General features: G+C 71.4%; 53 protein-coding genes (2 of these 53 only partly in view). 36 read left to right on the top strand and 17 right to left on the bottom strand.

The window, feature by feature from the left end:
• On the bottom strand, nt 1-847 hold the 5' portion of the coding sequence (gene hemF, locus E8M80_RS11260) for an oxygen-dependent coproporphyrinogen oxidase (protein ID WP_137125793.1). It extends 65 nt beyond the left edge of the window; only the first 847 of its 912 coding nucleotides appear in the window; the start codon lies at nt 845-847; its stop codon lies beyond the left edge, outside the window.
• 203 nt (nt 848-1,050) lie between these two features.
• On the opposite strand from hemF, the gene petA reads away from it, so the two are divergent.
• The 4 genes from petA to E8M80_RS11280 all read left to right on the top strand — a co-directional run bounded on the left by petA (nt 1,051) and on the right by E8M80_RS11280 (nt 5,195).
• Nucleotides 1,051-1,596 carry a ubiquinol-cytochrome c reductase iron-sulfur subunit gene (gene petA / locus E8M80_RS11265; RefSeq protein ID WP_137125794.1) on the top strand — a complete coding sequence of 182 codons (546 nt, stop codon included), beginning with the start codon at nt 1,051-1,053 and terminating at the stop codon, nt 1,594-1,596.
• 11 nt (nt 1,597-1,607) lie between these two features.
• Nucleotides 1,608-2,879: a cytochrome b/b6 gene (locus E8M80_RS11270; RefSeq protein ID WP_137125795.1), complete on the top strand. Its 1,272-nt coding sequence runs from the start codon at nt 1,608-1,610 to the stop codon at nt 2,877-2,879.
• 2 nt (nt 2,880-2,881) lie between these two features.
• On the top strand, nt 2,882-3,652 hold the full coding sequence (locus tag E8M80_RS11275; RefSeq protein WP_137125796.1) for a cytochrome c1: 771 nt from the start codon (nt 2,882-2,884) through the stop codon (nt 3,650-3,652).
• A gap of 211 nt (nt 3,653-3,863) precedes the next feature.
• Nucleotides 3,864-5,195 (top strand): acetyl-CoA hydrolase/transferase family protein, encoded by a 1,332-nt coding sequence (locus E8M80_RS11280; protein ID WP_137125797.1) that lies wholly within the window; start codon nt 3,864-3,866, stop codon nt 5,193-5,195.
• 39 nt (nt 5,196-5,234) lie between these two features.
• Here E8M80_RS11280 and E8M80_RS11285 read toward each other — a convergent pair whose 3' ends face one another.
• Both E8M80_RS11285 and E8M80_RS11290 read right to left on the bottom strand, forming a co-directional pair.
• Nucleotides 5,235-5,879, bottom strand: coding sequence for a pyridoxamine 5'-phosphate oxidase family protein (locus E8M80_RS11285; protein ID WP_137125798.1), 645 nt, complete (start codon nt 5,877-5,879; stop codon nt 5,235-5,237).
• Between the two features lie 180 nt (nt 5,880-6,059).
• Complete coding sequence (locus tag E8M80_RS11290; RefSeq protein WP_137125799.1) at nt 6,060-6,605, bottom strand: carboxymuconolactone decarboxylase family protein; 546 nt, start codon at nt 6,603-6,605, stop codon at nt 6,060-6,062.
• Nucleotides 6,606-6,721: 116 nt separating this feature from the next.
• Between E8M80_RS11290 and E8M80_RS11295 the strand changes: the two genes are divergently transcribed.
• Nucleotides 6,722-7,669, top strand: a complete 948-nt coding sequence (locus E8M80_RS11295; protein ID WP_137125800.1) for a LysR family transcriptional regulator — start codon at nt 6,722-6,724, stop codon at nt 7,667-7,669.
• Here the strand turns inward: E8M80_RS11295 and E8M80_RS11300 are convergent.
• Nucleotides 7,611-8,006, bottom strand: a complete 396-nt coding sequence (locus E8M80_RS11300; RefSeq protein ID WP_170979345.1) for a RidA family protein — start codon at nt 8,004-8,006, stop codon at nt 7,611-7,613. The genes E8M80_RS11295 and E8M80_RS11300 overlap by 59 nt on opposite strands.
• Nucleotides 8,007-8,151: 145 nt before the next feature.
• Nucleotides 8,152-8,328, bottom strand: a complete 177-nt coding sequence (locus tag E8M80_RS11305) for a DUF4169 family protein (protein ID WP_137125801.1) — start codon at nt 8,326-8,328, stop codon at nt 8,152-8,154.
• 46 nt (nt 8,329-8,374) lie between these two features.
• Here E8M80_RS11305 and E8M80_RS11310 point away from each other — a divergent pair, with 46 nt between their 5' ends.
• Nucleotides 8,375-9,028, top strand: a complete 654-nt coding sequence (locus tag E8M80_RS11310) for a dienelactone hydrolase family protein (RefSeq protein WP_370287375.1) — start codon at nt 8,375-8,377, stop codon at nt 9,026-9,028.
• 288 nt (nt 9,029-9,316) lie between these two features.
• Here the strand turns inward: E8M80_RS11310 and E8M80_RS11315 are convergent, their stop codons facing one another.
• Nucleotides 9,317-10,882 (bottom strand): M81 family metallopeptidase, encoded by a 1,566-nt coding sequence (locus tag E8M80_RS11315; protein ID WP_137125803.1) that lies wholly within the window; start codon nt 10,880-10,882, stop codon nt 9,317-9,319.
• Nucleotides 10,879-13,443, bottom strand: a complete 2,565-nt coding sequence (locus tag E8M80_RS11320) for a mechanosensitive ion channel domain-containing protein (RefSeq protein WP_137125804.1) — start codon at nt 13,441-13,443, stop codon at nt 10,879-10,881. Before E8M80_RS11320 ends, E8M80_RS11315 begins: the two co-directional genes overlap by 4 nt.
• Before the next feature lie 90 nt (nt 13,444-13,533).
• On the opposite strand from E8M80_RS11320, the gene E8M80_RS11325 reads away from it, so the two are divergent.
• The 11 genes from E8M80_RS11325 (at nt 13,534) to E8M80_RS11375 (ending at nt 23,103) form a co-directional block, all read left to right on the top strand.
• A complete protein-coding gene (locus E8M80_RS11325; protein WP_137125805.1) occupies nt 13,534-14,742 on the top strand; it encodes an MFS transporter in 1,209 nt (402 codons plus the stop codon).
• 20 nt (nt 14,743-14,762) lie between these two features.
• On the top strand, nt 14,763-14,957 hold the full coding sequence (locus E8M80_RS11330; protein WP_137125806.1) for a twin transmembrane helix small protein: 195 nt from the start codon (nt 14,763-14,765) through the stop codon (nt 14,955-14,957).
• Between the two features lie 109 nt (nt 14,958-15,066).
• On the top strand, nt 15,067-15,816 hold the full coding sequence (locus E8M80_RS11335; protein ID WP_137125807.1) for an electron transfer flavoprotein subunit beta/FixA family protein: 750 nt from the start codon (nt 15,067-15,069) through the stop codon (nt 15,814-15,816).
• Nucleotides 15,817-15,818: 2 nt separating this feature from the next.
• Entirely contained in the window at nt 15,819-16,742 is a 924-nt protein-coding gene (locus E8M80_RS11340; RefSeq protein ID WP_137125808.1) for an electron transfer flavoprotein subunit alpha/FixB family protein, read from the top strand.
• Nucleotides 16,743-16,884: 142 nt separating this feature from the next.
• The gene (locus E8M80_RS11345; protein ID WP_137125809.1) at nt 16,885-17,763 is read left to right on the top strand and encodes a 3-hydroxybutyryl-CoA dehydrogenase; all 879 of its coding nucleotides are present in this window, start codon (nt 16,885-16,887) and stop codon (nt 17,761-17,763) included.
• A gap of 111 nt (nt 17,764-17,874) precedes the next feature.
• Entirely contained in the window at nt 17,875-18,855 is a 981-nt protein-coding gene (gene phnD, locus E8M80_RS11350) for a phosphate/phosphite/phosphonate ABC transporter substrate-binding protein (RefSeq protein WP_137125810.1), read from the top strand.
• A 66-nt stretch (nt 18,856-18,921) separates the two neighbouring features.
• Nucleotides 18,922-19,722, top strand: a complete 801-nt coding sequence (gene phnC, locus E8M80_RS11355) for a phosphonate ABC transporter ATP-binding protein (protein ID WP_206035617.1) — start codon at nt 18,922-18,924, stop codon at nt 19,720-19,722.
• Nucleotides 19,719-20,537 carry a phosphonate ABC transporter, permease protein PhnE gene (gene phnE, locus E8M80_RS11360; RefSeq protein ID WP_137125811.1) on the top strand — a complete coding sequence of 273 codons (819 nt, stop codon included), beginning with the start codon at nt 19,719-19,721 and terminating at the stop codon, nt 20,535-20,537. The genes phnC and phnE (E8M80_RS11360) overlap by 4 nt, the downstream gene beginning before the upstream one ends.
• Before the next feature lies 1 nt (nt 20,538).
• A complete protein-coding gene (gene phnE / locus E8M80_RS11365; protein WP_137125812.1) occupies nt 20,539-21,357 on the top strand; it encodes a phosphonate ABC transporter, permease protein PhnE in 819 nt (272 codons plus the stop codon).
• 66 nt (nt 21,358-21,423) lie between these two features.
• Nucleotides 21,424-22,323, top strand: coding sequence for an NAD(P)-dependent oxidoreductase (locus E8M80_RS11370; RefSeq protein WP_137125813.1), 900 nt, complete (start codon nt 21,424-21,426; stop codon nt 22,321-22,323).
• Between the two features lie 3 nt (nt 22,324-22,326).
• Entirely contained in the window at nt 22,327-23,103 is a 777-nt protein-coding gene (locus E8M80_RS11375) for a potassium channel family protein (protein ID WP_206035618.1), read from the top strand.
• On the opposite strand, the gene E8M80_RS11380 is transcribed toward E8M80_RS11375, so the two are convergent.
• Nucleotides 23,104-23,892 (bottom strand): helix-turn-helix domain-containing protein, encoded by a 789-nt coding sequence (locus E8M80_RS11380; protein WP_137125814.1) that lies wholly within the window; start codon nt 23,890-23,892, stop codon nt 23,104-23,106.
• Between the two features lie 107 nt (nt 23,893-23,999).
• On the opposite strand from E8M80_RS11380, the gene E8M80_RS11385 reads away from it, so the two are divergent.
• Nucleotides 24,000-24,398, top strand: coding sequence for a hypothetical protein (locus tag E8M80_RS11385; protein WP_137125815.1), 399 nt, complete (start codon nt 24,000-24,002; stop codon nt 24,396-24,398).
• Nucleotides 24,399-24,406: 8 nt separating this feature from the next.
• Here the strand turns inward: E8M80_RS11385 and E8M80_RS11390 are convergent, their stop codons facing one another.
• Genes E8M80_RS11390 through E8M80_RS11400 form a run of 3 tightly spaced genes read right to left on the bottom strand, consistent with a single transcriptional unit; the run spans nt 24,407 to nt 26,750 of the window.
• A complete protein-coding gene (locus E8M80_RS11390; protein ID WP_170979346.1) occupies nt 24,407-24,841 on the bottom strand; it encodes a MaoC/PaaZ C-terminal domain-containing protein in 435 nt (144 codons plus the stop codon).
• Complete coding sequence (locus E8M80_RS11395; protein WP_137125816.1) at nt 24,841-25,605, bottom strand: 3-ketoacyl-ACP reductase; 765 nt, start codon at nt 25,603-25,605, stop codon at nt 24,841-24,843. Before E8M80_RS11395 ends, E8M80_RS11390 begins: the two co-directional genes overlap by 1 nt.
• Nucleotides 25,602-26,750, bottom strand: a complete 1,149-nt coding sequence (locus E8M80_RS11400; protein WP_137125817.1) for an acyl-CoA dehydrogenase family protein — start codon at nt 26,748-26,750, stop codon at nt 25,602-25,604. The genes E8M80_RS11395 and E8M80_RS11400 overlap by 4 nt, the downstream gene beginning before the upstream one ends.
• A gap of 171 nt (nt 26,751-26,921) precedes the next feature.
• Between E8M80_RS11400 and E8M80_RS11405 the strand changes: the two genes are divergently transcribed.
• Nucleotides 26,922-27,650 carry an aspartate/glutamate racemase family protein gene (locus E8M80_RS11405; protein ID WP_137125818.1) on the top strand — a complete coding sequence of 243 codons (729 nt, stop codon included), beginning with the start codon at nt 26,922-26,924 and terminating at the stop codon, nt 27,648-27,650.
• Here E8M80_RS11405 and E8M80_RS11410 read toward each other — a convergent pair.
• Nucleotides 27,635-28,585: an ornithine cyclodeaminase family protein gene (locus tag E8M80_RS11410; RefSeq protein WP_137125819.1), complete on the bottom strand. Its 951-nt coding sequence runs from the start codon at nt 28,583-28,585 to the stop codon at nt 27,635-27,637. The genes E8M80_RS11405 and E8M80_RS11410 overlap by 16 nt on opposite strands.
• Nucleotides 28,586-28,835: 250 nt before the next feature.
• Between E8M80_RS11410 and E8M80_RS11415 the strand changes: the two genes are divergently transcribed.
• The 6 genes from E8M80_RS11415 (at nt 28,836) to E8M80_RS11440 (ending at nt 35,533) form a co-directional block, all read left to right on the top strand.
• Complete coding sequence (locus E8M80_RS11415) at nt 28,836-29,834, top strand: amino acid ABC transporter substrate-binding protein (RefSeq protein WP_137125944.1); 999 nt, start codon at nt 28,836-28,838, stop codon at nt 29,832-29,834.
• Nucleotides 29,835-29,932: 98 nt separating this feature from the next.
• Nucleotides 29,933-31,135: an amino acid ABC transporter permease gene (locus E8M80_RS11420; protein ID WP_137125820.1), complete on the top strand. Its 1,203-nt coding sequence runs from the start codon at nt 29,933-29,935 to the stop codon at nt 31,133-31,135.
• A 10-nt stretch (nt 31,136-31,145) separates the two neighbouring features.
• Nucleotides 31,146-32,288, top strand: a complete 1,143-nt coding sequence (locus tag E8M80_RS11425; RefSeq protein ID WP_137125821.1) for an amino acid ABC transporter permease — start codon at nt 31,146-31,148, stop codon at nt 32,286-32,288.
• 32 nt (nt 32,289-32,320) lie between these two features.
• Entirely contained in the window at nt 32,321-33,118 is a 798-nt protein-coding gene (locus E8M80_RS11430; protein ID WP_137125822.1) for an amino acid ABC transporter ATP-binding protein, read from the top strand.
• A 196-nt stretch (nt 33,119-33,314) separates the two neighbouring features.
• Complete coding sequence (locus tag E8M80_RS11435; protein ID WP_137125945.1) at nt 33,315-35,165, top strand: potassium transporter Kup; 1,851 nt, start codon at nt 33,315-33,317, stop codon at nt 35,163-35,165.
• Complete coding sequence (locus E8M80_RS11440; protein WP_137125823.1) at nt 35,165-35,533, top strand: hypothetical protein; 369 nt, start codon at nt 35,165-35,167, stop codon at nt 35,531-35,533. The genes E8M80_RS11435 and E8M80_RS11440 overlap by 1 nt, the downstream gene beginning before the upstream one ends.
• 11 nt (nt 35,534-35,544) lie before the next feature.
• Here the strand turns inward: E8M80_RS11440 and E8M80_RS11445 are convergent, their stop codons facing one another.
• Nucleotides 35,545-36,165, bottom strand: coding sequence for a hypothetical protein (locus E8M80_RS11445; RefSeq protein ID WP_137125824.1), 621 nt, complete (start codon nt 36,163-36,165; stop codon nt 35,545-35,547).
• Between the two features lie 255 nt (nt 36,166-36,420).
• On the opposite strand from E8M80_RS11445, the gene E8M80_RS11450 reads away from it, so the two are divergent.
• The 9 genes from E8M80_RS11450 (at nt 36,421) to E8M80_RS11490 (ending at nt 48,961) form a co-directional block, all read left to right on the top strand.
• Complete coding sequence (locus E8M80_RS11450) at nt 36,421-38,610, top strand: type VI secretion system Vgr family protein (RefSeq protein WP_170979347.1); 2,190 nt, start codon at nt 36,421-36,423, stop codon at nt 38,608-38,610.
• Nucleotides 38,611-38,636: 26 nt separating this feature from the next.
• A complete protein-coding gene (locus E8M80_RS11455; protein WP_137125826.1) occupies nt 38,637-41,264 on the top strand; it encodes a DUF2169 domain-containing protein in 2,628 nt (875 codons plus the stop codon).
• Complete coding sequence (locus tag E8M80_RS11460; RefSeq protein WP_137125827.1) at nt 41,261-42,325, top strand: pentapeptide repeat-containing protein; 1,065 nt, start codon at nt 41,261-41,263, stop codon at nt 42,323-42,325. The genes E8M80_RS11455 and E8M80_RS11460 overlap by 4 nt, the downstream gene beginning before the upstream one ends.
• Nucleotides 42,326-42,353: 28 nt before the next feature.
• Entirely contained in the window at nt 42,354-43,007 is a 654-nt protein-coding gene (locus E8M80_RS11465; RefSeq protein ID WP_137125828.1) for a DUF3540 domain-containing protein, read from the top strand.
• 12 nt (nt 43,008-43,019) lie between these two features.
• Nucleotides 43,020-43,415 (top strand): DUF4150 domain-containing protein, encoded by a 396-nt coding sequence (locus tag E8M80_RS11470; protein WP_137125829.1) that lies wholly within the window; start codon nt 43,020-43,022, stop codon nt 43,413-43,415.
• Between the two features lie 82 nt (nt 43,416-43,497).
• Nucleotides 43,498-45,684 carry an excinuclease ABC subunit UvrB gene (uvrB, locus tag E8M80_RS11475; protein ID WP_137125830.1) on the top strand — a complete coding sequence of 729 codons (2,187 nt, stop codon included), beginning with the start codon at nt 43,498-43,500 and terminating at the stop codon, nt 45,682-45,684.
• A 104-nt stretch (nt 45,685-45,788) separates the two neighbouring features.
• On the top strand, nt 45,789-46,031 hold the full coding sequence (locus E8M80_RS11480; RefSeq protein ID WP_137125831.1) for a hypothetical protein: 243 nt from the start codon (nt 45,789-45,791) through the stop codon (nt 46,029-46,031).
• 261 nt (nt 46,032-46,292) lie between these two features.
• Nucleotides 46,293-47,243 (top strand): LysR family transcriptional regulator, encoded by a 951-nt coding sequence (locus tag E8M80_RS11485; protein ID WP_137125832.1) that lies wholly within the window; start codon nt 46,293-46,295, stop codon nt 47,241-47,243.
• 119 nt (nt 47,244-47,362) lie between these two features.
• The gene (locus tag E8M80_RS11490) at nt 47,363-48,961 is read left to right on the top strand and encodes a GMC family oxidoreductase (RefSeq protein ID WP_137125833.1); all 1,599 of its coding nucleotides are present in this window, start codon (nt 47,363-47,365) and stop codon (nt 48,959-48,961) included.
• Nucleotides 48,962-49,085: 124 nt separating this feature from the next.
• On the opposite strand, the gene E8M80_RS11495 is transcribed toward E8M80_RS11490, so the two are convergent.
• Nucleotides 49,086-51,638 carry a DNA translocase FtsK 4TM domain-containing protein gene (locus E8M80_RS11495; protein ID WP_137125834.1) on the bottom strand — a complete coding sequence of 851 codons (2,553 nt, stop codon included), beginning with the start codon at nt 51,636-51,638 and terminating at the stop codon, nt 49,086-49,088.
• Nucleotides 51,639-51,758: 120 nt separating this feature from the next.
• Nucleotides 51,759-52,487, bottom strand: a complete 729-nt coding sequence (locus E8M80_RS11500; protein ID WP_137125835.1) for a DUF5765 domain-containing protein — start codon at nt 52,485-52,487, stop codon at nt 51,759-51,761.
• Between the two features lie 125 nt (nt 52,488-52,612).
• Here E8M80_RS11500 and E8M80_RS11505 point away from each other — a divergent pair, with 125 nt between their 5' ends.
• A complete protein-coding gene (locus tag E8M80_RS11505; protein WP_137125836.1) occupies nt 52,613-53,272 on the top strand; it encodes a Crp/Fnr family transcriptional regulator in 660 nt (219 codons plus the stop codon).
• A 107-nt stretch (nt 53,273-53,379) separates the two neighbouring features.
• On the top strand, nt 53,380-53,580 hold the full coding sequence (locus E8M80_RS11510) for a DUF2892 domain-containing protein (protein ID WP_137125837.1): 201 nt from the start codon (nt 53,380-53,382) through the stop codon (nt 53,578-53,580).
• Nucleotides 53,581-53,615: 35 nt separating this feature from the next.
• On the opposite strand, the gene E8M80_RS11515 is transcribed toward E8M80_RS11510, so the two are convergent.
• The gene (locus E8M80_RS11515; RefSeq protein WP_137125838.1) at nt 53,616-54,134 is read right to left on the bottom strand and encodes a hypothetical protein; all 519 of its coding nucleotides are present in this window, start codon (nt 54,132-54,134) and stop codon (nt 53,616-53,618) included.
• 603 nt (nt 54,135-54,737) lie between these two features.
• A protein-coding gene (locus E8M80_RS11520; protein ID WP_137125839.1) for an alpha/beta fold hydrolase crosses the window boundary here: on the bottom strand, nt 54,738-55,576 show its 3' portion. The gene runs 277 nt beyond the window's last position; the window shows 839 of its 1,116 coding nt (coding positions 278-1,116); its start codon lies beyond the right edge, outside the window — the gene reads right to left on this strand; its stop codon occupies nt 54,738-54,740.

The raw sequence follows: 55,576 nt of genomic DNA on the forward strand, positions 1-55,576 counted from the left end.
GGCCGAACAGCGTGCCGCGGTCGTGGATCAGGTTGAATTCCACGTAGCGGCCGCGGCGGATGAGCTGCTTCTGCCGTTCCTCCGCCGTCCAGGGCTCGTGCATCCGGCGCCGTACGATGGCCGGATAGGCCTCCAGGAAGGCGAGGCCGACATCCTTCGTGAAGGCGAAGTCGGCCTCGGGCCCGTTGCCGGGCGTCCGGTCGCCGAGCCAGTCGTAGAAGATGCCGCCGAGGCCGCGCGGCTCGTTGCGGTGCGGCAGGAAGAAATATTCGTCGCACCATTGCTTGAAGCGCGGATACCAGGCCGGGTCCACCTTGTCGCAGGCGGCCTTGTAGGCGGCGTGGAAGCCGCGCGCGTCCTCGGCCGCCTCGGCGCTGTCGGGGAACATGGGCGTGAGGTCGCCGCCGCCGCCGAACCAGGCGCGCGTCGTTACGATGAAGCGGGTGTTCATGTGCGCCGCCGGCACGCGCGGGTTGCGCAGGTGCGACACCAGCGAGATGCCCGTCGCGAGGAAGCGCGGGTCAGCCTCCGCCCCTGGGATCTGCTTGCGGAACTCGGGGCTGAACTCGCCATGCACGGTCGAGACGTTGACGCCCACCTTCTCGAACACGCGCCCGCGCATCACGGACATGACGCCGCCCCCGCCTTCGGGCCGCGTCCAGGTGGTGCGCTCGAAGCGACCGGGCGGCAGGTCGCGGTGCGGGCCTTCGCGGAGTTCGTCCTCGATCGCTTCGAATTCCGCGCAGATGCGGTCGCGTAATTCCTCGAACCAGGCGCGGGCGGGCGCGACGAGGGGGTGGTCGGCCGGCGCGGCCCCTGGCCCGGGGGCCGCAATCTGTTCAGTCATGTAACGCTCCCTGGGATGCGCAGGGGGTGCCATGGACACTCCGCGCGACGCGCCCTTATAAGGGCGGCCGCGCGGAAGGGGCAGCGTGCGAACGCGCGCGCCGCCTGCCCACGGTGGGGCGAACCTCGGTCAGCCCCGGACAATGTAGATGCGGTCGGCGGCGCCCCGGGATCCGGGCGGCCCGGCGGAAGGGATGGAGTGGCATGGCCGATACTGGTGGCGCCTCCGCGTCCGAAGGGACGCCCCGGCGGGACTTCCTGAACCTGGTGACGGCGTCCTTCGCCGCGGTGGGCGTGGGCGCGATCGCCTGGCCCTTCATCGCCTCCCTCCAACCCGCGCGCGACGTTCTGGCCCTGGCCAGCACCGAGGTCGAACTTGCGCCGATCGCGGTCGGCCAGGCCATCACGGTGATGTGGCGCGGCAAGCCGGTCTTCGTGCGCCACCGCTCGGCGGAGGAGATCGCCACGGCACGCGAGGTGCCGCTGTCGCAGCTGCCCGACCCCGCACCCGACCAGAGCCGCGTCCAGAAGGACGAGTGGCTGATCGTGCTCGGTGTCTGCACGCATCTCGGCTGCGTGCCGCTCGGCCAGAAGCCGACCGATGCGCGCGGCGAGTACGGCGGCTGGTTCTGCCCCTGCCACGGCAGCCACTACGACACGGCCGGGCGCATCAGGAAGGGGCCGGCGCCTCGGAATCTTGAAGTTCCGCAATACGCCTTCACCTCCGACACCAAGATCCGGATCGGCTGAGGAGCGGAACGATGGCGATCGGCCTTCACAACAGCGACTTCAAGAACCCCGTCGTGCGCTGGATCGACCAGCGCATGCCCATCTTCACGATGATGCAGAAGGAGTACGGGACCTTCCCGACTCCCCGGAATTTCAACTATTTCTGGAATTTCGGCGCGCTCGCCATGGTCAACCTCATGATCATGATCGCGACCGGTATCTTCCTCGCCATGCACTACACGCCGCACACCAGCTACGCCTTCGATTCGGTCGAGCGCATCATGCGCGACGTGAACTTCGGCTGGCTGATCCGCTACGTGCACATGAACGGCGCCTCGATGTTCTTCATCGTGGTGTTCATCCACATCTGGCGCGGCATGTATTACGGGTCCTACAAGGCGCCGCGCGAACTGCTCTGGATGCTGGGCGTCGTCATCTTCCTGCTGATGATGGCGACCGCCTTCATGGGCTACGTGCTGCCCTGGGGCCAGATGTCCTTCTGGGGCGCCACCGTCATCACCAACCTGTTCAGCGCCTTCCCCTTCGTCGGCGAGTGGATCGTGTCGCTGCTGTGGGGGGGCTTCAGCGTCGACAACCCGACGCTCAACCGCTTCTTCAGCCTGCACTACCTGCTGCCCTTCGTGATCGTGGGCGTCGTGTTCCTGCACGTGGTGGCGCTGCACATCACGGGTTCGAACAACCCCCTCGGCGTCGAGCCGAAGGGCCCGCAGGACACCCTGCCCTTCCACCCGTACTACACGGCGAAGGACAGCTTCGGCCTGGTGATCTACTTCATCGTGTTCGCCGGCTTCGTGTTCTTCGCGCCGAACTACCTCGGCCACCCGGACAACTACATCCCGGCCGACCCGCTGGTGACGCCCGCGCACATCGTGCCGGAATGGTACTTCCTGCCGTTCTACGCGATCCTGCGCGCGGTGCCCGACAAGCTTGGCGGCGTTCTGCTGATGTTCGGCTCGATCGCGGTGCTCTTCGTGCTGCCCTGGCTCGACAGCAGCCCGGTCCGCTCGATGCGCTTCCGCCCGATCGCGCGGGTCGCCTTCCTGCTCTGGACCGTGTGCTTCTTCGTGCTGATGTATTGCGGCGCCAAGCCGGCTGAGGAGCCCTACGTCACCATCAGCCGTCTCGCGACGGCGTACTACTTCGCATACTTCCTCGTGATCCTGCCGCTGCTCGGGCGTCTCGAGCGGCCGCTGCCGCTGCCCGAGAGCATCGCCCGCGCCGTGCTCGGCGGCGGTGGGCCGCTGCCCGCCGGCGCCGCGGCGAAGCCGATGGAGAAGGCCTGACCATGGTCCGCAACGCCCTCAAGGCCTTCGCCGTTATCGGCGGCCTGCTCGCCGCCATGCCGACCCCCGCCCGCGCGGCGGGGGAGGCGATCGCGATCCCGCGCGCCGGTTTCTCCTTCGACGGGATCTTCGGCACCTACGACCGCGCCAGCGCGCAGCGCGGTTTCCAGGTCTACAAGGAAGTCTGCTCGGCCTGCCACGCGATGCGGCTGCTGTCCTACCGCAACCTGCGCGAGCTCGGCCTGACCGAGGCGCAGGTGGCGCAGATCGCGTCCCAGTTCACTGTGATGGACGGCCCCAACGACGAAGGCCAGATGTTCGAGCGCCCGGCCCGCCCGTCCGACCGCTTCCGCCGCCCCTTCCCGAACCAGCAGGCAGCGCGCGCGGCAAACAACGGCGCCTACCCGGTGGACCTCTCGGTCATCACCAAGGCGCGCGCCGGCGGCGCCGACTACATCCACGCGCTGCTGACCGGCTACCAGGACCCGCCGGACGGCGTCACGATGATGGAGGGGATGAACTACAACCGCTACTTCCCCGGCCATCAGATCGCCATGGCGCAGCCGGTCTACCCGGACCAAGTGGAATTCGCCGACGGCACGCCCGCCACGCTCGACCAGGTGGCGCGCGACGTCGCGACCTTCCTCGCCTGGGCGGCCGAGCCGGAGCTCGAGGAGCGCCGCGCCATGGGCGTGAAGGTCATCATCTTCCTGACAATCCTGGGCGGCCTCGCCTATGCCGTGAAGCGGAAGATCTGGGCCGACGTCCACTGACCGCTGCCGCCGCGCCGGGACGGCGCGGCGGGGACGTCGACGTCGCCTTCGGACGCCACGACGAGACCGGCCCGGGGTGCCCGCCCCGGGCCGTTTCCTTGCGTGCCGGCCCGCGCGCCGGTTCGGCCTTGGCGCCGCGCGTCGAATCCTGCCAGTTTCGCAATCCGGGGACCGCGCGGCGGGGCGGCAGAGGACCCGCAGGGAGGAACGGATGAAAGTCAACCAAGGCGGCAAGACCCCGCGGCACATCACCGCCGCCGAGGCCGCGGCGCTGGTCAAGTCCGGCGACTGGCTCGACTATGGCGCGATCACGACGCAGCCCGACGCCTTCGACGCCGCGCTTGCGGCCCGCGCGGCGGACCTGCGCGACGTCGGCATCCGGAACTGCCTGTCGGTCCGCCCGCGCGCCGTGCTGGAGGCCGACCCGAAGGGCGAGCACTTCCATTGGGTCAGCCTGCATTTCTCGGGCTACGACCGGAAGAAGCACGATGCCGGCATCAGCCACTACATGCCGGTCAACCTCGGCGAGATCCCGGACTACTACCGTCGCTTCATCGACCCCATCGACATCGCCGTCCTGCAGACGCGGCCGATGGACGCGGACGGGATGTTCAACTTCGGCGGCTCGAACCTCTGGCACCGCACGGTTGTCGAGCGCGCGCGCGTCGTGATCGTCGAGACCAACCCCAACATCCCGCTCGGCCACGGCGAGCAGAACGGCGTGCACGCGAGCGAGGTGGATTTCGTCATCGAAGGCGACGGGGCGCCGCTCGCCGAGTTGCCGAATGCCGCGCCGACCGAGGCCGACCGCGCGGTCGGCCGCCTGATCGCGGGCGAGATCGAGGACGGCGCCTGCCTTCAGATCGGCATCGGCGGCATGCCGAACGCTGTCTGCTCGCTGCTGCTCGACAGCGGCCAGAAGGACCTCGGCATCCACACCGAGATGCTGACCGACGGGCTGGCGGCGCTCTACCGCGCCGGACGCGTGACCAACACGCGCAAGCAGCTGCACCCGGGCAAGTGCGTCTATTCCTTCGCGCTCGGCACCAAGGCGCTCTACGACACGATCGACGGCAATCCCGACTTCCACTGCCTGCCGGTCGAGGACACCAACATGCCGCATATCATCATGCGGAACGACAAGGTCGTCGCGATCAACAACACCACGCAGATCGACCTGCAGGGCCAGGCGGCCTCGGAATCCGATGGCCACCGGCACATCAGCGGCACCGGCGGACAGCTGCAGTTCGTGCGCGGCGCCTATGCCTCGACGGGTGGGAAGTCGTTCATCTGCCTGTCCTCGACCTACGACAAGCGAGGCGAGCGGCGCAGCCGCATCGTGCTGAACCTTACGCCCGGCAACGTCGTGACGACGCCGCGGTCGGACATGATGTACGTCGTGACCGAGTACGGCATCGTGAACCTCAAGGGGAAGTCGGTGTCCGAGCGGGCGAAGGCGCTGATAGGCCTCGCGCATCCGGATTTTCGCGACCTGCTGCACCGCCAGGCGCGGGAGCATGGGCTGATCCCGCGCGGGCACTGACGACGGCGCGGGGCGTCCTGCGGCCGGGGCGACATCCGATCAGGTGGAACCATCCGGCCGGACGCCGACCTGGGTTCCGCCCGCCTTCAGCCGGACGACCTCCGCCTCCAGCGCCGCGATCCGCGCCTCCCGCGCCGCGATCGCGGCCGCCACATCCTCCGCCTCGAAGCGCTGCGGGATGTGCTGCGGGCAGTTCGCGTCCCAGGCGGTCACGCGGATCACGATCGCCTGCTCGGCGCGCGCCTCCGTCCCCGCCGGCACCAGCATCGCGAGCAGCGCCGGGTCGTCCGCGACCACGCGCGCCTCGCCCCAGATCTTCACGCGGCGGCGGTTCGCGTAGTCCATCAGGAACAGCTGCACGCGCGGGTTCTCCGAGAGGTTGCCGAGCGTGACGTATTGCCGGTTCCCGGAAAGGTCCGCGAAGGCCAGCGTCTCGGCGTCGAGCACGCGGAGGAACCCTGGCGGCCCGCCGCGGTGCTGGATGTAGGGCTGGCCGTCGGCGCTGGCGCTGGCCAGGAACAGGCTGCGCTGCGCGGCGATGAAGGCGGCGAGGTCGGGCGTCACCTCGGTCCGCCAGCCGCCGCGGCGCTCCATCCTCGCATAGCCCTCGCGCGATCCGCGGGCGGACTGGATGGCCTTGACGGCGGGGGAGAAGGCGACGTCGCTCGGCGTGGCGTGGGGCATGGCGGGTCTCCGGCGCGCGTTCGATACGGGTGGTCGAGGAACCGGGGGCAGTAGGGAACTTCGCCCCCCGTACCCCCCCACAGCCCTTTCTGGCACTTGGCGCCCACCTTTCAGGAACAGCGCCAAGGACAAAAAAAGGGAGGGCGAGCGGGGGAGGTTCTCCTCCCCCGCCCTATCGCCTCACGCCGCGCGGGCGACGGGCGGGAAGTCCACCGCCGTCCCGGCCACCTCGTTGACGTAGTTCGTCAGCGTGTTCAGCGCGACATGCGCGACGATCTCGAGGATCTCGGCATCGGACCAGCCGGCGAGGCGCACGGCGGCCAGGTCGGCCTCGCCGATCCGCCCGCGCGCCTCGGTCACCGCGACGGCGAAGCGCACTGCCGCATCGGCCTTGCGGTCGTTCGACCGCCCGGCGCGGTTCGCCGCGATCTCGGCGGCGTCAAGCTTCGCGACCCGCGCGCCGATGAAGGAATGCGCCGCGAGGCAGTAGCCGCAGCCGTTGAATTCCGCGACCGCGAGCGCGATCCGTTCCCGCGTGGCTGCGTCGAGCGCGCCCTTCGCGAGTTCCCCCGACAGGCCGAGATACCCGCCGAGCGCCGCCGGGCTGGTCGCGAGCAGGCGGAACAGGTTCGGCACCGAGCCGAGCGACTTCTGCACGCCGTCGAGCAGCGGGCGGGCAGCGGCCGGCGCAGCGGCAACGGTGGCGGGGGTGGGGATGCGGGACATGGCGTGTCTCCTGGAAGGCCGGGCGGGGGATCCACCCTGTGACCCGGACCATGCGCCGCTGTGCCGTTCGTGATAATTCGCTTTCCTGGCAAGATATTGCTGCCAATAATGCAATAATGACCGATCGCTTCGACGCCATGACCACCTTTGTCGCGGTCGCCGATGCCAAAGGCTTCGCCCCGGCCGCCCGGCGCCTCGGTCTGTCGCCCTCCGCCGTCACGCGGCTGGTGGCGGGGCTGGAGGATAGGCTCGGCCTCCGGCTGCTGCAGCGGACCACGCGGCGCGTCGCGCTGACCGATGCGGGGGCGCGCTTCCTGATGCGGGCGCGGCGGATCCTTGCCGATGTGCGGGAAGCCGAGGACAGCGCGGCGGCCGAGCGCGCCACGCCGTCCGGCCACCTGGTGGTGGCCGCGCCCGTCACCTTTGGGCGGTTGCATGCCGGGCCGCTGGTCTGCGAGTTCCTGAACCGCCATCCCGAGGTCACCGGCGAACTCACGTTGTCCGACCGCAACATCGACCTGCTGGAGGACGGCGTGGACGTCGCCATCCGCATCGGCGCGCTGGCCGACAGCACGCTGGTCGCGCGGCGGGCGGGGGAAACGCGGCGCATCTGGGTCGCGGCACCCGACTACCTCGCGCGCCTGGGCACTCCGCGGGCGCCCGAGGATCTCGATCGCCATCGCCTGATCCACTGCACGCCGCTCGGCGCCGAGCGCGCCTGGACCTTCCACCGCGGAGCCGCCGCCGAGACGCGCGCCATCGCGCCGCGCTACGCGACGAACAGCGTCGATGCGGCGCTCTGGCACGCCGGGCAGGGCGGCGGCATCACGACCGCGCTGTTCTACCAGGCGGAGGAGGCGCTGCGCGCCGGGCGGCTCGTCGCGGTGCTGGCGGGCTTCGAGCCGGCGCCGCTGCCGATCCACTTCGTGTACCCCTCGGCGCGGCTGCTCTCGGCCAAGGTGCGGGCGCTGGTGGACCTGGCGCTCGCGACGCGCGACTGGCGCTTCACGGGCGCTTCGCCACCGCCTCCACCTCGATCAGCGCGCCCCGCACCAGCGCCGTGACGCCGATGCAGGTCCGCACCGGCCGCCCGCCAGGCGGCAGGGCCGCGGCATAGGCCGCGTTCATCGCCGCGTAGTCACGCTCGAAGGCGCTGAGGTAGACGCGCACCGAGACCAGGTGCTCGAGCCCAAGGCCGAGCGCGCCCAGCGCGCGCGCCAGGTTGCCCATCGTGCGCGTGGTCTGCGCGGCGATGCCCCCGGGCAGCGGTGCCGCGGGGTCGTCGAGGTCGCGCGGGAACTGCCCGGTCAGGAAGACGAAGCCATCCGCCTCCACCGCGTGGGAGGACGGCGAGACCGAGGGCGGGAAGCCGGCCAGCAGGTGGTGCGTCAGGCCGCTCATTCCTGACGCACGAAGGTCTCACCTTCGTGCCCCTCAAACGCCGGGCGGGCCGCATCCGCGGCCCTTGGCTCCGCCGAACAATCGGCGGGCCTCAGTCGCGGCCTCGGCCCTTCAGGCCGCAAGTCGGAACTTTGTGCGCCCGGTATCATTCCTCGCGCTTCGCCCCGTCGAGCAGCGCCTTCCGGCGTTCCTGGGCACGCGCGTCGTTCGCCTTGCCCGCCTTGGTGCGGCCGTGCTTCGCGCGGTTGGCGGCGGCCTCGGTCGCGGCGTCCTGCTTCGCGCGCGCCTTGCGGGCCTTGTTGAGGTTGACGATCTCGACCATGGGCCGAGGATACGCCCGCTTCATCCCAGGGGAAACGCCCATGCCCATGATCTCGCTGACCGCCGCCGACGGCCACCGCCTGACCGCCTACCGCGCCGGGCCCCAGGACGCCCCGCGCGCGCTGGTCGTGGCGCAGGAGATCTTCGGCGTGAACCGCCACATCCGCAGCGTCTGCGACCGCTTCGCCGCCGAGGGCTTCGCCGTGATCGCGCCGGCGCTGTTCGACCGCGTGGGTCCGGGGATCGAGCTCGGCTACGAGGCGGCCGACGTCGCGCAGGGGCGCGAGTTGCGCGGGAAGATCGACGCGGGGCTGACCGTGCTCGACATCCTGGCCGCCGCCGCGGCCCTCCCGCGCGCGGCCAGGCGCGGCATCGTCGGCTATTGCTGGGGCGGCACCGTCGCCTGGCACGGCGCGACCCGCACCAGCGCCTTCGCCGCGTCCTCCGGCTGGTACGGCGGCGGCATCGCAGCGGCGAAGGAGGAAGCCGCGCGCTGCCCGGTGCAGTTGCATTTCGGGGAAACCGACGCCTCCATCCCGATGACGGACGTGGCGGCGATCCGCGCCGCGCAGCCCGGCGTCGAGGTGCATGTCTATGGCGGCGGCCACGGCTTCGGCTGCGACGAGCGCGGGTCCTATGTCGAGGCGGACTACGCGCTGGCGCAGAAGCGCACGCTGGAATTCTTCGCGAAGCACCTCTGATGCCTGGCGCACGAAGGTTTCACCTCCGCGCGCCTCAAACGCCGGGCGGGCCGCATCCGCGGCCCTTGGCTTCGCCGGACAACCGGCGGGCCGCAGTCGCGGCCTCGGCCCTTCGGCCCGCAAGTCGGAACTTCGTGCGCTTGGCATGATACCGGCGGTCGAACGCTTCGACCGCTGGCATGATGGCGGCCGGCGGTGACGCCTTCGGCGGTCAGGCATGATGCGCGGGGCCGGCAACCGCCCGCTCGGCCTCCAATCCCCGCCCCGCCCCGCGCCGGGGCGGGGCGGTCAGCCGCCGAACGGAAGGGACGGCAGGGGGTTCGGGGGCGGCTCCCCTCCCCCCGCCCATTCCATCCCGGGGTCGAGCGGCCAGATCGGCCGCGGTACCTGGCGCCACGGCACGCGGTCCAGCACCACCGTGGTCAGGCCCGGCACATCCACCTCGAGGATCCGGTCGGGCGTGAAGGCCTCGTCGAACCCCGCGCGGAAATGGCCGCGCGACTTCACAACCAGGCTCCGCTCGCGCGCCGGATCGACGCCGAGCGCCCCGAGCATCGCGGGCTCGCACAATTGGCGCCGGTTGGTCGCGACCGCGACGCGCAGCCCGCCGATGCGCAGCAGCGCCATGGGCCCGAGGTCGATCCGCTGCCCGGCGTAGATGCCGCGCCGGCCGGTGATCTGCCCGTCGTGCAGCGCCTCGACCACCGCCTCGGCCTCGAAGCGGTGCGAGAGCGGATGCGTCTCGGCCCGGTTGAAGCGGGCGGCGAAGCGCGCGCCCTCCCCCAGAAGATGCGCCTCGGCGGCGAGCTCGGGGTCGTTGAACAGGCCGAGCACCGCGCCCTCGACGCCGGCGGCGTGGAACGCCTCCAGGATCCAGACGGTGTTGCCGCGGCCGCCGCCGCCCGGGTTGTCCGCGACATCGGCCAGCAGCAGCGGCGCGGCGGCGGGGTCCTGACCGACCGCCCGGGCGCGGCGCACCGCCTCGGCCAGCGGCGTCAGATTCGCGACCCACCGCCCGCGGGAGGACCAGATGAAGCGCGCGACCTCGGCCGCCACCGCCTGTGCGCGCGCCGGGTCGGTGCGCGTCGCGACGACGACCGAGAGCCCGTTCTTCGGCGTGTCGCCGAGCGAGAAGCCCGCGGAGATCGACACGTTCATCACCTCGTGGTCAAGGAAGCCGCGGCCGAAGGCGATCGCATCCGCATAGGGGCCGGACGCCGTGTTCTGGCTGGTGGCCGGCGGGATCATCGGCAGCTTCACGAAGGCGCTGCGCGGGCGGAGCCCGCCCAGCATCGCGCGCAATCCGGCCGCGGCCTCGGCGCCGCGCTCGGCCATGTCGACATGCGGGTTGGTCACGAAGGCGACCAGCAGGTCGGCATTGCCCACCATGGCGCGGGAGACGTTGGCATGCAGGTCGAGCGTCGCGACCACGGGCACCTCGGGCCCGACGATGGCGCGGATGCGGGCCAGCAGCACGCCGTCCGGGTCCACCTCGACCGTCGCGGTGGCGGCGCCGTGCAGGGACAGGAACACGCCATCCAGCGGCAGCGCGGCGCGCAGCCCGTCCTCGATGCGGGCGAGGATCTCGTCGAAGACCTCCTGCTCGACCGGGCCGGAGGCGCCGGCGGCGGCGGCCAGCAGCGGCACCGGCGTCCAGGCGCGGCCGGCATCCATGGCGCGCACGAAGCCGGCGAGCGCGACCGGCGCGCGCGGCGCCGGGCGCGCGAGGTCGGCGGCCAGCGCCGCGCCCTCGAGCCAGCAGGTCGCCTCGAACTCCGCACGCGTGGCGGGCGGCGCGTGGCCGTTGCTTTCCAGCATGAAGGCGCCGACCGCGATGCGGGGGGCGCGCGTCATTCCTCCGGCACCTCGCGCACCGGGGCCGGCTGCGCCGGGTGGCGCTCCTCCTGCCGGTCGATGACCAGCTTCTGGTGCGGATACGGAATCTCGATGCCGAGCTCGTCGAAGCGGCGCTTGATGCGGCGGTTCAGCTCACGCGAGACCGACCAGCGCTGCGACGGCTCGGTCTTGAGCCGCACGCGGATGATGACGCCGGAATCCGCCAGGCGCTCGACACCCATGATGTCGAGGTCGTCGCGGATCGTCGGGCGCCACTTCGCGTCCTCGCGCATCTCGGCGGCGATCACCTTCAGCACCTCGGTCACACGGTCGGTGTCCTCCCCGTAGGCGACCGAGACGTCCATCACGGCGAAGGCGAAGTCGCGCGTCATGTTCGTCACCGTGGTGACGGCGCTGAAGGGAATGATGTGCAGGCTGCCGTCCATCGCGCGCAGCTTGATCGAGCGGATCGACATCTGCTCCACCACGCCCGCCAGGCCGCTGACCTGCACCACGTCGCCCACCGCCATCGCGTCCTCGAACAGCAGGAAGGCGCCGGTGATGACGTCGCGCACCAGCGTCTGGGACCCGAAGCCGATCGCGATGCCGACGACGCCGGCACCGGCGATCAGGGGCGCCACGTTCACGCCGATCTCGGTCAGGATGATCAGCCCGACCACGACGACCATCATGATCATGAGGATGGTGCGCAGCATCGGCAGCAGGGTGCGCACGCGCGCACTCCGGGCCGCCTTGGCGTCCCGGGACAGCTTCTCGAGGTGGCGCTGGATGGCGGCGTTCGCCGCCTCCCAGGCCGCGAGCGCGACCAGGATGCTGAGCCCCATGGAGGCGAGCGAGCCGAGCAGCCGCCCGCCGAGCTGCCCGTGCGCGAACCAGGCGAAGGCGTCGAGGCCCCAGACCTCGAGCACGATGAGCAGCGCGGCGGCGCCGATCACGGCCGAGATCGCGCCCTTCAGGATCGGCAGGTAGCGGTTCGCCCGCGCCTCGAGCGCCGGATAGCGCCGCGCGAGGTCCGGCGTGATGCGGAAGGCGCGCACCAGCGTGCGCCGGATCGCGATGTCGGCGAGCTTGGCCAGGCCGAGCGTCACAAGCGTCAGCAGCGAGACGCGCGACAGGCGCCAGAAGCCGCCCTGCACCTCCAGCGCCCAGACGCCCCAGGCGGCGACCAGCCAGGCGATGGCGACCAGGTGCCAGATGTCGGCCAGGCGGTTGCGAAGTCCGTTCAGCAGCCGCCGCGCGGGTTCGAGCGACGCGCCGTCCGCCAGTTCGTTGGCGCGCAGCGCCTCCGACACGTGGCCGCGGTTCTGCAGGATGATGATGATGAGGAACAGCGTGACGAGCCCGAGGCAGACGCGCAGGATCGAATCATAGGCGCCCCAGGGCAGGCCGAATTGCAGCCCGGCCTCGGCGCTGGCGTAGCCGGCGACGAGGACGAAGGTGATGCGGCGCAGCCAGATCGTGATGTAGGCCGCCGTCTCGTCCGCGACGGGCGCGAGCCGCAGCATGGGGGAGGCCGGCGACAGCGCCATGCGGGACGCGACCATCACCGCGCGCGACGCCATGTAGGCGTTGTTGACGGTGAGCAGCACGAGTTCCGTCGTCGGCAGGGGCCGCAGGGCGCCGATCAGGCCGTAGGAGACGATGGCGAAGGCCGCGATCGGCACGAGATCGAGCCCGAGCCGCCCGATCACCAGCGGCACGCGGCGCAGCCGGGAGAACATCTCGCCGGCCGGCGGCGCCCGCGAATCGAGCGCGTCCCGCGCGCGGGTCAGCAGCCGGGTCGCGCCCCATTCCGCCAGCAGGCCGAGGCCGAGCACCAGCAGCAGGCGCCACGACGCGTCGATCACCCGGTACTGGGTGACCGGGTCCCGCGCCAGGGTGGACAGCCAGTTGAAGAAGGATGGCAGGTCGGCAACCGCCCGGGCCGCGGCGATGGCCTGGTCCGACAGCACGGACAACCGCTGGGACGCACCCTGGAGGAGCTGCGCGCCGAGCGTGTTGGGCGCGAGAAGCTGCGTTTCCGGCGGCGCGGCGGACGGGGCGGCCGGGGTGCCGTCGGCGAGCGCGGCGGCGCCATTGGCCGGGGCGGGGGATGCCGCCGGGGCAGGCGCCGCCGGGGCAGGTTCGGCCGGGCGCGCCGGCGCGGGGGCCGCTGCGCCGGCGGGCGTCGTGGCCGGCGTCCCGGCGGCGGCTCCGGCCGCGGTCAGCGCCTGGAGCGTGCGGATCAGGTCCGCCCGGCGGGCGTCGTCCTGCAACAGGCGCAGCAGGCGCTCGGCCTCGGTCGCGGGCACTGGCCCGGCCGCGGGCTCGCGCTGCGGCGCCTGGGCCTGGCCGGGCTGGCGCGGCGCGGCGCGGGGCGGCTGGGTGCCCGGCGCGCGCGCGCCGGGCGCCGGCGCGGCAGCCGGCGCGGGCGGCGGCGCGACCGGGGCGGGCGCGGTGCTCTCGGCCGGCAGCGGTTCCGGCGCCTCGACCGGGACGGTCTGGGCCGAGAGGCCGGCCGCCGCGGCCAGCGACAGCACGCAGCAGAGGGCGAAGACGATCCGGCGGGCCAATGTCATGCCGGCAGGGACCCCATCCGGGGGGCGGAGGTCAACCCGTCAAACCGAGGTTGCCGATGCGGCGCACGAGGTCCAGCATTGCAGCGCAGCATGACACCCTCCCCTTCCGTCTGGATCGTGATGCTCGCCCTGCTCGGCACGCATCTGGCCGGGATGGGCGTGTTCCTGGCCGTGCCCGTGCTGGCGCCGGCCATCGCGGCCGAGGTCGGCATCCCCGCGGCGCTGGCCGGCGTGCATACCGCGCTCGTCTATGCCGGGGCGCTGGTCTCGGGGCCGCTCGCGGGCGCCTTCATCCGGCGCTACGGCGGCATCCGGGTGCTGCAGGCGGGGCTCGTGGTCTGCGGCGCGGCGGTCGCGGTGGCTGCGCTCGGGCATCCGGCGGCGCTGGCGCTCTCGGCGCTGCTCGGCGGGCTCGGACATGGGCCGGTCACGCCGGCGGGCAGCCACCTGCTGGCGCAGAAGGCACCGCCCAACCGCCGGGCGCTCATCTTCAGCCTGAAGCAATGCGGGGTGCCGGCGGGCGCCATGCTGATCGCGGCCGCGACTCCGGCCATCGCCGCGGCCTTCGGCTGGCGGGCGGGAGTGCTGGCAGTGGCGGCCTTCCTCGCCGCCTCGGCGCTGGTGCTCCAGCCGTTGCGCGGCCCGCTGGATGCCGAGCGCGACCGGGCCGCGAGCCTCGGCAACCTGCGCGCCGCCTGGGGGAGCGCGGTCGGCAGCCTCGCCATCCTGCGCCACCACCCGGTGCTGCGGCGGCTCACCTTCACGGGCGCGCTCTATGGCATCTCGCAGTTCTGCTTCTCCTCCTTCTTCGTGGTGTTCCAGGTGGAGGCGCTGGGCGTGCCGCTGACCGAGGCGGGGCTGCGCCTCGCGCTGGCGCAGGCGGCGGGCGTCGCGGGGCGGGTGGCCTGGGGGCTACTCGCGGACCGGGTGGGCGCGGCGCCGGTGCTGCGGGGCCTCGGCCTCGGCGCGGCGGCGGCGGGGATCGCGCTGCTGCTGGCCGGTCCTGGCTCGCCGGGCCTCGTCGTGGCGCTGGCCGGCATGGCGATGGGCGCGACCGCCATCGGCTGGAACGGCGTGTTCCTGGCCGAGACCGCGCGCCTCGCGCCCGAAGGCCAGGTGGGGGCCGCGACGGCCGCGGTCGGCTTCGTCTTCGGCGCCTGCATGCTGGTGGGCCCGCCACTGTTCACCCTGATGGTGCAGGCGACCGGCGGCTATGCGCTGGGCTTCGGCTTCTGCGTGGTGACGGCGCTGGCCGGCGCGGCGCTGCTCCGCGGCATCGGGGGTGTTGCGAAACCCTGATTCCGGGCTAGTTGGCACGCATGACGACGATCCTCACGGTCCTGGTCGGCATCACGATGCTGGCAACGCTCGGCGTCCTGCTCGCGGGCGTCCTCGGCATGGCGGGCGGCCAGGGGAACAGCGCGCGGTCGCAACGGCTGATGCGCTGGCGCATCGTCCTGCAGTTCGTGGCACTGGCGCTGTTCGCCCTGCTGCTGCTGCTCCTGAAGCGTTAGGGGCGAACTTGCCCCGCCCCGGCGCGCCCCGTATTTTCCGCGCGCTCAGTCCAAGCCCCCGGCGCGCGGCCAGCCCGCGCGCCAGAACCAGAAGGCACACGGTCGAACGATGAAGGTCCTCGTCCCCGTCAAGCGGGTGGTCGACTACAACGTCAAGGTCCGCGTGAAGGCGGACGGGACGGGTGTCGAGACGGCGAACGTCAAGATGTCCATGAACCCCTTCGACGAGATCGCGGTCGAGGAAGCCGTGCGTCTCAAGGAGAAGGGCGTGGCGACCGAGATCGTCGCGATCTCCGCCGGTCCTGCCGCCTGCCAGGAGCAGATCCGCACCGCGCTCGCCATGGGCGCAGACCGCGGCATCCTGGTCGAGCATGACGGCGTGCTCGAACCCCTCGCGGTCGCCAAGATCCTGAAGGCGATCGTCGCGAAGGAGGCCCCGCAGCTCGTCATCCTCGGCAAGCAGGCGATCGACGACGACATGAACGCGACCGGCCAGATGCTGGCCGCGCTGCTCGGCTGGGGCCAGGGCACCTTCGCCTCCAAGGTCGAGAAGGATGGCGAGAGCCTGCGCGTGACGCGCGAGGTCGATGGCGGCCTCGAGACCGTCTCGCTGAAGCTGCCGGCGATCGTGACGACCGACCTGCGGCTCAACGAGCCGCGCTACGCGTCGCTGCCCAACATCATGAAGGCGCGCAAGAAGCCGATCGAGACGGTGAAGCCCGCCGACCTCGGCGTGGACGTCACGCCGCGGCTGACGGTGCTGAAGGTGGAGGAGCCGCCGAAGCGCCAGGCGGGCAAGAAGGTGGCCTCGGTCCAGGAGCTGGTCGAGAAGCTGCGTGCAGAAGCGAAGGTGATCTGACCATGCCCGTGCTCGTTCTGGCCGACCACAAGGATGGCGGCGTCACCCAGCCCACGCGCAGCACGGTCGCGGCCGCGCAGGCGCTGGGCGACGTGCATGTGCTCGTGGCCGGCGAAGGCGCCGGTGCCGCCGCTACGGCGGCAGCCAGGCTGCCGGGTGTCGCGAAGGTGCTGACCGCAGAGGGCGGCGCCGTGCTGGCCGAGCCGCTGGCCGCGCTGCTGGTCGCGCTGGCGCCCGGGTATTCGCACTTGCTGGCCCCGGCCTCGGCCGCGGGCAAGAACGTGATGCCGCGTGTCGCCGCGCTGCTCGACGTGCAGATCCTGTCCGACATCGCGGGCGTGGTGGACGCCGACACCTTCGTGCGCCCGATCTACGCCGGCAACGCGATGGCGACCGTGAAGTCGGCCGACGCGAAGAAGGTCATCACGGTGCGCGCGGCGTCCTTCGACCCGGTGGCGGCCGAGGGCGGGTCGGCGCCGGTCGAGGCCGCACCCACGGCCGAGGATCCGGGCCTTTCCGCCTTCCTCGGCGCCGAAATCGTGAAGTCCGAGCGCCCGGAACTGACGGCGGCGCGCATCGTCATCTCGGGCGGGCGCGCCATGGCGTCGTCGGAGAACTTCGCCATCATCGAGAAAGTCGCCGACATCCTGGGCGCCGCCGTCGGCGCGTCCCGCGCCGCGGTCGACGCGGGCTATGCGCCGAACGACATGCAGGTCGGGCAGACCGGCAAGATCGTGGCGCCGGACCTCTACATCGCCGTCGGCATCTCGGGCGCGATCCAGCACCTGGCGGGGATGAAAGACAGCAAGGTCATCGTCGCCATCAACAAGGACGAGGAGGCGCCGATCTTCCAGGTCGCCGACTACGGGCTGGTGGCGGACCTGTTCAAGGCAGTGCCGGAACTGGAAGCCGAGTTGTCGAAGTAAGGTCGGGGGAGGGGAACCTCCCCGGGCCCCTTCGCTTCTCTGTGACTCCGCCCTTGATCAGGGCGGAGACACAGAGAAGGTTGAGGGGGGTCCGGGGGGAGAAGTTCTCTTCTCCCCCCGTTTTTCTTCCCTGGAGGTTTCGATGCCAGACATCGCGAAACTTGGCGTCATCGGTGCCGGCCTGATGGGCAACGGCATTGCCCATGTGGCCGCGCAATCGGGCCTTTCGGTCGTGCTGATGGATGTCAGCCAGGCCGCGCTCGACAAGGCCATGGCGACCATGTCCGGCAACATGGACCGCCAGGTGAAGAAGGCGGCCATCACGGCCGAGGACAAGGCGGCCGCGCTGGCGCGCATCACAACGGCCACGAGCAACGATGCCTTCGCCGATTGCGACATCGTCATCGAGGCCGCGACCGAGAACGAGGAGATCAAGAAGAAGATCTTCGCGGCGCTCTGCCCCGTGCTGAAGCCCGGGGCGATCCTGGCGTCCAACACCTCCTCCATTCCCATCACGCGGCTGGCGGCGGCGACGGACCGGCCGGCGCGCTTCATCGGCATGCACTTCTTCAACCCCGTGCCGATGATGAAGCTGGTCGAGATCATCCGCGGCCTCGCGACCGACGACGCGACGCATGCGGCGGTCACGTCGCTGGCCACGCGCATGGGCAAGACGCCGGTCGCCGCGGGCGACTGGCCGGGCTTCGTGGTCAACCGCGTGCTCTGCCCCATGATCAACGAGGCGATCCAGGCGCTGATGGAAGGCGTGGGCGATGTCCGCGCCATCGACGAGGGGCTGAAGCTCGGCGCGAACCATCCGATGGGGCCGCTGGAGCTCGCGGATTTCGTGGGCCTCGACACGCTGCTGAGCGTGATGAAGGTGCTGCACGAAGGTCTCGGCGATCCGAAGTACCGGCCATCCCCGCTGCTGGCGAAATATGTCGAGGCCGGCTGGCTCGGGCGGAAGTCGGGGCGAGGCTTCTACGATTATTCGACCACGCCGCCGACACCCACGCGCTGATTTTTTTCGCGGGCGCAGCAGGTTTCAGGAGGCTGTAACGGACACGCGGAACGTGCTTCGCTAGCTTTCACATCTGTCCGAATCACAAACACAAATGGGAGGACGCCGGAGATGTTGCGACGCCTGATGGGCCTGTTGGCCCTTGCCCTTCTTGCCAGCCCCACGGCTGCTTTCGCGCAGGCCGCGCAGGACTGCCCGCGTGGCAGCCTCGATTCGCGCTTCTGCGACCGCGATGGCGACCTCGTGGCCGATGCGCCGACCGATGCGCGGCAGCAGGTGAACCCGCCGGTGCTGGTCTTCGCCTACACGCCGGTCGAGGACCCCGCCGTCTACCGCACCGTGTGGCAGGAATTCATGGACCACCTGGCGCGGACCACGGGCAAGCGCGTGCAGTTCTTCGCGGTGCAGTCCAATGCCGCGCAGATCGAGGCGATGCGCGCGGGCCGCCTGCATGTCGCGGGCTTCAACACCGGCTCGACGCCGCTCGCGGTCAACTGCGCCGGCTATGCGCCCTTCACCATGATGGCGTCGCGCGACGGCCGCTTCGGCTACAACATGGAGATCATCGTCCAGGCCGACGGCCCGATCCAGCGCATGGAGGACCTGCGCGGCCGGCTCGTGGCCTTCACGGCGCAGACGTCGAATTCCGGCTTCAAGGCGCCGTCGGCGCTGCTCGAGCGCCAGTTCAACCTGCGTGCCGACCGGGACTTCCGCACCGCCTTCTCCGGACGGCACGACAATTCCATCATCGGCGTCGCCAACCGCGACTACGACGCGGCCGCGATCGCGAATTCGGTGCTGACGCGCATGGTCGCGCGCAATGCGGTGGACCCGGCGCGGCTGCGCACGATCTACCGCAGCGACCCCTTCCCGACCACGAGCTACGGCTACGCGCACAACCTGGCGCCGGAGCTTGCCGCCAATGTCCGCCGCGCCTTCGAGACCTTCGACTGGACCGGCACCAACCTGCTGCGGGAATTCGAGAAGAACGAGCCGCCGGCCGAGGCCTTCATCCCGATCACCTACCGCCAGCACTGGTCGGTGGTGCGCGAGATCGATGAGGCGACGGGCGTCCGCTACACCTGCCGCTGAGGCACCGAGACCAGGGCCGGCAGGGGACGTTCCCCGGCCGGCCCCAGGCCATGCCGGGGGCATGACATGCTGCTGAACATCACGGGGCTGACCAAGCGCTACCCGACCGGCGACATGGCGCTGAAGGGCGTCGACCTCGCCGTGCCGAAGGGCCAGGTGATGGCGCTGATCGGGCCGTCGGGGGCGGGGAAATCCTCGCTCATCCGCTGCGTGAACCGCCTGGTCGAGCCGACCTCGGGCAGCGTCGTGCTGGACGGGACGGAGCTCACCCGCCTCGGCGCCGGGGCGCTGCGCCGCGCGCGGCGGCGCATGGGCATGATCTTCCAGGAATACGCGCTGGTCGAGCGCCTGACGGTGATGGAGAACGTGCTGTCGGGGCGGCTCGGCTATGTCGGCTTCTGGCCGTCCTGGTTCCGCCGCTTCCCCCGCCGCGACGTGGAGGAAGCCTTCCGCCTGCTGCACCGCGTGGGCCTCGAGCACATGGTGGACAAGCGCGCCGATGCTCTGTCGGGCGGGCAGCGCCAGCGCGTCGGCATCGTCCGCGCGCTCACGCAGGACCCGCAACTGCTGCTGGTGGACGAGCCGACCGCGAGCCTCGACCCCAAGACGTCACGCCAGATCATGCGGCTGATCGTCGAGCTCTGCGAGGAACGCGGCCTCGCCGCCATCATCAACATCCACGACGTCGCGCTCGCGCAGCAATTCGCGCGCCGCATCGTGGGGCTCCGCGCCGGGCAGATCGTGTTCGACGGGCCCGCGACCGACCTGACCGCCGAGGTGCTGACCACCATCTACGGGGAGGAGGACTGGTCCCAGACCATCCGCGCGGCGGAGGACGAGGAGGAGCCGGAGGCGATCCCGGCATGAGCGCCACCCTGTTCGATGCCGCCGCGGCCGCGCGCGGCTGGCGGCCGCCGCCGCTCGTCGCATCCCCCGTCCTGCGCTACGCGATCTATCTCGGCGCACTGGCCTATGCGGCGCTCGCCATCGGCACCATCGAAGTGAACTGGACCCGCGCAGCCGAGGGGCTGGACCGCGGCCTGCGCTTCGTCTCGGGCTTCTTCCCGCCCGACTTCACGAGCAAGCGCAGCGACATCGTCGAGGGACTGCTCGAGAGCCTGACCATGACGGTGGTCTCGACCGTCATCGGCGTCGCGCTGTCGATCCCGGTCGCGGTCGGCGGGGCGCGCAACCTGGCGCCGCTGCCGATCTACCTGGCCTGCCGCGGCATCATCGCGCTGAGCCGCACCTTCCAGGAGATCATCGTCGCGATCGTCTTCGTGGCCATGGTGGGCTTCGGTCCGCTGGCGGGCATGCTGACGCTGTCCTTCGCGACCATCGGCTTCATGGCGAAGCTGATCGCCGAGGACATCGAGGACATCGCCGAGGAACAGGCCGAGGCCGTTCGCGCGACCGGCGCGTCCTGGTTCCAGCTGCTGGCCTGGGGCATCCTGCCGCAGGTACGCCCGCGGCTGATCGGGCTGTCGGCCTACCGGCTCGACATCAACTTCCGCGAGTCCGCGGTGCTGGGCCTGGTCGGCGCCGGCGGCATCGGGGACACGCTGAACACGTCCTTCGACCGCTACGAATTCGACACGGCCGCGGCCGTGCTGCTCATCATCATCGTGATCGTGCTGGCGGCCGAATACTCATCCTCCTGGATCCGGCGGAAGGTGCAGTGACATGCCGGTGACCACCGCCGCGGACGGCCTGCCGGACTGGCGCCGCCGCACGCCGCGCGCGAGCCTCGCCGTCTGGGCGGGCTGGCTCGCGGCGCTGGCGCTCACCATCGCCTGCTTCGAGTTCATCTCGAACCGCACCATCTGGGATTTCGTCTGGGACGCGCCGACCCAGGGCGCCGACCTGATCGAGCGGATGTTCCCGCCCGCCTGGACCTACGCCGGCGTGCTGTGGAAGCCGATGTGGGACACGATCAACATCGCGACGCTCGGCACCGTGCTCGCCGTCGTCGTCGGCTTCCCGATGGCCTTCCTGGCGGCGCACAACACGACGCCGTCGGTGCTGTTCGTCCGGCCCGTCATGCTGTTCCTCATCGTGTCCAGCCGCTCGATCAACTCGCTGATCTGGGCGCTGATCCTGGTGATCGTGTTCGGGCCGGGGATGTTGGCGGGCATCCTCGCGATCGGGCTGCGCTCGGTCGGCTTCGTCGCGAAGCTCACCTACGAGGCGATCGAGGAGATCGACCGCAGCCAGGTCGAGGCCGTGACCGCGACCGGCGCCTCCGGCGCGCAGGTGCTGGCCTGGTCCATCGTGCCGCAGATCATGCCTGCCTTCGCCGGCATCACGGTGTTCCGATGGGACATCAACATCCGGGAGGCGACGGTGCTGGGCCTGGTCGGCGCAGGCGGCATCGGGATGCAGCTGCAGGCGTCGATCAACACGCTGGCCTGGCCGCAGGTGACAATGATCTTCGTGCTGATCCTCGGCACCGTCGCGGTCAGCGAATGGCTGTCCGCCCGGGTGCGGCACGCCGTCATCTGACCGCGGGCCTTCGTTTTCCCGCGCCGCTCGGGCAGTGTTTCGTCCGAATCGCTCCGGAGCCGCGCCATGACCCCGATCACCCCGCCCGCCCGCATCGCCTTCATCGGCATGGGCGTCATGGGCGCCGCCATGGCGGCCAACATCATGAAGGCCGGCTTCGCGCTCACCGTCGCGACGCGCAGCCGCGCCAAGGCCGAGCCGCTTCTCGCGGCGGGTGCGGAATGGGCGCCGAGCGCGCAGGATGCCGCAGACGGGGCCGCCTGCATCTGCCTCTGCGTGCCCGACACGCCGGATGTCGAGGCGGTGCTGTTCGGCGAGGACGGCGTCGCCGCCGGCGCTGCGCCCGGCACCGTCGTGATCGACTTCTCGACCATCGCGGCTGGCGCCGCCGCATCCTTCGCCGCGCGCATGGCCGAACGCGGCGTGGTGCTGCTCGACAGCCCTGTCTCGGGCGGGCCGCAGGGCGCGATCGACGGCACGCTGACCTGCATGGTGGGCGGGCCGGATGCCGGCTTCTCGGCCGCGCGCGCGGTGTTCGACGCGGTGGGGAAGACCGTGACGCTGCTCGGCCCTGCCGGGTCGGGGCAGGTCTGCAAGTCGGCCAACCAGCTGATCATCACCAGCGCAATGCTCGCGGCGGCCGAGGCGCTCGCCATGGGCCGCAAGGCGGGGCTCGACCCCATGCTGATGCGCCAGGCACTGCTCGGCGGCTCGGCACGGTCCTTCGTGCTCGAGAGCCACGCGAAGCGCATGCTGGACCGCAACTTCAAGCCCGGCTTCCGGGCGGAGCTCATGCGCAAGGACATGCGCCTCGCGCTCGGCGCGGTGCGCGAACAGGGCGTCTTCGCGCCGGCCACCGCGCTCGCCGCGCAGATGATGGAGGCGGTCGTGAATTCGGGCCGCGGCGGCGACGACTGCGCGAGCCTCGGCGCGCTGGTCGCCGAGCTGTCCGGACTGAAGGACTGACCGGTGCAGGACGGTTCGCTGCGGGCGCGCCTGCATCACCTCTACTACGGGGAGGCCCCGGATGCCTGCCGCTTCCGCTACGGCGTACTGGCCTTCGACATCGCGACCATCGTCTTCGTCATTTCCACCTCCTTCCTGCCGCGCAGCCTGCTGGTCGAGACACTGGACGTGCTGATCGGGCTCGTGCTGGTGGGCGAGTTCTCCGCGCGCGTCGCGAGTAGCCGCAAGCCGTGGCGGGAGGCGCTGCGCCCGGCGTCGCTGGCGGACATCGTCGCCATCGCCTCCTTCCTGGCGCCCCTCGCCGGCGAGGGCTTCGGCTTCCTGCGCGTGCTGCGCACGCTGCGCCTGATGCATTCCTACCGGATGCTCGGCATGCTGCGCCGGGACTTCGCCTTCTTCCGGCGGCATGAGGAAGCATTCCTCGCGGCGCTGCACCTCTGCGTCTTCATCTTCGTCATGACGGCGCTGGTGTACGAGACGCAGCACCCGCGCAATCCGCAGATCGCGCACTACGCCGACGCGCTCTATTTCACCGTCACGGCGCTGACGACGACGGGGTTCGGGGACATCACCCTGCCCGGCACCACGGGGCGGCTGATCTCGGTGGTGATCATGATCGCGGGCGTGACGCTGTTCCTGCGGCTCGCGCAGGCACTGTTCCGGCCGTCCAAGGTGCGCTTCACCTGCCCGTCCTGCGGTCTGCAGCGCCACGAGCAGGATGCGGTGCACTGCAAGGCCTGTGGGGAGCCGATCAACATACCGGACGAAGGGCGGTACTGATCAGGCGGCGGCCATGGCGCGCAGGGCCGCCGCCGTCTCGCCGTCCGCTGGGAAGAAGGTCTCGAGCGTCAGCTCCGCCAGCGTGACCTCGGTCGCGGTGCCGAACACGGTTGTCGTGCCGATGAAGGCGAGTTCGCCGCCGCCAGGGACGCGCAGGCGGAGCGGCACGGCGATCAGCGCGCGCTCGCGCTCCGCGCGCGTCGGCGGCGGATCGAGCCCCGCGGGGTAGCGCGCAACCTCCTCCATCAGCGCCAGCAGGGTGGGATCCGCCCAGGCCTCCGCATCCCGCCGCAGCCGGTCCAGGACATGCGTCTTCCATGCCCGCAGGTTGGCGATGCGCGGCGCCAGGCCCTCGGGATGGAGGCTGAGGCGCAGCACGTTGACGGGCGGCGCGGCCAGGGCGGGTGCCACGCCCTCCATCAGCCGGGCGGCGATGCGGTTGGCGGCCAGCAGCGTCCAGTGCCGGTCCACGGCCAGCGCGGGGAAGGGCTCGTGTCCGGCCAGGATGCCGTGCACAGCCGCCATGGCGGCGCCAAGCGCGGGGTCGTCCATCGAACGTTCGCCGTATTCCGGCGCGTGCCCGGCGGCGACCAGCAATGCGTTGCGCGCGCGCAGCGGCACGGAGAGGCGCTCGGCGAGGCGCAGCACCATCTCCCGGCTCGGCCGGGCGCGTCCGGACTCGACGAAGGAAAGATGGCGCTGGGAGATGTCCGCCTCCAGCGCCAGGCCAAGCTGGCTGAGTCGCCGGCGCTGGCGCCATTCCCGCAGCAGCGGGCCGAAATCGTTCATGCCGCCCGTCCGCGCACGGTGCGGCGCCGTGCGCCGATGACCTCCGGGGTAATCGCGGCAGGGCGCCCGATCCTGCATGTCCGCGCCGTCGAGATGAGGAGAGACCGATGACGATGATCCCTGCCACCCGTTTCCTCCGCACCACCCTGTCCGCCGATGCGGCGATGAGCGGCATCAGCGGGCTCGCGCTGGTCGCGGCATCCGATGCGCTCGGCCGGATGACGGCGCTGCCGCCGGCGCTGTTGCTCGGCGCCGGGCTGTTCCTGCTGCCCTATTCGGCATTGCTCGCCTGGCTTGCCGCGCGCCCGGCCGTGCCGCGCTGGCTGGTCGGGCTGCTGGCGCTGGGCAACCTGCTCTGGGCGCTGGAATGCGCGGCGCTGCCGCTGCTCGGTCTGGTCGCGCCGAACGGCTGGGGCATCACCTTCCTCGCGGTACAGGCCGTCGCCGTCGCGGTGTTCGCGGAGCTCTATGTCGTGGCGCTGCGGCGCGCGGCGCGCGCGGCGTGAACGGCGGGTCACCGCCACACCATGAGGTCGTTCTCGCCCTCCTGCACCGTCTCCGCCCGCTGGTTGCGCAGCAGGAAGGCCAGGGTGACGATGCCGCGGTCGGGCTTGCGGGTGGCACGCTTCGAGACCACCCGAACCTCGGCCGCGATGCGGTCCCCCACCAGGATGGGGCCCGCGAACCGCCACCGCCAGCCAAGGGAGACGATGGCCGCGAACCGCGTCTCCGCCCGGTTCTTGAGCCCGTCGCACAGCGCCAGCCCCAGCAGTCCATGCGCCACGCGCCCGGGATAGCCGAGGTCGCGCGCATACGCGTCGTCCATGTGGATCTCGTAGAAATCCCCGGTCAGCCCGGCGAAGCCGAGGATGTGCCCTTCGGTCACCGTGATGCCCGGCGTCTCGAACACCAGGCCGGGCTCGATCGCGTCGAAGCGCAGCCCCGCCATCAGAAGCGCGGCATCAGAAGACCGCCATCCACCGGGAAGGAATGCCCGGTCGAATAGGGCATGGCGCCGGCGGCCAGCGTCGCGATCGCGCGGCCGATGTCCTCGGCCTCCCCCCAGCGGCGGATCGGCACCAGGCCGCCCTCGATCTGTGCGGCGTAGCGGTCCCAGACCTCCTTCGTCATGTCGGTGCGGATCATGCCGGGCTGGATGTCGTAGGTATTGATGCCGTGCTCCGCGAGGCGCATCGCGAACAGCCGCGCGACCATCGTCACGCCCGCCTTGGACACGCAGTATTCGGCGCGGTTCAGCGACGCCATGACGCTGTTGACCGAGGAGACGAAGGCCATGCTGCGATGGCCGCGCCGCGGCGCGCCGGGCGCGATCATCCGCTTCGCCATGCCCTGGCTCAGGAAGAAGGTGCCGCGCGTGTTCACGTCGAGCAGGCGGTCCCAGGATTCGGGGGTCGTCTCCAGCATGTCCTGGCGGGTCTGCACCTGCACGCCCGCAACGTTCGCCAGGCATTCCAGCCCGCCGAAGGCGCCCCAGGCGGCATCGAGCAGCGCGGCATGGCCCGCGACATCGCCGATGTCGGCCGTGACGAAGGCGAAGGCGCGGCCGGCGCCCTCCACCCCCGCGCGCGTCTCGGCCGCGCCCTCGGCGCTGATGTCGGCGCCGACCACGTCGAAGCCCTTCTCGGCCAGCGCGACGGCCGTCGCGCGCCCGATGCCGCGCCGCGCGCCGGTGACGAGTGCCGCCGGCCTCATCGGAACAGTTCCCGTGCCATGATCATCCTCTGGATCTGGTTGGTGCCTTCGTAGATCTGCGTGATCTTCGCGTCGCGGTACAGGCGTTCGACCGTCACGCCGCGGATGTAGCCCGATCCGCCATGGACCTGCACCGCATCCGCGATGCGCGCCACCGCGGCATCCGAAGCGAAGCACTTCGCCATGCTGGCGGCCAGCGTCGCATCGGCCCCGGCATCCAGCAGGCGCGCGGCATGGTGCACCAGCAGCCGCGCCGCCTGGGTGTCCTTCGCCATGTCGGCCACCATCCACTGCACCGCCTGGAATTCGGCGATGGCACGGCCGAACTGCACGCGGGACTTCGCATGGGCGATGCTCTCCTCGAGCGCGCGCTGCAACAGCCCGACCGCGAGCGCGCCGATGCCGACGCGGCCCTTGTCGAGCACCGACATCATGATGTGGAAGCCTCGCCCCTCGGGGCCGAGCATGGCGCCGGCGCCGAGGCGCACGCCGTCGAAGCGCAGCCCGCCGACCGGCGACCCGCGCTGGCCCATCTTGCGTTCCCTGCGGTCCCGCGCGACGCCCGGCGCCGCGAGGTCGACCAGGAAGATCGACATGCCGCGATGCCCCGCGGCAGGGTCGGTGCGCGCCAGCACCGCGGCGAAGTCGGCCACCGGCGCGTTGTGGATCCAGAGCTTGGCGCCGTCGAGCACCCAGCCCGCGCCGTCGCGCCGCGCGGTCGTGCGCAGCCCCGCCAGGTCCGACCCCGCGCCTTCCTCGGTCAGCGCATAGGCGCAGCGGAGGTCGGCGCGCAGCAGCGGCGCCAGGTAGCGCGCGCGCTGCGCCTCGGTCCCGTGCGCCGTCAGCAGCGTGCCGAGCAACTCCACCAGCCCGACCTGGTCGGCAATGCTCGCATAGCCGCGCGCGAGTTCCTCCATCACCAGGGCGTAGGAGAGCGCGTCGGCGCCCGCGCCGCCGAAGCCTTCGGGCACCGTGATCCCGAAGAGGCCCGCGGCGCCAAGCGACCGGTAGAGTTCGCGCGGCACCGCCTCGGCCTCATCCCAGTCGGTCGCATGGGGGGCGATTTCGGCCTCGGCGAAGCGGCGGGCGGCATCGCGCAGGGCGGCGTGCAGGGGGGTCAGGCCGGGATCGGCCGAATCGGTCATGCTTCCCCCAACGAAAAGGCCCGCCCCGCCGATCGGCGAAGCGGGCCTGTCGCCGTTGACCGGCGCCGTTTTCCTGGACGTTGCCCCGAACTGAGCATCCCAGGGTGACGTCATGCCGCCTTTCTGGTCAATCCGGTAGACGTGCGACGCAACATAAGACGGATCGAACTCATGCGCCTGCTGCTCGTCAATTCCAACACGACGGCGTCGGTCACGGACCGCATCGCCGCCGCAGCCGGCGCCGTGGCAAGCCCCGGCACCGTGGTCGAGGCCGTCTCGGCCCCCTTCGGCCTGCCGCTGATCGTCACGCGCGCCGACTGGCTGGTGGCCGGGCCGGCAACACTGGCGGCGCTCGCGGCCCGGCGCGGCACGTATGACGCGGCGGTGATCGCCTGCTTCGGCGACCCGGGCCTGGATGCGGCGAAGGAATTGCTGGACGTGCCGGTGCTCGGCATCAGCGAGGCCGCCTTCCACGCCGCGGCCATGCTCGGCCGGCGCTTCGGCGTCGTGTCCTTCACCGCGGCGCTGCGGCCGATGTTCGAGGAATGCCTCGCGCATCACGGCCTGGCCGCGCGCTGCACGGGCTTCCGCATGGGCCCGCCCTTCGCGGGCGACCCGGGGCGCGTCGCGGAGGAGCGGCTCGACCTGCTGGCCGCGCTTTGCGCCGAGAGCGTGGAGCAGGACGGCGCCGAGGCGGTGATCCTCGCCGGCGGGCCGCTCGCCGGCATCGCGCCGGTTCTGCAGCCGCGCGTCGCGGTGCCGCTGGTGGACGGCACGCAGGCGGCCGTGCGCCTGGCCGAGGCGCTGGCCGGGCTGGTGCCGGCGAGCCCCCGCCCGCGCCGGCCGCGCACGCTGAGCGGCTTCGCGCCGGAGGTCGCAGCCCTCTACGCCGCCGGCTGAACGCCGCCGGCCCGCTGCCAGGCGAGCACCGCCGCCGCGAGGTCCTCGCCCGCCCAGCCGACGGATTTGAAGACCGTCACCTCGGCCGCCGAGCGGCGGCCAGGATGCACGCCGCGGCACAGCTCCGCGAGGTCGGCCGCGACATGGTCCGGGCCGATCGCGCCCTCGGATACGGCCTGCACGATGTCGCCGGCCTCGGCGAGCGCGCCCGCGCGCGTGTCCACGGCCAGCGTCGCCCGCGCGAGCAGCGCGCCGTCCGCCTCGCGCATGTCGCGGCGATAGGCGCCGACAAGGTCCACATGCGTGCCGGGCGCCACCGCGGCCCCATGGACCAGCGGCGCGGTGGCGAGCGTCGCGGCGGCGACGATGTCGGCGCCGGCCGGGTCGGGGCGCGGCACGGCGCGGGCGGGCAGGCCCTCCGCCGCCAGCGTCGCGGCGAGGCGCGCGGCATTGGCCGCGGTGGGCGACCAGATGGCGATGTCCGCGATCGGGAAGCGCGCCGCATAGCCCTCGGCCAGGGCCCGGGCGACCTTGCCGCTGCCCAGCAGCAGCAGGCGCGAACTCTCGGGCCGCGCCAGGTGGCGGGCGGCGAGCAGGCTGGCCGCCGCGGTGCGCCGGTCGGTGAGCTCCCCGCCGTCCATGAGCGCGAGCGGCGCGCCCGTCGCGGCGTCGGACAGCAGATAGGTGGCGTGCACCGCCGGCTCGCCCCGCGCCGCATTGGCGGGCGCCACATGCACGATCTTGACGCCGCTGTGCCCGCCGGCGCGCCAGGCGGGCATCAGGAGGAGGGTGTTCTCGGTGCCGCCGGGGCCGGGGATCGTGTGCCGGTGCCGGAGCGGCGCCTCGCACCCCTCCCGGAACATGGCGGCCAGCGCCTCGACCAGGGCGTCCCAGGGCAGCGCGGCCCTGAGGGTGGTGCGGTCGAGATGCAGCATCGCGGGGCTCCGGGGCGGTTCCGGGGCGGTGTTTGCCTCCCCGGCCCCACCTTTGCTAGGGGCTGCACGCCTGGGGCCTGGCTCCGCGGCCGACCAACAAGCGCGTTGATCCGCGCCCGACGGCGGCGCAGCATGGGCTCGGGAGATCGAACGAAGCCCGTCCGGACCGTCCGGCGGGCGCAAGAACGGGAGTGCGACAGTGACCCAGTTTTCGAGGGCCAGTTTCCTGCGCGCAATCGGCGCAGCCGCCATGGTGGCCGCGGTCTCGCTGCCGGCGGTGGCGCAGCAACCGGCTGCGCCCACCGGCGCGACGCTCGACGCCATCCGCGCGCGCGGCACCCTGATCTGCGGCGTGAACACCGGCCTCGCCGGCTTCGCCCAGCCCGACAGCCAGGGCGTCTGGCGCGGCTTCGACGTGGATTATTGCCGTGCCGTCGCGATCGCGCTGTTCAACGACCCCGACAAGGTCCGCTTCGTGCCGACCACGGCGCAGAACCGCTTCACGGCGCTGCAGTCGGGCGAGGTCGACATGCTCGCGCGCAACACGACCTGGACGCTGTCGCGCGACACGTCGCTCGGCTTCGACTTCACGGGCATCAGCTTCTACGACGGCCAGGGCTTCATGGTGAAGGCGAGCCTCGGCGTGCGCAGCGCGCGCGAGCTCAACGGCGCCACGATCTGCGTGCAGCCCGGCACCACCACCGAGCAGAACCTGACCGACTGGGCGCGCGCCAACCGCATCCAGTTCCAGCCCGTGGTGATCGAGCGGCTGGAGGAGGTGGTGAACGCCTATCTCTCGAACCGCTGCGACGCCTACACGACCGACGTGTCGGGCCTGGCCGCGACGCGCGCCGTGCAGGCCCGCCCGGCGGACCATGTGATCCTGCCCGAGGTGATCAGCAAGGAACCGCTCGGCCCGGTGGTGCGCCACGGGGACCAGCGCTTCGCCGACCTGCTGCGCTGGATCCATTTCGGCCTGCTGACGGCCGAGGAGCTCGGCCTCACGAGCCAGACGATCGGCCAGGCGGCGGGCGATGCGCGGCCGGACGTGCAGCGCCTGATCGGCCGTTCGGGCGACCTCGGGCAGATGCTCGGCGTGGACAATGCCTTCATGGTCAACATCGTCTCCCGCCTCGGCAACTATGGGCAGATCTTCGAGCGCAACCTGCAGCCGATCGGCGTGCAGCGCGGGCCGAACGCGCTCTGGACCACGCCGGGCGGGCTGCAGTACGCGCCGCCCTTCCGGTGACGTGACCATCCGTGGGGCGGGGGCGAAGGCTCCCCCGCCCCACACGGTTCCCCTGCCCCGGGCGGGCGGGCAACAAGACAGGTGAGGCAGACAACAAGATGTCCGACGCGACCGCCGACCCGAGATTCCGGCGCAAGCCGCCGAAGCGCAGGATGCGCCTGTCCTGGGCGGATGAACGCGTCCGCGGCATCGTCTGGCAGGTGCTGGTCGTCGCGCTGATCGGCTCGGTCATCTGGTGGCTCTGGTCGAACACGGTGCACAACCTCGAGGTGCGGCGCATCGCGACCGGCTTCGGCTTCCTCCAGCGCGAGGCCGGGCTGCCGATCGCCGAGAGCCTGATCCCCTACGACCCCACCATGACCTACCTGCGGGCGCTCACCGTCGGCGTGCTGAACACGCTGAAGGTCGCGGTGGTGGGCGTGATCCTCGCCACCATCATCGGCACCGCCATCGGCATCGCGCGGCTGTCCAAGAACTTCCTGGTGTCGAAGATCGCGGGCTTCTACATCGAGGTCATCCGCGACCTGCCGCTCCTGCTGCAGCTGCTGTTCTGGTACACCGTGCTGCAGGGCCTGCCCGGTCCGCGCCAGGCGCTCCACCCGATGGAAGGCGTGTTCCTGTCCAACCGCGGGCTGAAGCTGCCGGCGCTGGTCTGGGAAAGCGCGCACAGCTGGGCGCTGGTCGCCTTCGTCGCCGGCATCGTCCTGACCTGGCTCTACGCGCGCCAGGCGCGCGCGAAGCAGATGGCCGACGGCCAGCCGCGCAGGACCTGGCCCGCCGCGATCGGGCTGATGGTCGGCCTCCCGCTGCTGGTATGGCAGGTGATGGGCGCGCCCTGGACGATCGAATGGCCGGCGCTGCGCGGCTTCAACTTCCAGGGCGGGCTCAACGTCAGCCCGGAATTCGCCGCGCTGCTGATCGGCCTGGTCACCTACACCGCCGGCTTCATCGCCGAGGTGGTGCGCGCGGGCATCCAGTCGGTCCATTCGGGACAATGGGAGGCGGCGCAGGCGCTCGGCCTCCGGCACGGGTCGGTGCTGCGGCTGATCGTCATGCCGCAGGCGCTGCGCGTCATCATCCCGCCGATGACGTCGAACTACCTCAACCTGACCAAGAATTCCTCGCTCGCGGTCGCGATCGGCTACCAGGACATCGTATCGATCGCCAACACGACGCTGAACCAGACCGGCCAGGCGATCGAGGGCATCGCCATCATCATGCTGGTCTACCTGACGATCAGCCTCAGCATCAGCCTGTTCATGAACTGGTACAATGCGCGCATCGCGCTGGTCGAGCGGTGAGGAGCCTGACATGAGCGACATCACCGCCACTCCGCCGACGATCCGCGCCAGCACCCCGCGCTCGGCGCCGCTCACCGCCATCGGCCCGATCGCCTGGGCGCGCGCCAACCTGTTCTCGGGCTGGCTGTCCACCGCAGTCACGCTGCTGATGGGCTACCTGATCGTCCGCGCCACCATGGGCTTCGTGGACTGGGCCTTCATCAACGCCATCTGGTCGGTGCCGGTCGCGCCGAACGGCCAGGCGCAGACCCAGGCCTGCCGCGACCTCGGCGGCAGCGGCGCCTGCTGGGCCGTGGTGACCGAGAAGCACCGCTTCATGCTGTTCGGCACCTACCCGTACGAGGAACACTGGCGCCCGGCGCTGGTGTGCGTGCTGTTCGTGACGCTCTATGTCGTCTCGGCGCTGAAGCGCTTCTGGAACTGGACGCTGGTGCCGATCTGGATCGGCACGCTGACGGCGATCGGCGTGCTGATGTGGGGCGGCATCCTCGGCCTGTCCTATGTGCCGCAGGAACGCTGGGGCGGCCTGCCGATCACGCTGATCCTGGCGACCTTCGGCCTGGCCTTCGCCTTCCCGCTGTCGATCCTGGTCGCGCTGGGCCGCCGGTCGAACCTGCCGGCGATCAAGGTCCTGTGCGTCCTGTACGTTGAGCTGATCCGCGGCGTGCCGCTGATCAGCCTGCTGTTCATGGCGTCGGTGATGTTCCCGCTGTTCCTGCCCGAGGGCATGAACATCGACAAGCTGCTGCGCGCGCAGATCGCGATCATCCTGTTCGCCGGCGCCTACCTGGCCGAGGTGGTGCGCGCGGGGCTGCAATCCCTGCCGAAGGGCCAGTACGAGGCCGCCGACGCGATGGGCCTGTCCTACTGGCAGAAGACCGGCTTCATCATCCTGCCGCAGGCGCTGCGCATGGTGATCCCGCCGCTGGTCAACACCTTCATCGGCTTCTTCAAGGACACCTCGCTGGTGCTGATCATCGGCATCTTCGATCTGCTGACCGCAGGCAAGACCGCGATCGTCGAGCCCGCCTGGCAGGGCTTCGGCGTCGAGGTCTACGTCTTCGTCGGCATGATCTACCTGGTGTTCTGCTTCGCCATGTCGAAATACAGCCAGGGCCTGGAGGCGGACCTCAACCGCCACCGCGCGCGCTGAACCACCAACTCCGATCTGGGACGCGAGAGAACATGAGCGCTGCGACAGAGATGCCGGAAGGCCACATCGCCTCGGCCGTGCGCACGGATGCCCCGCCGGCGATCGTGCTCGACAGGGTCAACAAGTGGTTCGGCGCGCTGCACGTGCTGCGCGACGTCGACCTGCAGGTCGCGACCGGCGAACGCGTGGTGGTCTGCGGGCCCTCGGGCTCGGGCAAGTCCACCATGATCCGCTGCATCAACCGGCTGGAGACGCACCAGGAAGGCCGCATCCTGGTGGACGGGATCGAGTTGTCGGACGACCTCCGGGCGCTCGATGCCATCCGCCGCGAGGTCGGCATGGTGTTCCAGTCCTTCAACCTGTTCCCGCATCTGAGCGTGCTCGAGAACTGCACGCTCGCGCCGATCTGGGTGCGGCGAATGCCCAAGAAGGACGCCGAGGCGCTGGCGATGGAGTACCTCGAGCGCGTCAAGATCCCTGAACAGGCGCTGAAATACCCGGGGCAGCTGTCGGGCGGGCAGCAGCAGCGCGTGGCGATCGCGCGCGCTCTCTGCATGAAGCCCAAGATCATGCTGTTCGACGAACCGACCAGCGCGCTCGACCCCGAGATGATCAAGGAGGTGCTGGACACCATGGTCATGCTGGCCGACACGGGCATGACCATGATCGTGGTGACGCACGAGATGGGCTTCGCCCGCCAGGTCGCGGACCGCGTGGTGTTCATGGACCGCGGCGAGGTGGTCGAGGTCGGCACGCCCGAACGCATCTTCAACGACCCGCAGACCGACCGGCTGCAGCTGTTCCTCAGCCAGATCCTGCGGGGGCACTGACGCGCGCTTCCCATGCGGCGCACGGCGGGCACCCTTCGTCGCCGTGCATGGCGGTGCAACATGACCAGGCTTGCGTCACCGGGTCCGGCAAACACAATGTCGTCGCATTGCGGCCCGGGGCCCGTCCCGGGCCACGCCGCGGAGCACCCCTGAGTTGAGCACCCCCTCGCACGGGCACTCGCCCGCCGACCGGCCGATGACGCCAGCCCTGCTGATCGGCGTGCTGGGTGTCGTCTACGGCGATATCGGCACCAGCCCCCTTTATGCGATGCGTGCCTCCGCCCAGCACTTCGCGGATGGCGGGCTGGAACGATGGGAGATCCTGGGCCTGCTCAGCCTGATCTTCTGGTCGCTGAACCTCGTCGTGACCTTCAAGTACGTCACCTTCGTCCTGCGCGCGGATAACCGCGGCGAAGGCGGCATCCTCTCCATCATGGCACTGGCGCAGCAGGGCCTGACCGGCGCGCGCGCCAAGTGGATCGTCGCCGTCATCGGCATGATCGGCGCGAGCCTGTTCTTCGGCGACGGGATCATCACCCCCGCGATCTCGGTACTGTCGGCGGTGGAAGGGCTGAAGGTCGTCTCCCCGGCCTTCGAGGCCGCGGTCGTACCGATCGCGATCGGCGTGCTGCTGGCGCTGTTCCTGGTGCAGTATCGGGGCACCGCCTCGGTCGGCATGGTGTTCGGGCCGATCTGCGCCGTATGGTTCGCGGTGATCGGCCTGCTGGGCCTGATCGAGATCCTGCGCCATCCCTCCATCCTTGTCGCGCTCTCGCCGCACTACGCCGTGCAGTTCTGCCTCGAATACCGCCTGGCCGCATTCATCGCGTTCGGCTCGGTGGTGCTGGCCGTCACGGGCGCCGAGGCGCTCTATGCCGACATGGGGCATTTCGGCCGCAAGCCGATGCGCTTCGCCTGGCTGTTCTTCGTGCTGCCGGCGCTGGCGCTGAACTATTACGGCCAGGGCGCGCTGCTGCTGAGCGACCCGGCGACGATCGTCAATCCCTTCTACCTGCTCGCGCCCGAATGGTTCCGCCTGCCGCTCGTGATCCTCGCCACCGCCGCGACGATCATCGCGAGCCAGGCGATGATTTCCGGCGCGTTCTCGATCGCCCGGCAATGCGTGCAACTCGGCTTCCTGCCGCGGCTCGAGGTGCGGCACACCAGCGCGACCGAGGAAGGTCAGATCTACCTGCCGCAGGTGAATTTCGCGCTGCTCATCGGGGTCGTCATCCTGGTCACGGAGTTCCGCGATTCCGACAGCCTGGCCGCGGCCTACGGTCTGGCCGTGACCGGCACATTCGTGTGCACCTCGCTGCTTGCGGCAATCGTCTACTACACGCGCTTCCGCTGGCCGCTGCTGCTGGTCGTGCCGGTGTTCGGCGCCTTCCTGTTGCTGGACGTCATCTTCTTCGCATCCAACGTCGTGAAGATACCGGATGGCGGCTACGTGCCGGTGGTCGTCGGTACGGCCCTGTTCATCCTGATGAGCACGTGGCGAAAGGGGCGCGAGCTGCTCTTCGCGCGCTTCCGCCAGGACGGGCTGCCGCTCAAATCCTTCATCGCCCGCCTGCCGCAGTCCCGCACCACCCGCGTGCCCGGCATGGCGGTGTTCATGACCAGTCAGGCGGATTTCCTGCCCGGCGCGCTGCTGCACAACCTCAAGCACAACAAGGTGCTGCACGAGCGCGTGCTGTTCGTCACCGTGACCAACGAGCCGGTGCCCTACGTGCCCGCCGACCAGCGCCGCACGGTCGACCAGCTTGCCCCCGACATCCATCGCGTGGCGCTGCGCTACGGCTTCCAGGAAAGCCCGAACATCCCGAAGGAGCTCGAGGCACTGAAGGACGAAGGGATCCCCTACGAGCCGATGCAGACGTCCTACTTCCTGGGGCGAGAGACGGTGGTCGCGGCCGCCGTGCCCAAGATGTCGCGCTGGCGGCAGTGGCTGTTCACCATCATGTCGCGCAACGCCGTGCCGGCGACCGAGTTCTTCCGCATCCCGTCGGACCGCGTGGTCGAGCTCGGCGTGCGGGTGGCCATCTGATGACGGCCACGGTGCTGCTCGCGCTGGCCGCCGGGCCCGGCTTCCCCGAGGGCAGCACCGAGCACCGCTACGAGATCGAGCTCGCCCTCGATGCCGTCGGGCAGCCGGACCCGGCCGCCTGGTCGGCCGACCCGGCGTCCTGGCGCGCGCGGCGGATCGCCCCGGATGCACCGCCCGCCGAGGGCGACGTGCAGTACGAACCGGACCATGGCTGGTCGATCCGCTTCTTCGCCGCCGCGGCCGAAGGGCCCGACGCGCCCGAGACGCGCTTCGACTGCGGCGCCGAGCCGCTCCGCCCCGGCGCGCACGTCACGGTCACGGAGCCGGACGGCGCGTCCTATGCCTACCGGGTGGTCGGCGTGGGCTGACAGGGCCGCCGCTATTTCCGGCGGATGATCCAGCCCGTCATCTTGCCGCTCTTGAAGCGCGTGGCGCCGCTTCCCGACAGGGCCGTCGGATGCACGTCGCCGTCGCCCGGGTCGTTCATCATCGCGTAGGTCGTGGCGCCCGGGCCGGCGGTCTCGTCCACGCAGACGAAATGCGCGCCGCCAGCGTCCCAGGCCACGTGCACGATGCAGGGCGCGCCGGCCGCGACCGCGGCCTTCACCGCCCCGGCCATGCCGGCCTCGCCGACATTGACGCATTCCCAGTTGCCGAGGCCGAGGCGGTTCAGCACCTCGGGATGCTTCAGGCCGTTGGTGTAGGAGGTGCCGTCATAGACCGTGCCGACCACGTCGCCGTAGATCTTGTACACCTGCGGCTCGGTCTTCACGGCATAGCCCACGGCGGCCTCGGCCAGGGTCTTGCCGAGGTAGGAGCCGACCACGGGCACGGTGCTGACCTGCGCGCCGGCCGCCATGCCCGCGAACATCAGGCCCTTCTTCATCTTGAAGTTGACCATGAGGATGCAGGCGATGCCGCAGGAATTCACCTGCTCCTGCTTCCTGACGACATGGGCGGTCATGAAGCGCGTGAACCGTATATGCCAGGAACTGGCCATGGGGCGTCTCCTGAGGCACCGGGCGTGCCGGCGACATCGCCGTGCCGTGCCGCGGGCAGCCTGGGCTCAGGTGGGGCGCCGCCACAACGAAGCGATTCATGTCACGCGCCAACGGGCGCCGGATGTGCAACGCTTCAGATCGGTCCATCCGGCGCGACGCCAGGATGCGCCGGTTGAAAGCGAAATCTTGCCGCCCTCGGTGACGACGGTATCGTCGCACTCTGCGGCAGCGGGCCGGGATGGAGGCGCAGCGGCGTGACATACGACCAGACCAACCGGATTCTCGCGATCACGACGGATCTCGGCGACAACAAGGCCGTGCTGACGGAGGTCGATGGGGAGGACGCCATCTCCCGCCCCTTCCTGCTACGGATCGCCTTCGCGACCGAGGAGCCGGCATCGGCGGTCAAGGCGCTGCTCGGCACCGGCGTCACGCTCTCCTTCGGCCGGCCGGGGGATTCGGATGTCGGGCCGACCGGCATGGAGCGGCGGCCCTTCCATGGCCGGATCTGCCGCCTGACGCGCGGCTTCGTCAGCCGCGGCGAGGCGACGGAATGGCGCGCCGAGGTGGTGCCCGACATCTGGTTCATGTCCCGCACGACCGACTGCTGCATCTACCAGAACAAAACGGTGCCCGAGATCATCGAGGACAAGCTCGGCAAGCACGGCGTCACCAACTACGAACTGCGCCTGACCGGCAGCTACCAGCCCGTCGAGTACTGCGTGCAGTACCGGGAGACGACGCTGAACTTCATCTCGCGGCTGATGGAGCAGTCGGGCATCTGCTTCTGGCACGAGCATGAGGAAGGCACGCATACCCTCGTCATCAGCGACATCAACAACAACGCGCCGCTGGCGCCCTGGCCGGACCTGCCGATCGGCGGGCGCCGCGACAGCGCCGCGATCCGGCGGCTCGACGAGGAATTCGCCGTCCGCTCGCACGGGCGCGTGCTGCGCGACTACAACTTCGAGATGGTCGACAAGCTGCCGGTGGACGTGCCCACCACGAAGGAGGTCGGGCCGGCCGGCTTCTCGGAACTCTACGACTATCCCGGCCTCTATCAGGAAAGCGGCCCGGGCCGCGACATCGCCGAACACCAGATGGAAGCCGACGAGGCGCTGCACCAGCGCCTGCGCGGCGAGAGCGGCGTCGCCGGCCTCGATGCCGGCCTGCGCATCAAGATCGAGGGGATCGACGACAGCGAGGTGCTGGTCACCGAGGTCCGCCACAGCGGCCAGGACTACAGCCACTGGACGGCCAACATGTGGGGCCGGCGCGAGCCGGTCGAGCCCTCCTACGCCAACACCTTCGTCTGCATGCCCAAGGCCGTGCCCTTCCGGCCCGAGCGCACCTCCCCCAAGCCCTTCGTGCAGGGGCCGCAGACCGCGATCGTGACCGGCCCCTCGGGCGAGGAGATCCACACCGACGAGCACGGCCGCATCAAGGTCGCCTTCCACTGGGACCGGCTCGACCCGTCCGACGACACGTCGTCCTGCTGGCTGCGCGTCTCGCAGGGCTGGGCGGGGTCGAGCTACGGCCAGGTGCACATCCCGCGCATCGGGCACGAGGTCATCGTGGACTTCCTGGAAGGCGACCCCGACCGACCGATCGTCACGGGGCGAGTCTACAACGGCAACAACAAGCATCCCTGGTCGCTGCCCGCGAACAAGACGCAATCCGGCATCAAGACCGACAGCTCGCTCGGCGGGGGCGGCTCGAACGAGATCCGCTTCGAGGACAAGAAGGGCTCCGAGCAGATCTACGTCCACGCCGAGAAGGACCTCGACAGCGAGGTCGAGAACAACGAGACGCGCAAGGTCGGGCTCGCGGGCACCGGCAACCGCACGACGGACATCAAGAACGACGAGACACTGACGGTCGGCGGCAACAAGAAGACCGACGTGACCGGCAACTTCGACGAGACGATCATGGGCAAGGAGACGCGCAGCGTCACGGGCGACGTCTCCGAGACCTTCATGGCGAACGAGACCCGCAACGTCATGGGCTCGATGAAGGAGACCGTGATCGGCACCGTCACCCAGAACGTGACGGGCAGCATGTCGCAGACGATCATCGGCGGGCTGACCGTGACGACCCCGGCGACGGTCTCGATCACCGCGGCCGCCGGCATCACCCTGACCGCGCCGGCGGGCATCAAGCTGGTCGCGCCGGGCGGCAACACCACGATCGACAGCTTCCTCGAGAGCATCGGCAACATCAACCGCGACAGCTTCGGCATGGCGATCGCCGTCAACCTGACCAAAATGGACATCAACGGCCTCGCCATGGCCAAGGTCCAGACGAAAATTGAGAACGTGAAAATAGCGATGGCGAAGGTCGACATGGCGTATAACGACGTGCGTGTGGAAGTCTCGAAGAACGTCATGAAGGCGACCCAGAGTTCCACCATCCTCCACCGCGCCGCCATGCACATGCTGCTCTAGGCGGGGGCCAGGCTGGTGCATCCGCCATGAGGGTCGTCAAGCCGCTCTGCGTCGGCCTCATGACGCGCCCGTTCGAGAACCAGCGGCGCTTCTATCTTGGCGTCGCGGTGCTCTGCTTCGTCCCCCTCGGCACCGAGGAGGCGCTGTTCTCCGAGGCCGGCATGTGGAAGATGCTGGGCGAGGAACTGCCGCCCGAACAGCCGCTCGACCTCGTGGTGCCGAAGCGCGTCGCGGAATACCTGGTGCTGGGCCGCGCCTTCGCGCCGGGCGGCACGCCCATGCAGGCGGTGCGCGTCACCGCGCGCGTCGGCGCGCTGAACAAGTCCCTGATCGTGGTGGGCGACAGCTACGAGGATGGCGGGCGCCTGATCCCGCCGGTGCCCTTCGCCGACATGCGGCTCGACTGGACGCGGGCCTATGGCGGGCCGAAGCACGCCGAGAACCCGATCGGCCGGGGGATGGAGGAGATGGCGGTGCCGGGGGTCGGCCTCGTCGTCCCGCGCCCGAACATCGAGGACCCGGCGGTGGCGCCCGAGCACCGGCGCCGCCGCACCGCCGGCTTCGGCCCGATGGACCAGGCCTGGCCGCAGCGCGCGCGCTTCGCCGGCACCTACGACGACCGCTGGCTGCGCGACGACTTCCCGGGCTTCGCGCGGGACATGGACTGGCGCTTCTTCAACGCGGCGCCGGCCGACCAGCATTTCCCGGGCGCGCTCGCGGGGACCGAGGACTACGCCTTCGAGAACCTCCACCCCGATGAGCCGGCGCTGCAGGGGCGCCTGCCCGGCCTCGCGCCGCGCTTCTTCATCGAGCGCAAGGGCGCCGCGGGCAGCCTCGAGGAAGTGCCGCTCGGCCTCACCACGCTGCTGTTCGTGCCGCATCGGCGTCGCGCCGTGCTGGTCCATCACGGCGTCGCCGAGATCGCGGAGGAAGACGGGCGGGACATCCTCTGCGCCGTCGCCGGCGTGGACCGCGCCGCGGCGCCGCGCCCGGCGTCGCATTACGACGCGGTGCGCGTCGCCCGCGCGGATCCCGACAAGGGCCCGATCCTCGCGATGCGCGAGAGCGACCTGGCGCCCAAGGACATGCTGCGCCCCGACCCCGACATGGAGGCGATGAACAAGCTCCTCGCGAGCCAGAACCTGCTCGCGAAGAACGGTCGCCGCGATTCCGAGGCGCGGATCGCGCGCGCCCGCGCCATGGTGGCCGAATACGACCTCGATCCGGACGAGCACGGCCCGGGGCTGCTGCCGCCCGACCCGCCGCCGCCCTCGCTCGACGACCTGCCCGCGCGCATCGAGCAGGCCTTCGAGGACGCCCGCAAGGCCGAGGCCGCCGCCGAGGCGGCACCGCAGATGAGCGACGAGGAGCTCGAGAAGACCCTCGTGGGCAGCGGGATGACGGTGGCGCAGGTCCGGGCCGAGCACAACGAGCAGCCGACCGGCCCGCCGACCTACACCGCCGAGCGCCAGCGCGCGGACCTGCGCCAGACGGCCGTCGAGGTGCGCGCCGCCGGCGGCGACGCGAGCGAGATCGACGAGATCCTCGCCGACCCGATGATGAATTCGCTCTGGGAGCAGAGCGAGCGCGAGCAGCGCAACGCCTACCTGATGGCCGCGCACCACCAGGGCCCGGCCCGCCAGCTCAGCGACCGCCGGTCGCAGGCGCTGCGCACGACCGACCTGCCCGCCCGGGGCAAGAACCTGGTGCGCATCAACCTCTGCGGCGCGGACCTCTCGGGCATCGACCTGTCGGGCGCGGACCTGACCGAGGCCTGGCTCGACGGCGCCAACCTCGAAGGTGCCAACCTGACCGGGGCGATCCTCAAGGACACGGTCCTGTCGCATGCGCGCCTGGCCGGCGCCCGGCTCGACCGGGCGCAGATGACGGGCGCCAACCTCGGCGCCGCGCGCGCCGCCGGCGCGGTGCTGGATGGCGCGGTGCTGCGCAACGCCGTGCTGGCCAAGGCCGACCTCACCGGCGCGTCGCTGCGCGGCGCGGACCTCGAGGGGGCGGACCTGATGGAGGCGCGGCTCGACGGCGCGGTGCTCGAGGGGGCGAAGGCGCCCTCGGCGCTGTTCATGCGCCTGAACCTCGCCGGATGCCTTGCGGCGCGTGCCGCGTTCGAGAGCGCGACCTTCCTCGAATGCGACCTGCGCGGCATCGACTTCAGCGGCGCCAATCTCGCCGGCGCCGCCTTCCTGACCTGCGACCTGCGCGGCCTGCGCGCGCCGGGCGCGGACCTCCGCAAGGCGGTGCTCAACAACGGCTGCGACCTGACCGAGGCCGTGCTGGAGGGCGCCGACCTCAGGGCCGCGAACCTGCGGGGCGCGATCCTGGCCCGCGCGATGCTCTCGGGCGCGAAGCTGGCCGACGCGGATCTCTCGGACGCGGTGCTCGAGGATGCGCAGATGCAGAACGTGAGCGCGCCGGGCGCCCGCTTCGTGGTGGCCGACCTGCGCCGCGCCGTGCTCGCGCGCGGGGACTTCATGCGCGCGGTGCTGCAGCGCGCCGACCTGCGCGGCGCCGACCTGACGGATGCGAGCTTCTACGAAGCCGACCTCGCGCGCGTGAAGACGGACGGGACGACCCGCTACCAGGGCATCCTGCAGACGCGCATGCGCCTGCGGCCGCGTGCGGAGCCCGCCCGATGACGCGCGACGAACTCGAGCGCGCCATCCACGGCGGCGAGGTGATCAGCCGCGCCTCCTTCGCCGGCGTGGCGCTGGACGGCGCGAAGCTTTCCGGCGGCGTCTTCGAGGCGGTCGATTTCTCCGGCGCCAACCTCGCCGGCGCGACCTTCCGCGAATCCATCCTCACCGGATGCCGCTTCGACGGCGGCAACCTCGCGGGCGTCGATGTCGGCCAGGCGGTGCTCGACAAATGCTCCTTCCGCGGCGTGCAGGCGACCGGGTTCAAGGCGGTCGCGGTGCAGGCCGGCGGCAGCGACTTCGGCGCCGCCATGCTGGAAGGGGCCGACCTGACGCTCGCGATGATCGCGCGCTGTCGGTTCGAATGGACGAAGCTCGGCGGCGCCAATCTCGACAAGGCGACGCTGGCGGAATGCGCGACGATGGGCGCGGACTTCACGCGCGCCCGCCTGCCCGAGGCGGCGCTCATCGAGCCGGACCTGACGCGGTCGAGCATGGCCGGGGCGCAGTTCTTCCGCACCGTGCTGCTGAAGGCGAATCTCGCGGGGCGGAGCCTGGCCGGCCTCGCCTTCCCGCAGTGCCAGTTCATGGAGTCCGACCTGACGGGCTGCGACCTCACCAACGCCGACCTGCGCCAGGCCGGCTTCGGCAAGGCGAAGCTCGATGGCGCGCGCCTCGACGGCGCGCGGCTCGCGCAGGCGATCCTGATGGAGGCGAGCCTCGCGGGCGCGAGCCTCGTGCGGGCGGACCTCACGAGTGCCACGATCTCGGGCGCCATCGCGCCGGAGGCGGATTTCTCGGGCGCGCGGATGTACCAGTGCATCGCCATCGGCCTGAAGGCGCCGCGCGCCCGCTTCTCCGGCGCCGACCTCACCTATGCCGATTTCAGCCATGCCGAGGTCGAGGGCGCCGGCTTCGACGGGGTCACCTTTTCCCGCACCGTGATGCATGCGGTGCGCGACGGCGGCGCGGACCTGGCCGGCCGGCGCGGCGTGATGCCGCAGGACCAGGAGCGCCACACGGCGGAGGGCTGGCACGCACGATGGCGCCAGCCGCAGAAATGACGGGCCCGCGAGCCAGGAGAGCAGCACCATGACCGCGTTCACACCGTTCCAGACCCTCATGACCCAGGGAGCCCTGCCGCGCAGCGCCGAGGTGCTGCAGCGGGAGGGCGCGACCCTGATCGTCGGCGCCGGCGCCGAGCGCCTGCCCGCGCGCGTCGCCGCGAGCTGCCTGCTGGCGCCCGAGGAGGGCGACACCGTCCTGCTGGTCGAGGCGGCCGGCCGGCACTACGTACTCGCCGTGCTCGAGCGGCGCGCCGAAGGGCCGCTCAGGATCGCCGCCGAGGGCGATATCGAGATCAGGGCCGTGGGCGGCACGCTGGCCCTGACCGGCGAGAGCGCCGTCGAGGTCGCGAGCGGCGGGCGGATCACCGTCGCGGCGCCCGAGGCGAACTTCACGGGCACGCGCGCGACCTGGTCCTTCGCGGAGGTCGCGGGCATCGCGCGCAGCCTGACGGCGCATCTCGGCCGCATGAAGGTGGTGGGCGAAGCGCTCGAGACGGTTCTCGACCGCGTCCTGACCCGGACCAAGCGGAGCTACCGCTTCGTCGAGGAAGGCGACCATGTCCGCGCCGGCAGCATCGACCATCGCGCCGAAGGCAACATCCACCTGCGCGGCGAGAACGCCGTCGTGCATGCGGGCCGCATCGTCAAGATCGACGGCGGCCAGATCCAACTCGGCTGAGGAGGGCCTGGCATGTTCGCGAATTCGCAGATGGGCGGCCAGGACATGGGCTTCCCCGATGTCTGCCTGACCCCCGCGGCGCCTGCGCCGGTGCCGATCCCCTATCCCAACATCGCCATGGGCCCGACCGCCACGCCGAACCAGACGAAGGTGCTCATCATGGGCATGCCGGCGCACAATATCGGGACCACCACGCCGCTGACGAACGGAGACAATGCCGGTCTCGCGACCGGCGTCGCCTCGGGCACCGTGATGGGGCCGTCGCGGCACCTGACGGCGGCCTTCGTGACGCTGGTCAACGGCATGCCGCTGACCCGCATGACGTCGATGTCGCTGCAGAACAACACCAACTGCCCGGGCTGCCGGATCGCGCCAAGCCAGACCAAGGTCCTGGTGCTGACGCCATAGGGGACGTTCCGATCCAGCCGAACCGTCTGGCCGGGTAGCCCGGCGCCTTCACGCGGGCCGGCCTGGCGCCCATCTTGGCGTCATGAACCTGATCGCCCCCGGCTCCGTGCCGTTCATGCCGCCGAAGCGCCCCGCCCCGGCGCAGGAGCAGCGGCTCACGGTCGTCTCCCCCTTCGAGCCGAACGGCGACCAGCCGGCCGCGATCCGCAGCCTGATCGCCGGGCTGACGCAGGGGGAGCGCGACCAGGTGCTGCTCGGCGTCACGGGCTCGGGCAAGACCTTCACCATGGCGAAGGTCATCGAGGCGGTGCAGCGCCCGGCGCTGGTGCTCGCGCCCAACAAGACGCTGGCCGCGCAATTATACGGGGAGATGAAGTCCTTCTTCCCCGACAACGCGGTCGAGTACTTCGTGTCCTACTACGACTACTACCAGCCGGAAGCCTACGTCCCGCGCACCGACACCTATATCGAGAAGGACGCGCAGATCAACGAGCAGATCGACCGCATGCGCCATTCCGCGACGCAGGCGCTGCTGGAGCGCTCGGACGTCATCATCGTCGCCTCCGTCTCCTGCATCTACGGCATCGGCTCGGTCGAGACCTATTCGCGCATGGTCGTGAAGCTGGAACGCGGCGGGCGCATCGACCGCGACGCGCTGGTCAAGGGCCTGGTCGAGCAGCAGTACCGCCGCAACGACAACTTCTTCGCCCGCGGCACCTTCCGCATCCGCGGCGAGAGCGTGGACATCTGGCCCTCCCACCTCGAGGACCGCGCCTGGCGCATCTCCCTGTTCGGCGACGAGATCGACGGCCTGCGCGAATTCGACCCGCTGACCGGCGAGGTGACCGCCGAGATGGACCGCCTCTCGATCTACGCCAACAGCCACTACGTCACGCCGCGCCCGACGCTGACCCAGGCGATCGCCCACATCAAGGTCGAGCTGAAGGAACGGCTCGCGGAACTCGAGGCGGAGGGCAAGCTGCTGGAACGCCAGCGGCTCGAGCAGCGCACCATCTTCGACATCGAGATGATGGAGACGACCGGGTCCTGCAAAGGGATCGAGAACTATTCGCGCTACCTGACCGGCCGCCGCCCGGGGGACCCGCCGCCGACGCTGTTCGAATACCTGCCGGAGAACGCGGTGCTGATCGTGGACGAGAGCCACGTCACGGTGCCGCAGATCGGCGGCATGTACCGCGGCGACTATGCCCGCAAGACCATTCTGAACGAGTTCGGCTTCCGCCTGCCCTCCTGCACCGACAACCGGCCCCTGAAGTTCGAGGAATGGGAGGCGTTCCGCCCCCAGACCGTCTTCGTCAGCGCGACGCCAGGCCCGTGGGAGATGGAGCGCACCGGCGGCACCTTCGCCGAGCAGGTGATCCGCCCGACCGGCCTGGTGGACCCCGTCTGCGAAATCCGCCCGGTGGAAGGCCAGGTGGACGACCTGCTGGCCGAATGCCGCGCCGTCGCGCAGGCCGGCGGCCGCGTGCTGGTCACGACGCTGACCAAGCGCATGGCCGAGGACCTGACCGACTACATGACGGAAGCCGGCATCCGCGTGCGATACCTGCACAGCGACGTCGACACGCTGGAGCGCATCGAGATCATCCGCGATCTTCGGAAAGGCGTGTTCGACGTGCTGGTCGGCATCAACCTGCTGCGCGAGGGGCTCGACATCCCGGAATGCGCGCTGGTCGCGATCCTGGACGCCGACAAGGAAGGCTTCCTGCGGTCCACCACCGCGCTGATCCAGACCATCGGCCGCGCCGCGCGCAACGTCGAGGGCCGCGTCGTGCTCTATGCCGACACCATGACCAACAGCCTGCGCAACGCGCTCGGCGAGACGGAGCGCCGCCGCGCCAAGCAGCAGTCCTGGAACGAGGCGCACGGCATCACGCCGACGACCATCCGGCGCGAGATCGCCGACGTGCTGCGCGACGTGACGCAGGGCGACTACGTGACGGTCGATGCGGTGGAGGACGACACGGCGGCGCACTTCGTCGGCAAGGATCTGCGCGCCGCGATCGCCGATCTGGAGCGGAAGATGCGCGCCGCCGCGGCCGAACTGGAATTCGAGACCGCCGCCCGGCTGCGCGACGAGATCAAGCGCCTGGAGGCCCTTGACCTCGGCCTCGAGCCCAATGCCGCGGGGCGCTCGCTGCGCGACGCCACGCCCAAGGCGGACTGGGCGCCGAAGCCGCTCGGCCCGGGCGGCGGCGGGTACGACCCGAAGAAGGGCAAGGGCGCGCGCAAGCGACGCGGCCCCTGAACCAGGCTTGCCATGGACGGGGCAGGATTGCCCCCTTCCTGCCCGATCCCTGCCACACGCCCAGGTTGTACTCGCGCATCCGAAACCTGCCACGGAGTTTCGTCATGCGCTTCAATCATATACGAATCGCTACCCTTGCCATGCTCGCCCTGGGTGTATCCGCCTGCGCCGATCCGGTGGGCCAGCGCGCGCTGGTGGGCGGCGGCATCGGCGCCGCGGGTGGCGCGGCCATCGGCGCGCTGACCGGCGGCTCGCCGCTCGCGGGTGCGGCCATCGGCGGCGCGGGTGGCGCGGCCATCGGCGCACTGACCGCCCCGCGGCCGGCGCCGCGCGGCTACTACTACTGACGGGGGCAGCCTGGGGTTCCCGACCCGGCACGGTCGAGAAGGCGGGGGGGGAAGGGAATTTCTCCCCCCGCCCCCCCGCTACCCTCTTTGCAACGGGCGCCGATCCTTCGAGGTGCGGCGCCAGAAGCCAAGGAAGGGAGGGGTTTCGGGGGAGGTTCCCCTCCCCCGACCTTGCTGCCGCCATCACAGACCAGGACGACGGCCGGCCGGATGGCGCCCCGCTTCCCCGGCCGGCGCCGAGGGCCCATCATCGGCCCACCCATGGCCGATCTCGCCACCCTCGACCTCAACCTGCTGCGCGTCTTCGACGCCGTCGCGCGCGAGCGCCACGTCACGCGCGCGGCGCAGCGGCTGAACCTGTCGCAGCCCGCCGTCTCGAACGCGCTGGCACGCCTGCGGGCGGCGCTGGGCGACGAGTTGTTCCTCCGCCGTCCGGGCGGCGTCGAGCCGACCGAACTCGCCCTCGCGCTCGCGGGCCCGGTCGCGGAGGTGCTGGATCGGCTGCGCGAGACGCTCATCACCCACGCCCCCTTCGACCCCGCCACCGCCGAGCGCATCTTCCCGATCGCGCTGTCGGAATACGCGGAAGCGGTGCTGGCGCCGCCCCTGCTCGAACGTATGGGTCGCGAGGCGCCAGGCTGCCTGCTTGCCATCCGCCACGCCGACCGCACCAACACGCAGGCGCTCCTGGACCGCGGGGAGGCGGAATTCGCCGTCGCGGTGCTGCCCGAGCCGCCCGCGATCTACACGCGCATCCGCCTGCTGCCGGAAGCCTTCCTGACCCTGATGCGCCCGGGGCACCCGCTGGCCGCCGGCGTGCTCGACGAGGACCGGCTGATCGCCTTCCCCCACCTGCTGCATTCCGCCAACGGCTCTCGCGACGGCGCGCTCGACGTGGCGCTCGCGACACGCGGCAAGCGGCGGCGGCTTGGCGCCGTGGTCGCGCATCTCTCGGCGGTGCCGGACATCCTCGCGCGCACGGACATGGTCATGACGCTGTCGGCGCGGCTCGCGCGGCGCATGGCCGAGGCGCATGGGCTGGCGCTGCGCGAATGCCCGGTCGCGATCCGCCACACCCGGCTCTCACTGATCTTCCACCGGCGCTTTGAGAGCGACCAGGGCCATGCCTGGCTCAGGCGCATGATGATCGCGGTGGCGCGCGAGGTGCCGGCGGTCGAGGCGGGGGAGGCGCCGCCGGGCGAGGACGACTGACCCGGGGGAGCGCCTTACCCTACCCCGGACCCCCACCCGCCAAAGGCCGAAAGGGCCTTTGGAAACCGATACGAGGGGGCAGCCTGGACCGCGGCGGGCGCCTGCGCTCCGATAGGCGGATGGACGACACCTTCGACCACGTCATCGTCGGCGCCGGCAGCGCGGGGTGCGTGCTGGCCAACCGACTCTCGGCAGGCGGCGCCACCGTGGCGGTCATCGAGGCCGGCGGGCCGGACCGGCACCCCTATATCCACATCCCGGCGGGCTACGCCCGGCTGCTCGACCACCCGCGTCTGACCTGGGGCTTCCGCACCGAACCCGACGCCGCCACCGGCAACCGCGCGCTGGACTACCCGCGCGGGCGGGTCTGGGGTGGGTCGTCCTCCATCAACGGGCTCGGCCATGTGCGCGGGCACCCGTCCGACTACGACCTCTGGGCGCAGAAGGGCTGCACGGGATGGGGCTGGGACGACCTGCTGCCCTATTTCATGCGTCACGAGAGCTTCGCCGGCGGCGGCGAAGGCCGCGGCACCCAAGGCCCGCAGCCGGTCGAACACCTGGCCGAGCGTCCGGAACTGCTCGACCACTTCGCCGCCGCGGCGGGGGCGATCGGCCTGCCCGTCAACGACGACATGAACGGCCCGCGGCGCGAGGGGTTCGCGACCTTCCAGCAGACCCGCCGCGGGCAGCGGCGCGTCTCGGCGGCGCGCGCCTACCTGGTGCCGGCGCTGGCACGGCCGAACCTCCGCGTGATCGACCGCGCGCTGGCGCTGCGCATCGTGGTCGAGGACGGCCGCGCCACCGGCGTCGCCATCCGTCGCGGCGGCGAGGACCGCATCATCCGCGCCCGCTTCGGCGTCATCCTCTCGGCCGGCGCGATCGGCTCGCCGCACCTGCTGCAGCTCTCGGGCATCGGCCCGGCGGAGGTACTTGCACAGCACGGCATCGCGCCCGTGCTGGATGCGCCGGGCGTCGGGCGCAACCTGCAGGACCACTTCATCGCGCGCCTTGCCTTCCGGCTGACGGACCACCGCTGGAGCGCCAACCGCCGCATCGTCTGGCCACGCCTCGGGCTCGAGATCCTGCGCTGGATCACCCGGGGCAAGGGCGTACTGACCTGGTCGCCCGGCATGATGTCGCTGTTCGCGCGCACGGAACCAGGGCTGGAGGCGCCCGACATCCAGATCAACGGCGGCCCGCTCTCCTGGGCCGAGGGCCGCATCGGCGTGCCGGAGGCGGAGCCGGGCTTCACGCTGGGCGTCTGGCAATGCCGGCCGCAGAGCCGCGGCACCGTGACGCTGAAATCCCCCCGCGCGGAGGACGCGCCCGCCATCGCGCCGCGCTATTTGACCGAGCGCGCGGACGAGGCCTGCCTGGTGCGCGGGATGCGCCTCGCGCGGCGCTGGATGACGGCGGAGCCGCTCGCCGGTATCGTGGCGGGGGAGACGCGCCCTGGCCCGGCGGCGGAGACGGACGAGGCGTTGCTCGCCTTCGCGCGCGAGACAGGCGGCACGGTCTACCACCCGTCCTGCACGGTGCGGATGGGCGGCGATCCGGGCGCGCCGCTTGATGCGCGGCTGCGCCTGCGCGGCATCGCGGGGCTGCGCGTGGTGGATGCCTCGGTCTTCCCGGACATTCCGGTCTGCAACATCAACGCGACGGTGCTGAGCGTGGCGGAGAAGGCGGCGGACTTGGTGGCGGAGGATATGCGGGGGTGACCCCCTGAAGGTCGGGGGAGGTGAACCTCCCCCGAGCCCCCTCCCTTCTCTGGCATCTGGCGACGGGTCTGCGAGGTCCGGGTCCTGGGGAAGAAGTTCCCTTCTGCCCCCGCCCTGCCTCACGTCACTCCCGCGGCCCCGGCGCCAGCACCTCGCGCTTGCCGACGTGGTTCGCCGGCCCGACTACGCCTTCCTTCTCCATCTGCTCGATGAGCTTGGCAGCGCGGTTGTAGCCGATGTTGAGGTGCCTCTGGACGAAGGAGGTGCTGGCCTTGCCCTCCCGCGTCACCAGCGCGACCGCCTGGTCGTAGAGCGACGCCTCCCCGTCCGTGTTTCCGCCGAGCATGCCGGGCAGCCCGCCGGCATCCTCGTCGAATTCCTCGGTCACTTCCTCGATGTAGGCGGGCTCGCCCTGCTCGCGCAGGTACTCGACCACGCGCTCTACCTCGTTGTCGGTCACGAAGGGGCCGTGCACGCGCGTCACGCGCCCGCCGCCGGCCATGTGCAGCATGTCGCCCTGGCCGAGCAGCTGCTCCGCGCCCTGCTCGCCAAGGATCGTGCGGCTGTCGATCTTGCTCGTCACCTGGAAGGAGATGCGGGTCGGGAAGTTCGCCTTGATGGTGCCGGTGATGACGTCCACCGAAGGCCGCTGCGTGGCCATGATCACGTGGATGCCGGCCGCGCGCGCCATCTGCGCGAGCCGCTGCACCGCGGCCTCGATCTCCTTGCCGGCCACGATCATCAGGTCGGCCATCTCGTCGATCACCACCACGATCATCGGCAGCGGCTCGAGCGCGAGGGGCTGTTCCTCGAAGACCGGCCGGCTGGTGTCGGGATCGAAGCCGGTCTGCACGCGGCGCGTCAGCACCTCGCCGCGCGCGCGCGCCGCCGTCACCTTCTCGTTGTAGCCGGCGATGTTGCGCACGCCCAACTGGCTCATGGCGCGGTAGCGGCGCTCCATCTCCCGCACGGTCCATTTGAGCGCGCCGATCGCCTTGGGCGGCTCGGTCACCACCGGCGCGAGCAGGTGCGGGATACGGTCGTAGACCGAGAGTTCCAGCATCTTCGGGTCGATCATGATGAAGCGGCACTCGTCCGGCGACAGCCGATACAGCAGCGACAGGATCATGGTGTTGATCGCGACCGACTTGCCCGATCCGGTGGTGCCGGCGATCAGCAGATGCGGCATGCGCGCGAGGTCGGCGATGACCGGCACGCCGCCGATATCCTTGCCGAGCGCCAGCGGCAGGCGCCCCTGGTTCCGGCCCCAGCTCTCGTCGGCGAACATCTCGTGCAGGAACACGGTCTCGCGCTTGGCGTTCGGCATCTCGATGCCGATAACGTTGCGCCCTGGGACGGTGGCGATGCGCACCGCCACCACCGACATCGACCGCGCGATGTCGTCGGCCAGCCCGATGACGCGCGAGGATTTCGTCCCCGGCGCCGGTTCCAGTTCATACAGCGTGACCACGGGCCCGGGCCGGATCTCGGCGATGCGCCCGCGCACCCCGTAGTCCTCGAGCACGCTTTCCAGCATGCGGGCATTGGCCTGCAGCGATTCCTCCGACGGCCGGCCGGTGCGCCGCGCCGGCGCCTCGGTCAGCAGGTCGAGCGGCGGAAGGCGGAAGCCCTCGGTGCCGAGGTCGAGGGCGCGCTGCTCCGGCGCGCGGCGCTCGTGCGCGGCGGCGATGACGCGGGTGCGGGCGGTCGGCCGCTGCTGCCCCGGCACGGGCTCGGTGCCGCGGCGCACGTCGCCTTCCTCGCCCGGCAGGGGGGCGGGCGGGGCGGCGGGGCTCGGCGGGATGGCGCCGGCCGCCTCCTCCGCCGCGCGCAGCATGGCGCCGAGCGGCACCGCCTGCGGTTCGCGGCGCAGCATCGCGCCGGCGCCGGCGCGGGCGCGGCTCAGCCGGCCCGCCAGGCGGGCGAAGACACCCGGCCGGGGCGGGCGCGCGGGGCGGAGCGGCTCGGGCTCGGGCTCGGCGTCCGGCCGGCGGATCGCCGCGGCGCCCTGCCGGGCCACCTCGACCGCCGCCTGGCCGGCCCCGACCGCGACGCGGCCCGCGCCGCGCCATTCGCCGACCGTCAGCCCGCAGGCGATGAAGACCGACCCCACCGCGGCAACCGCCAGCACGCCATTCGCCACCAGCGCCCCGAACGGCCCGAAGGTGCCGGAGAGCCCCTCCACCGCCGCGGTCGCGAGCAGCCCGCCGAAGGCCCCGCCGGGCCCGGCCGCCACGGGCACGCCGGCCGGCAGCGGCAGCAGCGCGGCGGCGGCGGCGGCCAGCGGCAGCCCCGCCAGCAGGCCCCCGAAGCGCGCCGCCAGCGAGCCCATGCCGCGCTGCGTCGCCAGGCGGAAGGCCCAGGCCAGCATGGCCAGCGCCGGCAACGCGCCCGCGAAGCCGAAGGATTGCAGCAGCAGGTCGGACACGATGGCGCCCGCCGGCCCCGCGAGGTTGGTCGGTGCCCGCCCCGTCGCGGTGTTCAGCGACGGGTCGGCCGGATCATGGCTGCCGAGCGCCACCAGCAGCGCCATGGCCGCCAGCGCGACCAGCAGCCCCAGCACCTCGAGCCCGCGCCGCCGCAGCACAGCGCGCACCGCCGGGGAGGCGAAGCGCCGCGGGGCGGCGGAAAAGCGGCCAGGGCTGCGGGAAGCGTCGGACAAGGCGGCACGGGGCATGGGCGGGCAGCGTTCAGGTGATGTGACAATCCTACACGCGAAGTGCCTCGGACGCATCGCTTTCGGGCATGGAAGCCACACCGGAAGGCCCCAGGCGTGGCGCCGCGGCCACGCTTGCCCCTATCGTGCCGGTGCCGGCGCCGCCAGCCCGGGTGTCTCCAGCGCGCCCCGGATACGGCGGCTGAGGGCGACGACCACGATGCCGATCGAGAACAGGCACCAGATCGCGGGCATCTCGTTCGGGTTGGAGGTCAGCAGCCAGGCCAGCCCCGGCCCGACGAGCAGGTGGAACAGCACGAAGCGCCAGGCCCCGTAGGCCAGCGGCAGGAAGAAGGCGGCCAGCATGTAGGTCGGGAAGCCGCCGAGCGCCCAGTGCACGTCCCGCAGCGGCGCCAGCAGGTCGTTGCGCGGGATGTCCCAGGCGATATGCCATTCGCCGCTGGCGACGCAAAGCGGGCTGCCGCAGAGCACCGACCCCGCCGGGCAGGTCCCGGCCCAGGCGAAGGGGTAGAGTTGCAGCAGCATCACCGCGGCCGACACCCCGCAGCCGATCCAGACCGCGACCCGCAGCGTCGGCGACGGCGCCGCGCGCACCAGCGTCATCGCGAAGGCGTTGATGAAGAAGGGCTGGAAGGCGATGTGCAGGTACGACAGCAGCGCCGCGGACTGGTTGGCCGGCGTGCCGCAGGCATCAACCGCCGCATGGCCCGCGACCTGCAGCGCCTCCATCAGCGTGAACCAGGCGAGCGTCGCCGGCACCGCGGGGGGTGCGCCTCGGCGGAGGGTGACGGCGGTCGCAGCGCTTCCGGCCGCGACCATCGCGACCGTCGCGCCCATGGACCAGCACATCGGCGCGCCCTCCCCCCTGCCAAGCGGCGGCGCCGAGTGTCGCAGAAGCGCACGCGCTGTCATCCCGTGCGCCACAGGCAGAACGAAGGCTTGAGCCGCGCGCCCCGCGGCGGCAGGCTGCGGCGATGGCAAGCGCCGGGTTCGACTTCCTGCCGGACAGCATCGACGCCGTCGCGCGTGGACGCATGGCGGCCGGCGCGCTGCCGCTGCGCGCGCCGGCCGGCACGGTGCTGTTCCGCCCAGGCGACCCCTGCCGCGGCTTCGTGCTGCTGCGCCGCGGCCAGGCGCGCGTGGACCTGATCGCCGAGGATGGCCACGCGCTGCTGCTCTATCGCGTCGAGCCCGGCCAGGCCTGCGCGATCACCACCTCCTGCCTTTTCGCCGGGGAAGCCTATTCCGCCGAGGGCACCGCCGAGACCGACTGCGACGGGCTGCTGCTGCCCGCCGCGCTGTTCGCGGCGCTGGTGGAGGAAAGCCCCGGCTTCCGCCGCTTCGTCCTCGCCGGCTTCGCCGCCAGGCTCGGCGCGCTGATGGGACGGATCGAGGACCTGTCCTTCCGCAGCGTGGATGCGCGCCTCGCCGCCTATCTGCTCGGCCGCGCGCCGGGCGTCGTGGCGGCGACGCAGCAGGGCATCGCGGCCGACATCGGCACGGCACGGGAGGTGGTGAGCCGCCGCCTCGCGGCCTTCGCGAAGGCCGGGCTGGTGCGCACCGAGCGCGGCGCCGTCGCGGTCCTCGACGCCCCCGGACTGATGCGGATCAAGGACGGCACCGCCGCCCCGTGACTTGATCACCGACGGAATGGGTCAGCGCCTGCGAATGAAGGCACAGCCGGGCATCTCCGGCATGATCCACCGGCGCCCGGCGCCGGACAGAGGCAAGGAGCAGCGCGATGAACTGCAACGTGGGTGGCGTGGACCGTGGGCTCCGCATCGTGGCGGGGCTGGTGATCCTGGCGCTCGGGCTGGCGGGGCCGCTCGGGTGGTGGGGGCTGGTCGGGCTGGTGCCTCTGGCGACCGGCGTGTTCCGCTTCTGCCCGGCCTATTCGCTGCTCGGCATCCGGACCTGCGCGGCCGCCGACCGGGCGGCCTGAGGCACGTTGCCCGGGCAGGCGGCGCCCGCCCCGGGTCAGTCCTCCGCGAGGCGGAGGATAAGCGGCGGCGTCGCCTCCGCCCCGGGCGCCGGGACGGCGGCGACCGCGACCCCGCCCGGCACCGCCCCCAGCGTCAGGCGCAGCGCGCCGCCCGCGGGCAGATCCACCGCCGCTTCACGCACCAGGTTGAGGATCTCGGCCCGCACCTCCGGCGACGGCGATGCGACGCGCGGCAGGCCGGGCGGCACCGCCACCTCGACCTCGCGGCCGGGGCCGAGGGTCAGCACGATCAGCGGCCGCAGCAGCGCGAGCAGCTGCGCGGCGTCGGTCCCCTCGGCCGTGGCAGGCGGGGCGGCGAGGGCGACGTAGGCCTTGAGCAGCGCCTCGAGCCGCGTCGTTGCGTCGCGCATGCGTTCGGCGCGGGCGCGGTCGCGGTCGGTCGGCGCGGTGCGCAGCAGGATGTCGATGGTGCCCGACAGCGCCGCGAAAAGGTTGTTCGCCTCATGCCGGACCGGCACGGCGAGGCGGGTGAGATCGTCGAGGGGCGCGGTCATCTGTGCCTTGCGTCGCTGCGGAAGGACGGAGACGCGCCGTCGCTCGCCCCGGGCCAAAAGATAGACCATCTCCGTCCCCCAGACCCGCCCCGTGCGCGGGTCCGGCCGGTCCCGGGGCGCGCGGCGGCGCGCCTGCGGAGGGGGGGCGCCCGGCCCGGTATCAGGCACCCGTCGGCCAGGCATCGGGGCGCCGGTCCGCGCGTCAGGCCGTGGCGCGCCAAGCCGGCACCCGCACGCCGAACGGGTCGAGTGCCCGGCCCTGCCGAAGAAGTTCCAGCCGCCGCCGCGCGCGACGCGCGCCACCATCGGCGAAGCGGCCGTCCGGAACCGGGGCTGATACGCAATGCAGGAACACGCGCGGACTCGCCGTTTTTCGACGACCCGATATGAACCAGAAGCCGCGCGCCTGTCTTCGGTAATTTCTCTACCGTCTCTCAACGACTCCGCCACTTTACCGCGAGAACAGCAAAGGCCTGGACGATCAGAACATCACTCGCGCGTGACTACTCGGAATCCGAGAAACCGAGGGCACGGCGCACCATCCGGGTCGTCCATTTCCTCGTTCTGAACGCCTCGTTTTGAACGCATGAGCTGAATCCGGGCTCAAGGCGTGCCCAGGAAGACCCCGAGCAGCGCCACCACCTCTGCCGGCCGTTCCTGCTGCACCCAGTGGCCGGCACCCGGCACCGCATGCGTGCCGCGCCAGTCCGCGCAGGCCTCCGTCTCCATCCGCCGCAGCGCGCCCGGCGCCTGCTGCACGCCCCAGTCGCGCGCGCCGCCGATGAAGCAGGCCGGCACCTCGATCCGCCGGCCGGCGAAGGCCTCCATCTCCATGTTCGTGCCGGTGAAGCGCGTGCGGTACCAGTTGAGCCCGCCCTGGAAGCCCGTCCGCCCGTATTCGGCGGCATAGACGGCGAGTTCGTCCTCGGTCAGCCAGGCGCAGGACGCAACCTCCGCGGCGGAGGGCATCGCGTGAGCCACAGTCTCCGGCATCGTCTCGGCCGTATCCATCACGTAGTAGGTCGGCAGCTTCGCTAGTTCATCCGCCGTCCAGCCGGCCAGCGGATGGACCTCGTTGCCGGCCCAGTCGCCCGACTTGTGGTGGTAGTAGGCGCGCAGGAAATCGTGCAGCCCCTGCGGCGCGGCCAACAGGTCGCCATTCGCCGGGCGCGTCGCGTAGTACCAGTGGTAATGCTTGCGCGGCCGCGGCAGTGCGGCGAGGTCGGCCGCGATGTCCCGCGCCGGCGCACGCAGGCTGGACCCGATCGCGGGTGGGCCGGCGAAGGGCGCGCTCATCAGCGCCACGCGGCGGAACACGTCCGGCCGGACCAGCGCGCAATGCGCCGCGACGGGCGATCCGAAATCATGGCCGACCACCGCATGCACATGCGGGACGCCGAGCGCGCCGAGCAGCGCCAGCTGGTCGCGGATCAGGTTGAGCA

Origin of the sequence: Roseomonas sp. HF4 (genome assembly GCF_005222755.1) — a bacterium.
Taxonomy (GTDB): Bacteria; Pseudomonadota; Alphaproteobacteria; order Acetobacterales; family Acetobacteraceae; genus Neoroseomonas.

Coding starts and splice junctions, on each gene's coding strand:
- petA (WP_137125794.1), top strand. CDS start 1,051: ATGGCCGATACTGGTGGCGCCTCCGCGTCCGAAGGGACGCCCCGGCGG.
- E8M80_RS11270 (WP_137125795.1), top strand. CDS start 1,608: ATGGCGATCGGCCTTCACAACAGCGACTTCAAGAACCCCGTCGTGCGC.
- E8M80_RS11275 (WP_137125796.1), top strand. CDS start 2,882: ATGGTCCGCAACGCCCTCAAGGCCTTCGCCGTTATCGGCGGCCTGCTC.
- E8M80_RS11280 (WP_137125797.1), top strand. CDS start 3,864: ATGAAAGTCAACCAAGGCGGCAAGACCCCGCGGCACATCACCGCCGCC.
- E8M80_RS11285 (WP_137125798.1), bottom strand. CDS start 5,879: ATGCCCCACGCCACGCCGAGCGACGTCGCCTTCTCCCCCGCCGTCAAG.
- E8M80_RS11290 (WP_137125799.1), bottom strand. CDS start 6,605: ATGTCCCGCATCCCCACCCCCGCCACCGTTGCCGCTGCGCCGGCCGCT.
- E8M80_RS11295 (WP_137125800.1), top strand. CDS start 6,722: ATGACCGATCGCTTCGACGCCATGACCACCTTTGTCGCGGTCGCCGAT.
- E8M80_RS11300 (WP_170979345.1), bottom strand. CDS start 8,006: ATGAGCGGCCTGACGCACCACCTGCTGGCCGGCTTCCCGCCCTCGGTC.
- E8M80_RS11305 (WP_137125801.1), bottom strand. CDS start 8,328: ATGGTCGAGATCGTCAACCTCAACAAGGCCCGCAAGGCGCGCGCGAAG.
- E8M80_RS11310 (WP_370287375.1), top strand. CDS start 8,375: ATGATCTCGCTGACCGCCGCCGACGGCCACCGCCTGACCGCCTACCGC.
- E8M80_RS11315 (WP_137125803.1), bottom strand. CDS start 10,882: ATGACGCGCGCCCCCCGCATCGCGGTCGGCGCCTTCATGCTGGAAAGC.
- E8M80_RS11320 (WP_137125804.1), bottom strand. CDS start 13,443: ATGACATTGGCCCGCCGGATCGTCTTCGCCCTCTGCTGCGTGCTGTCG.
- E8M80_RS11325 (WP_137125805.1), top strand. CDS start 13,534: ATGACACCCTCCCCTTCCGTCTGGATCGTGATGCTCGCCCTGCTCGGC.
- E8M80_RS11330 (WP_137125806.1), top strand. CDS start 14,763: ATGACGACGATCCTCACGGTCCTGGTCGGCATCACGATGCTGGCAACG.
- E8M80_RS11335 (WP_137125807.1), top strand. CDS start 15,067: ATGAAGGTCCTCGTCCCCGTCAAGCGGGTGGTCGACTACAACGTCAAG.
- E8M80_RS11340 (WP_137125808.1), top strand. CDS start 15,819: ATGCCCGTGCTCGTTCTGGCCGACCACAAGGATGGCGGCGTCACCCAG.
- E8M80_RS11345 (WP_137125809.1), top strand. CDS start 16,885: ATGCCAGACATCGCGAAACTTGGCGTCATCGGTGCCGGCCTGATGGGC.
- phnD (WP_137125810.1), top strand. CDS start 17,875: ATGTTGCGACGCCTGATGGGCCTGTTGGCCCTTGCCCTTCTTGCCAGC.
- phnC (WP_206035617.1), top strand. CDS start 18,922: ATGCTGCTGAACATCACGGGGCTGACCAAGCGCTACCCGACCGGCGAC.
- phnE (WP_137125811.1), top strand. CDS start 19,719: ATGAGCGCCACCCTGTTCGATGCCGCCGCGGCCGCGCGCGGCTGGCGG.
- phnE (WP_137125812.1), top strand. CDS start 20,539: ATGCCGGTGACCACCGCCGCGGACGGCCTGCCGGACTGGCGCCGCCGC.
- E8M80_RS11370 (WP_137125813.1), top strand. CDS start 21,424: ATGACCCCGATCACCCCGCCCGCCCGCATCGCCTTCATCGGCATGGGC.
- E8M80_RS11380 (WP_137125814.1), bottom strand. CDS start 23,892: ATGAACGATTTCGGCCCGCTGCTGCGGGAATGGCGCCAGCGCCGGCGA.
- E8M80_RS11385 (WP_137125815.1), top strand. CDS start 24,000: ATGACGATGATCCCTGCCACCCGTTTCCTCCGCACCACCCTGTCCGCC.
- E8M80_RS11390 (WP_170979346.1), bottom strand. CDS start 24,841: ATGGCGGGGCTGCGCTTCGACGCGATCGAGCCCGGCCTGGTGTTCGAG.
- E8M80_RS11395 (WP_137125816.1), bottom strand. CDS start 25,605: ATGAGGCCGGCGGCACTCGTCACCGGCGCGCGGCGCGGCATCGGGCGC.
- E8M80_RS11400 (WP_137125817.1), bottom strand. CDS start 26,750: ATGACCGATTCGGCCGATCCCGGCCTGACCCCCCTGCACGCCGCCCTG.
- E8M80_RS11405 (WP_137125818.1), top strand. CDS start 26,922: ATGCGCCTGCTGCTCGTCAATTCCAACACGACGGCGTCGGTCACGGAC.
- E8M80_RS11410 (WP_137125819.1), bottom strand. CDS start 28,585: ATGCTGCATCTCGACCGCACCACCCTCAGGGCCGCGCTGCCCTGGGAC.
- E8M80_RS11415 (WP_137125944.1), top strand. CDS start 28,836: ATGGTGGCCGCGGTCTCGCTGCCGGCGGTGGCGCAGCAACCGGCTGCG.
- E8M80_RS11420 (WP_137125820.1), top strand. CDS start 29,933: ATGTCCGACGCGACCGCCGACCCGAGATTCCGGCGCAAGCCGCCGAAG.
- E8M80_RS11425 (WP_137125821.1), top strand. CDS start 31,146: ATGAGCGACATCACCGCCACTCCGCCGACGATCCGCGCCAGCACCCCG.
- E8M80_RS11430 (WP_137125822.1), top strand. CDS start 32,321: ATGAGCGCTGCGACAGAGATGCCGGAAGGCCACATCGCCTCGGCCGTG.
- E8M80_RS11435 (WP_137125945.1), top strand. CDS start 33,315: ATGACGCCAGCCCTGCTGATCGGCGTGCTGGGTGTCGTCTACGGCGAT.
- E8M80_RS11440 (WP_137125823.1), top strand. CDS start 35,165: ATGACGGCCACGGTGCTGCTCGCGCTGGCCGCCGGGCCCGGCTTCCCC.
- E8M80_RS11445 (WP_137125824.1), bottom strand. CDS start 36,165: ATGGCCAGTTCCTGGCATATACGGTTCACGCGCTTCATGACCGCCCAT.
- E8M80_RS11455 (WP_137125826.1), top strand. CDS start 38,637: ATGAGGGTCGTCAAGCCGCTCTGCGTCGGCCTCATGACGCGCCCGTTC.
- E8M80_RS11460 (WP_137125827.1), top strand. CDS start 41,261: ATGACGCGCGACGAACTCGAGCGCGCCATCCACGGCGGCGAGGTGATC.
- E8M80_RS11465 (WP_137125828.1), top strand. CDS start 42,354: ATGACCGCGTTCACACCGTTCCAGACCCTCATGACCCAGGGAGCCCTG.
- E8M80_RS11470 (WP_137125829.1), top strand. CDS start 43,020: ATGTTCGCGAATTCGCAGATGGGCGGCCAGGACATGGGCTTCCCCGAT.
- uvrB (WP_137125830.1), top strand. CDS start 43,498: ATGAACCTGATCGCCCCCGGCTCCGTGCCGTTCATGCCGCCGAAGCGC.
- E8M80_RS11480 (WP_137125831.1), top strand. CDS start 45,789: ATGCGCTTCAATCATATACGAATCGCTACCCTTGCCATGCTCGCCCTG.
- E8M80_RS11485 (WP_137125832.1), top strand. CDS start 46,293: ATGGCCGATCTCGCCACCCTCGACCTCAACCTGCTGCGCGTCTTCGAC.
- E8M80_RS11490 (WP_137125833.1), top strand. CDS start 47,363: ATGGACGACACCTTCGACCACGTCATCGTCGGCGCCGGCAGCGCGGGG.
- E8M80_RS11495 (WP_137125834.1), bottom strand. CDS start 51,638: ATGCCCCGTGCCGCCTTGTCCGACGCTTCCCGCAGCCCTGGCCGCTTT.
- E8M80_RS11500 (WP_137125835.1), bottom strand. CDS start 52,487: ATGTGCTGGTCCATGGGCGCGACGGTCGCGATGGTCGCGGCCGGAAGC.
- E8M80_RS11505 (WP_137125836.1), top strand. CDS start 52,613: ATGGCAAGCGCCGGGTTCGACTTCCTGCCGGACAGCATCGACGCCGTC.
- E8M80_RS11510 (WP_137125837.1), top strand. CDS start 53,380: ATGAACTGCAACGTGGGTGGCGTGGACCGTGGGCTCCGCATCGTGGCG.
- E8M80_RS11515 (WP_137125838.1), bottom strand. CDS start 54,134: ATGACCGCGCCCCTCGACGATCTCACCCGCCTCGCCGTGCCGGTCCGG.